The organism is Pseudomonas fluvialis (genome assembly GCF_002835605.1).
GTDB lineage: Bacteria > Pseudomonadota > Gammaproteobacteria > Pseudomonadales > Pseudomonadaceae > Aquipseudomonas > Aquipseudomonas fluvialis.
Genome location: NZ_PIYS01000018.1, coordinates 110,278 through 165,344, shown reverse-complemented (window position 1 = coordinate 165,344; position 55,067 = coordinate 110,278). Strand labels below are relative to the sequence as shown.

Annotated in this window: 54 protein-coding genes and 1 pseudogene (2 of these 55 only partly in view); 18 read left to right on the top strand and 37 right to left on the bottom strand. The window is 63.5% G+C overall.

Annotation, left to right across the window (positions count from 1 at the left end; all coding sequences use genetic code 11):
* Window positions 1-850, top strand: the 3' portion of a protein-coding gene (gene hemB / locus CW360_RS10485) for a porphobilinogen synthase (RefSeq protein WP_093984501.1). The gene continues 167 nt to the left of window position 1, outside the view; the window shows 850 of its 1,017 coding nt (coding positions 168-1,017); its start codon lies off the left edge, out of view; its stop codon occupies window positions 848-850.
* Between the two features lie 88 nt (window positions 851-938).
* Window positions 939-3,140, top strand: a complete 2,202-nt coding sequence (ppk1, locus tag CW360_RS10480; protein WP_101193667.1) for a polyphosphate kinase 1 — start codon at window positions 939-941, stop codon at window positions 3,138-3,140.
* On the opposite strand, the gene ppx is transcribed toward ppk1, so the two are convergent.
* A complete protein-coding gene (gene ppx, locus CW360_RS10475; RefSeq protein ID WP_101193666.1) occupies window positions 3,141-4,643 on the bottom strand; it encodes an exopolyphosphatase in 1,503 nt (500 codons plus the stop codon).
* 219 nt (window positions 4,644-4,862) lie between these two features.
* Here ppx and trxA point away from each other — a divergent pair, with 219 nt between their 5' ends.
* The 4 genes from trxA to CW360_RS10455 all read left to right on the top strand — a co-directional run bounded on the left by trxA (window position 4,863) and on the right by CW360_RS10455 (window position 9,301).
* Window positions 4,863-5,189: a thioredoxin TrxA gene (gene trxA, locus CW360_RS10470; protein ID WP_093984503.1), complete on the top strand. Its 327-nt coding sequence runs from the start codon at window positions 4,863-4,865 to the stop codon at window positions 5,187-5,189.
* A 227-nt stretch (window positions 5,190-5,416) separates the two neighbouring features.
* A complete protein-coding gene (gene rho / locus CW360_RS10465; RefSeq protein ID WP_093984504.1) occupies window positions 5,417-6,676 on the top strand; it encodes a transcription termination factor Rho in 1,260 nt (419 codons plus the stop codon).
* Between the two features lie 149 nt (window positions 6,677-6,825).
* Window positions 6,826-8,292: a 4-hydroxy-3-polyprenylbenzoate decarboxylase gene (ubiD, locus tag CW360_RS10460; RefSeq protein WP_101193665.1), complete on the top strand. Its 1,467-nt coding sequence runs from the start codon at window positions 6,826-6,828 to the stop codon at window positions 8,290-8,292.
* Window positions 8,293-8,329: 37 nt separating this feature from the next.
* Entirely contained in the window at window positions 8,330-9,301 is a 972-nt protein-coding gene (locus tag CW360_RS10455) for a 2Fe-2S iron-sulfur cluster-binding protein (protein WP_101193664.1), read from the top strand.
* Window positions 9,302-9,360: 59 nt separating this feature from the next.
* Here the strand turns inward: CW360_RS10455 and serA are convergent, their stop codons facing one another.
* Entirely contained in the window at window positions 9,361-10,590 is a 1,230-nt protein-coding gene (serA, locus tag CW360_RS10450; protein WP_093984507.1) for a phosphoglycerate dehydrogenase, read from the bottom strand.
* 187 nt (window positions 10,591-10,777) lie between these two features.
* Here serA and CW360_RS10445 point away from each other — a divergent pair, with 187 nt between their 5' ends.
* The 4 genes from CW360_RS10445 (at window position 10,778) to CW360_RS10430 (ending at window position 14,946) form a co-directional block, all read left to right on the top strand.
* A complete protein-coding gene (locus CW360_RS10445) occupies window positions 10,778-12,172 on the top strand; it encodes an FAD-binding oxidoreductase (RefSeq protein ID WP_101193663.1) in 1,395 nt (464 codons plus the stop codon).
* Between the two features lie 153 nt (window positions 12,173-12,325).
* Complete coding sequence (locus CW360_RS10440) at window positions 12,326-12,991, top strand: fumarylacetoacetate hydrolase family protein (RefSeq protein ID WP_101193662.1); 666 nt, start codon at window positions 12,326-12,328, stop codon at window positions 12,989-12,991.
* A gap of 75 nt (window positions 12,992-13,066) precedes the next feature.
* Window positions 13,067-13,963, top strand: coding sequence for an SdiA-regulated domain-containing protein (locus tag CW360_RS10435; protein WP_101193661.1), 897 nt, complete (start codon window positions 13,067-13,069; stop codon window positions 13,961-13,963).
* Window positions 13,964-14,004: 41 nt separating this feature from the next.
* Entirely contained in the window at window positions 14,005-14,946 is a 942-nt protein-coding gene (locus tag CW360_RS10430; RefSeq protein WP_374380911.1) for an SdiA-regulated domain-containing protein, read from the top strand.
* Between the two features lie 70 nt (window positions 14,947-15,016).
* Here CW360_RS10430 and dctM read toward each other — a convergent pair whose 3' ends face one another.
* The 4 genes from dctM to CW360_RS10410 all read right to left on the bottom strand — a co-directional run bounded on the left by dctM (window position 15,017) and on the right by CW360_RS10410 (window position 19,029).
* On the bottom strand, window positions 15,017-16,300 hold the full coding sequence (gene dctM, locus CW360_RS10425) for a C4-dicarboxylate TRAP transporter large permease protein DctM (protein WP_101193660.1): 1,284 nt from the start codon (window positions 16,298-16,300) through the stop codon (window positions 15,017-15,019).
* Window positions 16,297-16,926 (bottom strand): TRAP transporter small permease, encoded by a 630-nt coding sequence (locus tag CW360_RS10420; RefSeq protein WP_093984512.1) that lies wholly within the window; start codon window positions 16,924-16,926, stop codon window positions 16,297-16,299. The genes dctM and CW360_RS10420 overlap by 4 nt, the downstream gene beginning before the upstream one ends.
* A gap of 81 nt (window positions 16,927-17,007) precedes the next feature.
* Window positions 17,008-18,003, bottom strand: coding sequence for a C4-dicarboxylate TRAP substrate-binding protein DctP (dctP, locus tag CW360_RS10415; protein ID WP_101193659.1), 996 nt, complete (start codon window positions 18,001-18,003; stop codon window positions 17,008-17,010).
* A gap of 276 nt (window positions 18,004-18,279) precedes the next feature.
* Window positions 18,280-19,029, bottom strand: coding sequence for an NRDE family protein (locus CW360_RS10410; RefSeq protein WP_101193658.1), 750 nt, complete (start codon window positions 19,027-19,029; stop codon window positions 18,280-18,282).
* A gap of 148 nt (window positions 19,030-19,177) precedes the next feature.
* On the opposite strand from CW360_RS10410, the gene CW360_RS10405 reads away from it, so the two are divergent.
* From CW360_RS10405 to CW360_RS10395, 3 genes are all read left to right on the top strand, one after another.
* Window positions 19,178-19,960, top strand: a complete 783-nt coding sequence (locus CW360_RS10405) for a sulfite exporter TauE/SafE family protein (RefSeq protein WP_101193657.1) — start codon at window positions 19,178-19,180, stop codon at window positions 19,958-19,960.
* A 9-nt stretch (window positions 19,961-19,969) separates the two neighbouring features.
* Window positions 19,970-20,761 (top strand): prolipoprotein diacylglyceryl transferase, encoded by a 792-nt coding sequence (gene lgt, locus CW360_RS10400; protein WP_101193656.1) that lies wholly within the window; start codon window positions 19,970-19,972, stop codon window positions 20,759-20,761.
* Window positions 20,762-20,840: 79 nt separating this feature from the next.
* Entirely contained in the window at window positions 20,841-21,635 is a 795-nt protein-coding gene (locus tag CW360_RS10395; RefSeq protein WP_101193655.1) for a thymidylate synthase, read from the top strand.
* Between the two features lie 30 nt (window positions 21,636-21,665).
* On the opposite strand, the gene rmf is transcribed toward CW360_RS10395, so the two are convergent.
* From rmf to CW360_RS10380, 3 genes are all read right to left on the bottom strand, one after another.
* Window positions 21,666-21,866: a ribosome modulation factor gene (gene rmf / locus CW360_RS10390; protein WP_093984518.1), complete on the bottom strand. Its 201-nt coding sequence runs from the start codon at window positions 21,864-21,866 to the stop codon at window positions 21,666-21,668.
* Window positions 21,867-22,010: 144 nt separating this feature from the next.
* Window positions 22,011-23,564 carry a glutamate--cysteine ligase gene (gene gshA / locus CW360_RS10385; RefSeq protein ID WP_101193654.1) on the bottom strand — a complete coding sequence of 518 codons (1,554 nt, stop codon included), beginning with the start codon at window positions 23,562-23,564 and terminating at the stop codon, window positions 22,011-22,013.
* 93 nt (window positions 23,565-23,657) lie between these two features.
* On the bottom strand, window positions 23,658-25,991 hold the full coding sequence (locus CW360_RS10380; protein WP_101193653.1) for a Tex family protein: 2,334 nt from the start codon (window positions 25,989-25,991) through the stop codon (window positions 23,658-23,660).
* Window positions 25,992-26,172: 181 nt separating this feature from the next.
* Here CW360_RS10380 and ompR point away from each other — a divergent pair, with 181 nt between their 5' ends.
* Window positions 26,173-26,904 carry an osmolarity response regulator transcription factor OmpR gene (ompR, locus tag CW360_RS10375; RefSeq protein WP_093984521.1) on the top strand — a complete coding sequence of 244 codons (732 nt, stop codon included), beginning with the start codon at window positions 26,173-26,175 and terminating at the stop codon, window positions 26,902-26,904.
* Window positions 26,905-26,938: 34 nt separating this feature from the next.
* Entirely contained in the window at window positions 26,939-28,252 is a 1,314-nt protein-coding gene (locus tag CW360_RS10370; RefSeq protein WP_101193652.1) for an ATP-binding protein, read from the top strand.
* Between the two features lie 8 nt (window positions 28,253-28,260).
* Here CW360_RS10370 and rimK read toward each other — a convergent pair whose 3' ends face one another.
* Together rimK and rimB are read right to left on the bottom strand one after the other, a co-directional pair.
* On the bottom strand, window positions 28,261-29,166 hold the full coding sequence (gene rimK, locus CW360_RS10365) for a 30S ribosomal protein S6--L-glutamate ligase (RefSeq protein WP_093984523.1): 906 nt from the start codon (window positions 29,164-29,166) through the stop codon (window positions 28,261-28,263).
* Entirely contained in the window at window positions 29,163-29,624 is a 462-nt protein-coding gene (gene rimB / locus CW360_RS10360) for a retropepsin-like aspartic endopeptidase RimB (RefSeq protein ID WP_093984524.1), read from the bottom strand. Before rimB ends, rimK begins: the two co-directional genes overlap by 4 nt.
* Before the next feature lie 67 nt (window positions 29,625-29,691).
* On the opposite strand from rimB, the gene CW360_RS10355 reads away from it, so the two are divergent.
* On the top strand, window positions 29,692-30,087 hold the full coding sequence (locus CW360_RS10355; RefSeq protein ID WP_093984525.1) for an RNA-binding S4 domain-containing protein: 396 nt from the start codon (window positions 29,692-29,694) through the stop codon (window positions 30,085-30,087).
* 10 nt (window positions 30,088-30,097) lie between these two features.
* On the opposite strand, the gene CW360_RS10350 is transcribed toward CW360_RS10355, so the two are convergent.
* Complete coding sequence (locus CW360_RS10350) at window positions 30,098-30,895, bottom strand: phosphatase PAP2 family protein (protein ID WP_101193651.1); 798 nt, start codon at window positions 30,893-30,895, stop codon at window positions 30,098-30,100.
* A 95-nt stretch (window positions 30,896-30,990) separates the two neighbouring features.
* On the opposite strand from CW360_RS10350, the gene hslO reads away from it, so the two are divergent.
* The gene (gene hslO, locus CW360_RS10345) at window positions 30,991-31,884 is read left to right on the top strand and encodes an Hsp33 family molecular chaperone HslO (protein WP_101193650.1); all 894 of its coding nucleotides are present in this window, start codon (window positions 30,991-30,993) and stop codon (window positions 31,882-31,884) included.
* 171 nt (window positions 31,885-32,055) lie between these two features.
* Complete coding sequence (locus CW360_RS10340; RefSeq protein WP_093984528.1) at window positions 32,056-33,597, top strand: phosphoenolpyruvate carboxykinase; 1,542 nt, start codon at window positions 32,056-32,058, stop codon at window positions 33,595-33,597.
* 111 nt (window positions 33,598-33,708) lie between these two features.
* Here CW360_RS10340 and CW360_RS10335 read toward each other — a convergent pair whose 3' ends face one another.
* From CW360_RS10335 to CW360_RS10220, 25 genes and pseudogenes are all read right to left on the bottom strand, one after another.
* Window positions 33,709-35,070: a sigma-54-dependent transcriptional regulator gene (locus CW360_RS10335; RefSeq protein ID WP_101193649.1), complete on the bottom strand. Its 1,362-nt coding sequence runs from the start codon at window positions 35,068-35,070 to the stop codon at window positions 33,709-33,711.
* Window positions 35,067-36,878 (bottom strand): sensor histidine kinase, encoded by a 1,812-nt coding sequence (locus tag CW360_RS10330; protein ID WP_101193648.1) that lies wholly within the window; start codon window positions 36,876-36,878, stop codon window positions 35,067-35,069. Before CW360_RS10330 ends, CW360_RS10335 begins: the two co-directional genes overlap by 4 nt.
* Before the next feature lie 86 nt (window positions 36,879-36,964).
* A pseudogene (locus tag CW360_RS17095) lies at window positions 36,965-37,063 on the bottom strand (restriction endonuclease); the annotation flags it as partial.
* Window positions 37,064-37,125: 62 nt separating this feature from the next.
* Window positions 37,126-37,992 (bottom strand): hypothetical protein, encoded by an 867-nt coding sequence (locus CW360_RS10320; RefSeq protein ID WP_101193647.1) that lies wholly within the window; start codon window positions 37,990-37,992, stop codon window positions 37,126-37,128.
* Window positions 37,993-38,027: 35 nt separating this feature from the next.
* A complete protein-coding gene (locus CW360_RS10315) occupies window positions 38,028-39,323 on the bottom strand; it encodes a restriction endonuclease subunit S (RefSeq protein ID WP_101193646.1) in 1,296 nt (431 codons plus the stop codon).
* The gene (locus tag CW360_RS10310) at window positions 39,320-40,861 is read right to left on the bottom strand and encodes a class I SAM-dependent DNA methyltransferase (protein WP_101193645.1); all 1,542 of its coding nucleotides are present in this window, start codon (window positions 40,859-40,861) and stop codon (window positions 39,320-39,322) included. The genes CW360_RS10315 and CW360_RS10310 overlap by 4 nt, the downstream gene beginning before the upstream one ends.
* A gap of 56 nt (window positions 40,862-40,917) precedes the next feature.
* Window positions 40,918-41,601, bottom strand: a complete 684-nt coding sequence (locus CW360_RS10305) for a protein phosphatase 2C domain-containing protein (protein WP_101193644.1) — start codon at window positions 41,599-41,601, stop codon at window positions 40,918-40,920.
* On the bottom strand, window positions 41,602-42,306 hold the full coding sequence (locus CW360_RS10300; RefSeq protein ID WP_101193643.1) for a nucleotidyl transferase AbiEii/AbiGii toxin family protein: 705 nt from the start codon (window positions 42,304-42,306) through the stop codon (window positions 41,602-41,604).
* Window positions 42,303-42,947 (bottom strand): hypothetical protein, encoded by a 645-nt coding sequence (locus tag CW360_RS10295; RefSeq protein WP_058073991.1) that lies wholly within the window; start codon window positions 42,945-42,947, stop codon window positions 42,303-42,305. The genes CW360_RS10300 and CW360_RS10295 overlap by 4 nt, the downstream gene beginning before the upstream one ends.
* A 79-nt stretch (window positions 42,948-43,026) precedes the next feature.
* Window positions 43,027-46,503: a type I restriction-modification system endonuclease gene (gene hsdR / locus CW360_RS10290; protein ID WP_101193642.1), complete on the bottom strand. Its 3,477-nt coding sequence runs from the start codon at window positions 46,501-46,503 to the stop codon at window positions 43,027-43,029.
* Window positions 46,504-46,971: 468 nt separating this feature from the next.
* Window positions 46,972-48,114 (bottom strand): site-specific integrase, encoded by a 1,143-nt coding sequence (locus CW360_RS10285; RefSeq protein WP_101193641.1) that lies wholly within the window; start codon window positions 48,112-48,114, stop codon window positions 46,972-46,974.
* The gene (locus CW360_RS10280) at window positions 48,111-48,323 is read right to left on the bottom strand and encodes a DUF4224 domain-containing protein (RefSeq protein WP_044727301.1); all 213 of its coding nucleotides are present in this window, start codon (window positions 48,321-48,323) and stop codon (window positions 48,111-48,113) included. The genes CW360_RS10285 and CW360_RS10280 overlap by 4 nt, the downstream gene beginning before the upstream one ends.
* 69 nt (window positions 48,324-48,392) lie before the next feature.
* Window positions 48,393-48,599 carry a DUF7696 family protein gene (locus CW360_RS10275; RefSeq protein WP_101193640.1) on the bottom strand — a complete coding sequence of 69 codons (207 nt, stop codon included), beginning with the start codon at window positions 48,597-48,599 and terminating at the stop codon, window positions 48,393-48,395.
* The gene (locus tag CW360_RS10270) at window positions 48,592-48,873 is read right to left on the bottom strand and encodes a hypothetical protein (protein ID WP_101193639.1); all 282 of its coding nucleotides are present in this window, start codon (window positions 48,871-48,873) and stop codon (window positions 48,592-48,594) included. Before CW360_RS10270 ends, CW360_RS10275 begins: the two co-directional genes overlap by 8 nt.
* Window positions 48,870-49,502: a hypothetical protein gene (locus CW360_RS10265; RefSeq protein WP_101193638.1), complete on the bottom strand. Its 633-nt coding sequence runs from the start codon at window positions 49,500-49,502 to the stop codon at window positions 48,870-48,872. Before CW360_RS10265 ends, CW360_RS10270 begins: the two co-directional genes overlap by 4 nt.
* A complete protein-coding gene (locus CW360_RS10260; protein WP_101193637.1) occupies window positions 49,495-49,821 on the bottom strand; it encodes a hypothetical protein in 327 nt (108 codons plus the stop codon). The genes CW360_RS10265 and CW360_RS10260 overlap by 8 nt, the downstream gene beginning before the upstream one ends.
* The gene (locus CW360_RS10255; RefSeq protein WP_101193636.1) at window positions 49,811-50,008 is read right to left on the bottom strand and encodes a hypothetical protein; all 198 of its coding nucleotides are present in this window, start codon (window positions 50,006-50,008) and stop codon (window positions 49,811-49,813) included. The genes CW360_RS10260 and CW360_RS10255 overlap by 11 nt, the downstream gene beginning before the upstream one ends.
* Complete coding sequence (locus CW360_RS17200; RefSeq protein ID WP_281255620.1) at window positions 50,001-50,684, bottom strand: DNA translocase FtsK; 684 nt, start codon at window positions 50,682-50,684, stop codon at window positions 50,001-50,003. The genes CW360_RS10255 and CW360_RS17200 overlap by 8 nt, the downstream gene beginning before the upstream one ends.
* A 69-nt stretch (window positions 50,685-50,753) precedes the next feature.
* Window positions 50,754-51,098 (bottom strand): DUF7673 family protein, encoded by a 345-nt coding sequence (locus tag CW360_RS10245; protein ID WP_245874696.1) that lies wholly within the window; start codon window positions 51,096-51,098, stop codon window positions 50,754-50,756.
* 50 nt (window positions 51,099-51,148) lie between these two features.
* Entirely contained in the window at window positions 51,149-51,292 is a 144-nt protein-coding gene (locus tag CW360_RS16815) for a hypothetical protein (RefSeq protein WP_157825293.1), read from the bottom strand.
* A 52-nt stretch (window positions 51,293-51,344) separates the two neighbouring features.
* A complete protein-coding gene (locus tag CW360_RS10240; protein ID WP_101193788.1) occupies window positions 51,345-54,053 on the bottom strand; it encodes a toprim domain-containing protein in 2,709 nt (902 codons plus the stop codon).
* 19 nt (window positions 54,054-54,072) lie between these two features.
* Window positions 54,073-54,306: a hypothetical protein gene (locus CW360_RS10235; protein ID WP_101193787.1), complete on the bottom strand. Its 234-nt coding sequence runs from the start codon at window positions 54,304-54,306 to the stop codon at window positions 54,073-54,075.
* A 73-nt stretch (window positions 54,307-54,379) separates the two neighbouring features.
* Window positions 54,380-54,745 carry a hypothetical protein gene (locus CW360_RS10230; protein ID WP_101193635.1) on the bottom strand — a complete coding sequence of 122 codons (366 nt, stop codon included), beginning with the start codon at window positions 54,743-54,745 and terminating at the stop codon, window positions 54,380-54,382.
* Complete coding sequence (locus CW360_RS10225; RefSeq protein ID WP_101193634.1) at window positions 54,742-55,053, bottom strand: Ogr/Delta-like zinc finger protein; 312 nt, start codon at window positions 55,051-55,053, stop codon at window positions 54,742-54,744. The genes CW360_RS10230 and CW360_RS10225 overlap by 4 nt, the downstream gene beginning before the upstream one ends.
* Window positions 55,050-55,067: the end of a YmfL family putative regulatory protein gene (locus CW360_RS10220; RefSeq protein ID WP_101193633.1), read on the bottom strand. It continues 450 nt past the right edge of the window; the window shows 18 of its 468 coding nt (coding positions 451-468); its start codon lies off the right edge, out of view — the gene reads right to left on this strand; its stop codon occupies window positions 55,050-55,052. The genes CW360_RS10225 and CW360_RS10220 overlap by 4 nt, the downstream gene beginning before the upstream one ends.

The window sequence follows — 55,067 nt, the reverse complement described above, 5'->3', positions numbered from 1 at the left end:
GATGCCGGGCGTCGAGCGGCTGTCCATCGACCTGCTGCTGCAGGAAGCCGAGCGCTGGGTCGAGCTGGGTATTCCCATGCTGGCGCTGTTCCCGGTAACGCCGCTGGACAAGAAGTCGTTGCTCGCCGAGGAAGCCTGGAACCCCGAAGGCATCGCCCAGCGCGCCATCCGCGCCCTGCGTGCGCGCTTTCCCGAGCTGGGAGTGATGAGCGACGTGGCCCTGGATCCCTTCACGACCCATGGCCAGGACGGCATCCTCGACGAGCAGGGCTACGTGCTCAATGACGTCACGGTGGACGCGCTGGTCAAGCAGGCGCTGTCGCATGCCGAAGCCGGTGCCCAGGTGGTGGCGCCTTCGGACATGATGGACGGGCGTATCCAGGCGATTCGCGAGGCGCTGGAGCTGGCCGATTTCCCCAATGTGCGCATCATGGCCTACTCGGCCAAGTACGCCAGCGCCTATTACGGACCGTTCCGCGATGCGGTGGGTTCGGCGGCCAACCTCGGCAAGGGCAACAAGGCTACCTACCAGATGGACCCGGCCAACGGTAACGAAGCCCTGCATGAAGTGGCGGCCGACCTGGCCGAAGGTGCCGACATGGTGATGGTCAAGCCGGGCATGCCCTATCTGGACATTCTCTGGCGGGTCAAGGAAGCCTACCAGGCGCCGACGTTCGTTTATCAGGTGAGTGGCGAATACGCCATGCACATGGCTGCCATCCAGAACGGCTGGCTGTCCGAAGCGGTGATTCTCGAGTCGCTGCTGGCCTGCAAGCGCGCTGGCGCCGATGGCATACTCACATACTTTGCGGTGCGTGCTGCGGAACTTTTGCGTCAGACGGACGCCTGAAGTCGCGTGCTGCAAGGCGCAGCCCGTGACGGCTGCGCCGCCGCCCATGACAACAAGGGGCCCGGCCCCACACAGGACTTGCCTTGCGATGAACAGTGCCGAACCGCTCGAAACCCCACCGTCGTCCACTGAACCGGCCGTCGCCGAGGCCGAGCTGCTGGCGCCTGCGCCGCAGGAGGTTGCCGTAGTCAGCGAACCCGTGCCGGTGATCCCCGGGCTGGATGACAGCGGCCTGTACATCCATCGTGAAATCTCCCAGCTCAAGTTCAACATCCGCGTGCTGGAGCAGGCGCTGGACGAGTCCTACCCGCTGCTGGAACGCTTGAAGTTCCTGCTGATCTTTTCCAGCAACCTCGACGAGTTCTTCGAGATCCGCGTGGCCGGCCTGAAGAAGCAGATCACCTTTGCCCGCGAGCAGGCAGGGGCCGATGGCCTGCAGCCGCACCAGGCGCTGGCGCGGATCAGCGAGCTGGCCCACGAACAGGTGCATCGCCAGTACGCCATCCTCAACGACATCCTGTTGCCCGAGTTGGCCAAGCACCAGATTAACTTCATTCGTCGCCGGCACTGGAATACCAAGCTCAAGGCCTGGGTACGTCGTTATTTCCGCGACGAGATCGCGCCGATCATTACCCCCATCGGCCTCGATCCCACCCACCCGTTTCCCTTGCTGGTCAACAAGAGCCTCAACTTCATTGTCGAGCTGGAAGGGGTGGATGCCTTCGGGCGCGACTCCGGCCTGGCCATCATCCCGGCGCCGCGCCTGCTGCCGCGGGTGATTCGCGTGCCGGCCGAGGTGGGCGGCGCGGGCGACAACTTCGTGTTTCTGTCGTCGATGATCCACGCGCATGCCGATGACCTGTTCCAGGGCATGAAGGTCAAGGGCTGCTACCAGTTCCGTCTGACCCGTAACGCCGACCTGGCGGTGGACGCCGAGGATGTCGAGGACCTGGCGCGTGCGCTGCGCGGCGAGCTGTTCGCCCGCCGCTACGGCGATGCGGTGCGCCTGGAAGTGGCCGACAACTGCCCGCGTCACCTGACCGACTACCTGCTCAAGCAGTTCGGCCTGGGCGAGAACGAGCTGTATCAGGTCAACGGGCCGGTCAACCTGACCCGCCTGTTCAGTATTACTGGCCTGGATAGCCATCCCGAGCTGCAGTACAAGCCGTTCACGCCGACCATTCCGAAGATGCTGCAAAGCAGCGAGAACATCTTCTCGGTGGTCAGCAAGCAGGACGTGCTGTTGCTGCACCCGTTCGAGTCTTTCACGCCGGTGGTCGATCTGCTGCGTCAGGCGGCCAAGGACCCGCATGTGCTGGCCATCAAGCAGACCCTGTATCGCTCCGGGGCCAACTCGGAGATCGTCGATGCGCTGGTCGAAGCGGCGCGCAACGGCAAGGAGGTCACGGCGGTGATCGAACTGCGTGCGCGCTTTGATGAGGAGTCCAACCTGGCCCTGGCCAGCCGCCTGCAGGCGGCTGGTGCGGTGGTGATCTACGGCGTGGTGGGATTCAAGACCCACGCCAAGATGATGCTCATCCTGCGCCGTGAGAACGGTGAGATCACTCGTTACGCGCATCTGGGGACTGGCAACTACCACGCCGGTAACGCCCGGCTGTACACCGACTACAGCCTGCTGACCTCCGATGATGCGCTGTGCGAGGACGTTGCCAAGCTGTTCAGCCAGTTGATCGGCATGGGCAAGACCCTGCGCATGAAGAAGTTGCTGCATGCGCCCTTTACCCTGAAGAAGACCCTGCTTGACCTGATCGCCCGGGAAACCGCCCTGGCCCAGGAAGGCAAGGCGGCGCATATCATCGCCAAGTTCAATTCGCTGACCGATCCGAAGATCATTCGCGCGTTGTACAAGGCCAGCCAGTGCGGGGTGCGCATCGATCTGGTGGTGCGCGGCATGTGCTGCCTGCGTCCGGGGGTGCCCGGGGTGTCGCACAATATCCAGGTGCGTTCGATCATCGGCCGCTTCCTGGAGCACACGCGGGTCTTTTACTTCCTCAACGACGGCGAGGAGAAGCTCTACCTGTCCAGCGCCGACTGGATGGAGCGCAACCTCGACAAGCGGGTCGAGACCTGTTTCCCGGTGGAAGGCAAGAAGTTGATCACGCGGGTCAAGAAGGAGCTGGAAAGCTACCTGACCGACAACACCCAGGCCTGGCTGCTGAACAGTGATGGTACTTACGCGCGCCTGCAACCCACCGGCAACCAGAACCCGCGCAACGCCCAGCAGAGCCTGCTGGAGCGGCTCGGCAGCCCGCTGGTCAGCGTGCGTTGATCAGCTGATCTTGAGCTCCAGGTCGATGCGTTTGAGCCACTCGGCTTCCTGAGCGAAATCGGCTTGGGTCAGCGGGTTGGCTTCCAACCAGCCGCTGGGGAAGTGCACTTCCAGGCTGCTGCTGGTCACCTGCAATTCCACCTTGGGCATCTCCTGATGGCCACGGATGTGGTGGAACAGGATGGCAAAGCGCAGCAGTACGCAGAGGCGCACCAGCTTGATCGCCTCGTCGCCGAACTCGGCCAGCTTGTCGCGTGGAATGTTGCGGCGATGGCCGCGCACCAGCAGAGCGAGCATTTGCTGATCCTGGCGTGAGAAGCCGGCCAGGTCGGAGTGCTCGATCAGGTAGGCACCATGCTTGTGGTACTGGTAGTGGGCAATATCCAGGCCGATCTCGTGAACCCGCGCGGCCCATACCAGCAAGTCGCGGTGCCACTCGTCATCGAGCTGCCAGGCCTGACGTACCTGCTCCAGGGCTTCCAGGGCCTTGCTTTCAACGCGCGCGGCCTGCTCCAGGTCGACGTGGTAGCGCTCCTGCAGGGCGCTGAGGGTGCGTTCGCGGACATCTTCGTGGTGGTGGCGACCAATCAGGTCGTAGAGCACGCCTTCGCGTAGCGCACCTTCGGAATGGCTCATGCGCTGCAGTTCCAGAGCGTCGAAGATGGCTTCCAGGATGGCCAGGCCGGCCGGGAAGATGCTGCGCCGATCCGGCTTGATGCCGTCGATGTCGAGCTTCTCGGTTTCACCTATCTTGAATAACTTGCGCTTGAGCCAGGCCAGCCCTTCCAGAGTGACTTCGGCGTTGCTCAGTCCGGCCGCCTGGGTGGCCAGGCCGACCGCCTTGATGGTGCCGGAGGCGCCTACGCTGTCCTGCCAGCCGATGCGCCGCAGGGCATGTTCGATGCCCATCAGTTCCAGGCGGGCTGCCGTGTAGGCCTGGGCGTAGCGTGCCGGGGTGATCTTGCCGTCGCGGAAATAGCGCTGGGTATAGCTGACGCAGCCCATTTGCAGGCTTTCACGGATCAGTGGCTCGAAACGCTGGCCGATGATGAACTCGGTACTGCCGCCGCCAATGTCGGCGACCAGGCGGTTGCCTGGTGTGTCGGCGATGCTGTGCGATACGCCCAGGTAGATCAGGCGGGCTTCCTCGCGGCCGGAGATGACCTCCACCGGGTGGCCAAGTATCGCTTCGGCACGACGAATGAATTCGCCGCGATTGCGCGCCTCGCGCAGCGCGTTGGTGCCGACCACGCGAACGGCGCCTTCGGGCAGGTTGCAGGTCAGTTGCGCGAAGCGGCGCAGGCAGTCCAGCCCGCGCTGCATGGCGTCTTCGCTGAGCAGGCGCTGTTCATCGATACCGGCGGCCAGTTGTACCTTCTCGCCCAGGCGTTCGCGGATGCGCAGCTCGCCATGGGTGACCGTGGCCATGACCATGTGGAAGCTGTTGGAACCCAGGTCAATGGCGGCGATCAACGGGAAATTGCTGGCTGGGGTATGCGGCATCAGGGGACTTTCCTCGGAACTTGGCTACCATCGTGCCACGCACGGGCAGCCTCGCCAATCAAAGAAATATGACAGCCACTGCGACCAAATGCCTACTTGCCAGCGTCGCGGGGCGTCATGGCCGGCGTTGCGGGGTGGCTGACAGAGGCGCTTTCGGTGCCTGGCAATGACGGCTATGATAGCGACCACTTTTATTGCTTCCGACCACGGAGACTATCCATGAGCGACTTCATCACCAACGTCAGTGACGCCAGTTTCGAGGCCGATGTGATCAATGCAGATTGCCCGGTGCTGGTCGACTACTGGGCCGAATGGTGTGGCCCGTGCAAGATGATTGCGCCGGTCCTGGATGAAATCGCCAAGGACTACCAGGGGCGTCTCAAGGTGTGCAAGCTGAACATCGATGAGAATCAGGCTACCCCGCCGAAGTTTGGTGTGCGCGGTATCCCGACCCTGATGCTGTTCAAGAATGGCAATGTCGAAGCGACCAAGGTCGGTGCGCTGTCCAAGTCGCAGCTGGCTGCTTTCCTCGACGCCAACCTGTAATTCGCAGGGGTTTCGCCTAAAGCCGCAAGTTCATTGCGGCTTTTTTCCAGCTCAGGCTGGACGCATTCCTTTACAGGATGCTACATTCCGGGCAGCCGCACTTCTCGCTGCGGTTCCCGCAAGCCGTCGCCGACGCATTCCTTCCGTAAGCATCGCGATCCTGTCGCCCTCTTTCCGGCCACGGCTGTCCAAGCCCAACGCTTAATGCCCCTACCTACGTCATTCCTATGAATCTGACCGAACTCAAGCAAAAGCCGATTGCCGAACTGCTGGACATGGCCGACCAGATGGGTCTGGAAAACATGGCCCGTTCGCGCAAGCAGGACATCATCTTCGCCCTGCTCAAGAAGCACGCGAAAAGCGGTGAAGAGATCTCCGGCGACGGTGTGCTGGAGATCCTCCAGGATGGCTTCGGCTTCCTGCGTTCCGCGGACTCCTCCTACCTGGCCGGCCCGGATGATATTTATGTCTCGCCCAGCCAGATCCGCCGCTTCAACCTGCGTACCGGTGACACCATCGTCGGCAAGATCCGTCCGCCCAAGGAAGGCGAGCGTTACTTCGCCCTGCTCAAGGTCGACTCGATCAACTTCGATCGTCCGGAAAACGCCAAGAACAAGATTCTCTTCGAGAACCTCACGCCGCTGTTCCCCAACGAGCGCCTGACCATGGAGGCCGGCAACGGCTCCAAGGAAGACCTCACCGGCCGCGTGATCGACCTGTGCGCACCGATCGGCAAGGGCCAGCGCGGCCTGATTGTCGCCCCGCCGAAAGCGGGCAAGACCATCATGCTGCAGAACATTGCCAGCAACATCACGCGCAACAATCCTGACTGTCATCTGATCGTCCTGCTGATCGACGAGCGCCCCGAAGAAGTGACCGAGATGCAGCGCACCGTACGCGGTGAAGTGGTTGCCTCGACCTTCGACGAGCCGCCGACCCGTCACGTGCAGGTTGCCGAGATGGTCATCGAGAAGGCCAAGCGCCTGGTTGAGCACAAGAAGGACGTGGTCATCCTGCTCGACTCGATCACCCGTCTGGCGCGTGCCTATAACACGGTGATCCCGAGCTCCGGCAAGGTGCTCACCGGTGGTGTCGATGCCCATGCCCTGGAAAAACCCAAGCGTTTCTTCGGTGCTGCGCGCAACATCGAGGAAGGCGGCTCGCTGACCATCCTCGCCACCGCGCTGGTGGAAACCGGATCGAAGATGGACGAAGTGATCTACGAGGAATTCAAGGGCACCGGCAACATGGAGTTGATCCTTGATCGCCGTGTTTCCGAGAAGCGTGTGTTCCCGGCCATCAATATCAACAAGTCGGGTACTCGTCGTGAGGAGTTGCTGACCGGCGAGGAAGAGCTGTCGCGCATGTGGATTTTGCGCAAGATCCTCCATCCGATGGACGAAATTGCCGCCATTGAGTTCCTCCTCGACAAGCTCAAGGACACCAAGACCAACGACGAGTTCTTCTTGTCGATGAAGCGCAAGTAATCCTCAGGGTTGCCCGTTTCACCCAGCAAGGCCGGGGCAACCCGGCCTTGTCATGTCTGCCTTCTTCTGAATAGCCGACTTCGGCGCTAAACTTCAGGCCTTTGGCGCTAACGTCAGGCCTTTTTGCGCGCCCCCCGAGAGGCTCAAGCATGCAGTATCGCGACCTTCGCGACTTTATCCGCGGTCTGGAACAGCGCGGTGAACTCAAGCGTATTGCCGTGCCGGTTTCGCCGGTGCTGGAAATGACCGAAATCTGCGACCGCACCCTGCGCAAGGGCGGGCCGGCGCTGCTCTTCGAGAACCCCACCGGGTTCGCTACTCCGGTGCTGGGCAACCTGTTCGGCACGCCCAAGCGCGTGGCGCTGGGCATGGGCGCCGAGGATGTCTCCGAGCTGCGCGAAATCGGCAAGTTGCTGGCCTTTCTCAAGGAGCCCGAGCCGCCCAAGGGCCTGAAGGACGCCTGGAGCAAGCTGCCGATCTTCAAGAAGGTCCTGGCCATGGGGCCGAAGGTGCTCAAGGATGCGCCCTGCCATGAAGAAATCATCGAAGGCGACGATGTCGACTTGGACCAGCTGCCGATCCAGCACTGCTGGCCGGGCGATGTGGCGCCGTTGATCACCTGGGGACTGACCATCACCAAGGGTCCGCACAAGGAGCGGCAGAACCTTGGCATCTACCGCCAGCAGGTGATCGGTCGCAACAAGGTGATCATGCGCTGGCTCAGTCATCGCGGCGGCGCCCTGGATTTCCGCGACTGGTGCGAGAAGTTTCCCGGCAAGCCCTACCCGGTGTGCGTGGCGCTGGGTGCCGATCCGGCGACCATTCTCGGTGCTGTGACGCCAGTGCCGGATACCCTCTCCGAGTACGCTTTCGCCGGTCTCTTGCGCGGCCATAAGACCGAGCTGGTCAAGGCCATCGGCTCCGACCTGCAGGTGCCGGCCAGTGCCGAGATCGTCCTGGAAGGGCATATCTATCCGGGCGAGACCGCGCCGGAAGGCCCCTATGGCGATCACACTGGCTACTACAACGAGGTCGATACCTTCCCGGTGTTTACCGTCGAGCGCATCACTCAGCGGCGCAAGCCGATCTACCACAGCACCTACACCGGGCGGCCGCCGGATGAGCCAGCGATCCTCGGCGTGGCGTTGAACGAAGTGTTCGTGCCGATCCTGCAGAAGCAGTTCCCGGAGATCACCGACTTCTACCTGCCGCCCGAAGGCTGCTCGTACCGCATGGCGGTGGTGACCATGAAGAAGCAGTACCCGGGGCATGCCAAGCGGGTGATGCTCGGCGTGTGGAGCTTCCTGCGCCAGTTCATGTACACCAAGTTCGTCATCGTCACCGACGACGACATCAATGCCCGCGACTGGAACGACGTGATCTGGGCCATCACCACGCGCATGGACCCCAAGCGCGACACGGTGATGATCGACAACACGCCGATCGACTACCTGGACTTCGCTTCGCCGGTCTCCGGCCTGGGCAGCAAGATGGGCCTGGATGCCACCCATAAATGGCCTGGCGAAACCAGTCGCGAGTGGGGGCGCTGCATCGAGCGTGATGCGGCTACCGTACAGCGTGTGGACGCGCTGTGGGCCGAGCTGGGCCTAGACTGAAGTCATACGCCACGCGTTGTAAGAAGAGTTCTAGACAGTGCTTAAAGTAACCCTCCAGCCCTCCGGCCTGGTTCTCCAGGTCGAACAGGGCGAACGCATCCTCGACGCCGCCCGGCGTCAGGGTGTCGAGTGTCCGCAAAGCTGCCGCAACGGCAATTGCCGGATTTGCGCGGCCCTGCTGGTCAATGGGCGTATTCGCCAAGCCGGGCAGTCGCTGGAGCAGGGCGAAGTGTTTTCCTGCCTGGCGGTACCCGAAGAAGATTGTGTCCTGCACTGGGAGGGCGTTTTGGCACCCGGGGAGTTGCCGGTGCGTCGCCTGGCCTGCCAGGTGCTGGGTTGCGAGCCACTGGGTGGCGATGTCTACCGTGTGCAGTTGCGGGCGCCGGCAGGCAAGCCGCTGCGCTACCACGCCGGGCAGTATCTGCTGGTCGAGCGCGCCGATGGTGACATGGCGGCTTTCTCGATCGCCTCGGCGCCGCATCAGGGGCGTGAACTGGAGTTGCACATTCTGGTGCGCGAAGAGAGCACCCGGCAGCTGCTCGCCCAGCTCCAGCAGCAGGGTACGGTGTCCGTACAGTTGCCGATGGGCAGCGTGCAGCTGCGCGAGCCAGCCCCTGCGGGACTGTTGCTGATTGCCGCGGGCACCGGCCTGGCGCAAATGCACAGTCTGGTGGCGCATAGCCTGGCCCAGGGCTGGACGCAGCCCATTCATCTGTATTGGGGCGTGCGTCAGGCGACGGATTTCTATGCGCTGCCGGCGTTGGCGGCGTGGCAGGCCAGTGGGCAGGTGCGCGTGCATCAGGTGGTGAGTGACGATCCCGCCTGGGCGGGGCGCCAGGGTTTGCTGCACGAGGCGGTGTGCGCCGACTTTGCAGACTTTCGTGGCTTGCAGGTCTATGCCAGTGGCTCGCCCGGCATGGTCTATGCGACCCTCGATGCGCTGCTGGCGGCGGGTATGCAGCGTGAGCAGATGCAGGCTGATGTCTTCGACTATGCGCCCCGCGACTGAGCAGCGGGCATAAAAAAGGGAGGCCTGCGGGCCTCCCTTTTTCGTTGCGGCAACGGCTGTTAGAACAGCACGCGACTGCGGATGGTGCCGTTGACGTGCTGCAGCTTCTCCAGCGCCAGGTCGGAGTATTCCTTGTCCACGTCGATCACCACGTAGCCGACCTTCTCGTTGGTCTGCAGGAACTGCCCGCAGATGTTGATGCCGTTGTCGGCGAACACCTTGTTGATCTCGCTCATCACGCCAGGGATGTTCTGGTGGATGTGCAGCAGGCGGTGCTTGCCCGGGTGCGACGGCAGGGCCACTTCGGGGAAGTTGACCGAGGACACCGAGGTGCCGTTGTCACTGTACTTGACCAGCTTCTCGGCGACTTCCAGGCCGATGTTGGCCTGCGCTTCGGCGGTGGAACCACCGATGTGCGGGGTGAGGATCACCCGGTCGAGGCCGCGCAGCGGGCTTTCGAACTCTTCGTCGTTGGACTTCGGCTCGACCGGGAACACGTCGATGGCCGCACCGATCAGGTGCTCGTCCTTGATCGCGGCGGCCAGGTGGTCCAGTTCGACCACGGTGCCGCGGGCGGCGTTGATCAGGATGCCGCCCTTCTTCATGGCGCGGATTTCCTTCTCGCCGATCATCCACTGGGTGGACGGCAGTTCCGGAACGTGCAGGGAAACGATGTCGCACATGCCCAGCAGGTCATACAGGTTGCCGATCTGCGTGGCGTTGCCCAACGGCAGCTTGGTGACCACGTCGTAGAAGAACACCTGCATGCCCAGCGCTTCGGCGAGTACCGAGAGCTGGGTGCCGATGGAGCCGTAGCCGACGATGCCCAGCTTCTTGCCGCGGATTTCGAAGGAGTTGGCCGCCGACTTGATCCAGCCGCCACGGTGGCAGGAGGCGTTCTTCTCGGGGATGCCGCGCAGCAGCAGGATGGCCTGGCCCAGCACCAGCTCGGCTACCGAACGGGTGTTCGAGTAGGGCGCGTTGAATACGGCGATGCCCCGCTCGCGAGCCGCATTCAGGTCAACCTGGTTGGTGCCGATGCAGAAGCAGCCCACCGCAACCAGCTTTTTGGCGCAGTCGAAGACCTCGGCGGTCAGCTGAGTGCGCGAACGGATACCGATGAAATGGGCATCGGCGATCTTTTCTTTCAGTTCGTCACCGGACAGCGCGCCCTTGAGGTACTCGATGTTGCTGTAACCGGCCGCCTTCAGGGTGTCGACGGCGTTCTGGTGTACGCCTTCGAGGAGAAGGAACTTGATCTTGCTCTTGTCGAGAGAGGTCTTGCTCATCGGGATACCTGTGGTCGCGCTGGAAGTGAGTCTGGGCAGGCGCTGGCAGGCGTCTGCGACCCGCCGATATCGGCCTGCTGGCGTGATTCGCGGGGGGCGTATGCTAGCATAGGAGCCCTCCGAAATACCCAGCCTTGGCCGATGAAGCGTGCTCAGGGTGACCATGAATCCTTTGAGAGTTCCCTAGATGACCGACAACGCCCTGATCGAAGCGCTGAAGAGCCTGGTTGAACCGGGCAAGGTGCTGACCGACACCGATTCCCTGCAGGCTTATGGCAAGGACTGGACCAAGCACTTCGCGCCGGCGCCGCTGGCCATCGTGTTTCCCAAGAGCATCGAGCAGGTGCAGGCCATCGTGCGCTGGGCCAACCAGCACAAGGTCGCCCTGGTGCCGTCCGGCGGGCGTACCGGGCTGTCTGCCGGCGCGGTGGCGGCTAACGGTGAAGTGGTGGTGTCCTTCGACTACATGAACCAGATCCTCGCCTTCAACGAGTACGACCGCACCGTGGTCTGCCAGCCAGGCGTGGTGACCAAGCAGCTGCAGCAGTTCGCCGAGGACAAGGGTCTGTACTACCCGGTGGACTTTGCTTCCAGCGGCTCCAGCCAGATTGGCGGCAACATCGGCACCAATGCCGGCGGGATCAAGGTGATCCGCTACGGCATGACCCGCAACTGGGTGGCCGGCCTCAAGGTCGTCACCGGCACTGGCGACCTGCTGGAACTGAACCGCGACCTGATCAAGAACGCCACCGGCTACGACATGCGCCAGCTATTCATCGGCGCCGAAGGCACCCTGGGCTTTGTTGTCGAGGCGACCATGCGTCTGGAGCGGGCGCCGCAGAATCTTACCGCGATGGTCCTGGGAACCCCGGACTTCGATTCGATCATGCCGGTACTGCATGCCTTCCAGAACAAGCTGGACCTGACCGCCTTCGAGTTCTTCTCCGACAAAGCCCTGGCCAAGGTGCTGGCGCGCGGCGATGTGCCGCCGGCCTTTGAGACCGATTGTCCGTTCTACGCACTGTTGGAGTTCGAGGCCAGCAGCGAAGAGGTCGCCAACGCGGCACTGGCCACCTTCGAGCACTGCGTCGAGCAGGGCTGGGTACTCGATGGCGTGATGAGCCAGAGCGAGCAGCAGCTGCAGAACCTGTGGAAGCTGCGCGAGTACATCTCGGAAACCATCAGCCACTGGACGCCGTACAAGAACGACATCTCGGTGACTGTCAGCCAGGTGCCGGCGTTCCTCCACGATATCGACCGCATCGTTGAGGAAAACTACCCGGACTTCGAAGTGGTGTGGTTCGGCCATATCGGCGACGGCAACCTGCACCTGAACATTCTCAAGCCGGAGAACCTGTCCAAGGACGAGTTCTTCGCCAAGTGCGCGACGGTGAACAAGTGGGTGTTCGAGACCGTGCAGAAGTACAACGGCTCGATCAGTGCCGAGCACGGCGTGGGCATGACCAAGCGCGACTACCTGCACTACAGCCGTTCCGAGGCGGAAATCGCCTACATGAAGGCGGTCAAGGCGGTGTTCGATCCGAACGGCATTATGAACCCCGGCAAAATCTTCCCGGTTTAAAGCTACTGCGGGCTTACGCGCACCAGGCGTTGTTGGCGTAACCGGGAAAATGCTCATTGGCTACAGCCAACTGCGCTTTTTCCCGGCTCTGCCGCCTAGCCTGGCCTTCGCCCGCGACGCTTTAAACTGCGCCCCGCAATTGGAGAAGCCGCAATGAGTTACCAGCACCAGTACACCGACGGCACGCCGATCCACTACCCGCTGGGCAAGGTGGTCTGTGTTGGCCGCAACTACGCCGAGCATGCCGCCGAGCTGAACAACCCGATCCCCAGCGAGCCGCTGCTGTTCATCAAGCCGGGCAGTTGCACCGTGCCCATGGATGACAGCTTTGCCATCCCGCAGGAGCGCGGCGCCGTGCACTTCGAGGCGGAGATCGCCGTGCTGATCGGCAAGCCGCTGTCGAAAAAGCCGAGCGAAGAAGAGGTGCGTGATGCCATCTCCGGCTACGCCCCGGCACTGGACCTGACCCTGCGTGACGTACAGGCCAAACTGAAGGAAAAGGGCCTGCCCTGGGAGCTGGCCAAGAGCTTCGACGGCGCCTACGTGCTGGCACCCTTCGTGGCGGCCGATGCCGTGGAGGATGTGACGGACATCGGCATTCGTTTGTCCGTCGATGGTCAGCTTCGCCAGGACGGCAACAGTCGCGACATGCTCAACCCGATTATCCCGCTGATCCAGCACATCGCTGCGCACTTCAGCCTGCAAGCCGGCGACGTGGTGTCCACCGGCACGCCGGCCGGGGTTGGCCCGTTACACAGTGGCGAGCAACTGCACATTGAGTTGCCCGGACTCAGTGGATTTACCTGTCGCGTCCGCTGAGTGTTGCGTAGTGCCAGGGAACCAGCGCCTCTCCCGGTGGGTCTGAAACGCTCTGTAGCCTGAACGGGTGGTTGGATGTTTCCTGTATTACGTCGCTATCGCGGGCGTTTGCTGCTGCTGTTGTCGTTGCTGGGTGGTACGGCACTGGCCGGCTACATGCACTGGGATGACCGTGGCCTGTTTTGGCTGCAGCAGCAGCGCAGTACCCCGGCCGAGCGGGCTGCCGCGATCTGGTTGCCGGATTACCATGCGGTAATCGATGGCAAACCGTTGCAGGGCCTGGAGGAGGATGAGACCTCGGGGCTGACCTACCATCCGGCTACCGGCACCCTGTTCACCGTGACCGGACGTAATCCGCTGCTGGTCGAACTGTCCCGCCAGGGTGATGTGCTGCGCCGCATTAGGTTGCGCGGCTTTGCCGACCCGGAAGCGGTCGAGGTGCTGGGTGCCAATCGCCTGGGCATCGTCGATGAACGGCGGCGCCAGCTGGTGGTCTTCGAGCTATCCGCCGCCACCCGGGAAATTGATGCTGCCGACTGGCCGGGCTATGACCTGGGCTTTGCTTCAGCTGGCAACAAGGGCTTCGAGGGCATGGCCTGGAATCCGCGTACGCAAAGCCTGCTGCTGGCCAAGGAGCGTGAGCCACTGGGCCTGTTCAGCCTGCCCTTTCCAGGTGAGGACGGTGCGCCCGGGGCCTTGCAGCGGTTGCATGCTGGGCATCTGTTCGTGCGTGATCTGTCATCGCTGACCTACGACCTGCGTACCGGCCACACCCTGGTGTTATCCGACGAGTCGCGCCTGCTGCTGGAGCTCGACGCCGCGGGACAGCCGGTCAGCTTCATCAGCTTGCTGGGCGGGCAGCGCGGCTTGAAGTTCAGCATTGGCCAGGCCGAAGGTGTGGCCATGGACGAGGACGGCACCATCTACCTGGTCAGTGAGCCAAACCTGTTCTATGTACTGCGCAAGCGCTGATTCAGTTTCGCTTCAGCTGCGTCCGCTATAACGCTTGGCGGATGACCAGCCTGGAGCTCTACCCCACCATGAACAAGCCGATTCGCCTTGTCGTTCTGCTCGGTCTGAGCCTGCTGCTGGTGGGGCTTGCCCAGCATTACCGGTTGTTCGAGCGGGCCTGGTTCAGTGTGCAGGAGTGGCGCAATGCCGCGCAGTGGCGGGAGCGTTCGCTGTGGCTGGGTGACTATCAGGTGGTTATCGAGGCGCAGCCGGTAGCAGGGCTCAGCGACCTGTCGGCGCTGACCTACGATCCGCAGCGGCGCAGCCTGTTCAGCGTGACCAACAAGCCGGCGCGGGTGGTCGAACTGAGCCTGGATGGCCAGCTCAAACGGATTATCGAGTTACGTGGCTTTGGTGATCCGGAAGCCATCGAGTACATCCAGCCGGGTATTTTCGTGATTGCCGATGAGCGTGAGCAGCGCCTGGTCAAGGTGTTTATCGATGAACATACCCGCCTGCTCGATGCCAACGGCCTGCAACAGCTGGCGCTGGGGTTGGGGCGCAACGGCAACAAGGGCTTCGAGGGGCTGGCCTGGAACAGTAGCAGCGAGCGCCTGTGGGTAGCCAAGGAGCGTGATCCGGTGCGGATTTTCGAAATCGTCGGTTTTCCCCATGTGCAGCGTGAGTTGCCGCTGAGCCTGGAGGTCAACAGTGACCCGCGCCGTGATGCCGGGCTGTTCCTGCGCGACCTGTCGAGTCTTGATCATGACCGTAGCACCGGGCACCTGCTGGTGCTCTCTGACGAGTCGCGGCTGATTCTGGAGCTGGATAGCCAGGGCAAGCCGGTCAGCAGTCTGTCCCTGTTGCGCGGCCGTCATGGTCTGCAGCGCAGTGTGCCGCAGGCTGAGGGGCTGGCCAGCGACGAGCAGGGCAACTTGTATCTGGTCAGCGAACCCAACCTGTTCTACCGCTTCAGCAAGCCTGAGCAGGCTACGGCAAACTGAGGCGCCTGGGATAAAAAAGCCCGGCACATGGCCGGGCTGGAGAATAGCGTCGCACGCGCGACGCGTGGCTTCAGTTCATACCCAGCAGCGCGGGCAGGCCCAGGGATACCGCGGGAATATAGGTGATGATCAGCAGGAAGCTGAGCAGCAGCATCAGCCATGGCCAGGCGGCGCGAATCACCGAGGTCAGGGGCATGCCGGTGACGGCCGAGGTGACGAACAGGTTGAGCCCCACGGGCGGGGTGATCAGGCCGATTTCCATGTTCACCACCATGATGATGCCCAGGTGGATGGGGTCGATGCCCAGCTGCACGGCGATGGGGAACAGGATCGGCGCGAGGATCAGGATGATCGCCGACGGTTCCATGAATGCGCCGGCCAGCAGCAGCACGATGTTCACCACCAGCAGGAACTGCCAGGGCTGCAGGCCCAGTTCGACGACCCAGGCGGTGATTTGCTGGGGGATCTGCTCGGTGGTCAGCACGTGGGCGAACAGCATGGCGTTGGCGATGATGAACATCAGCATGATGGTCAGCTTGCCAGACTCCAGCAGCACGCGCGGGGTTTCCCGCAGGCGCATGTCCTTGTAGACGAAAATGGCTACGAAGGCGGCATAGACCGCCGCCACGGCGGCTGCTTCGGTGGGGGTGAACATGCCGGTGTAGATACCGCCGAGGATGATCACCATCAGCAGCAAGCCCCAGATCGCCTTGCGTGCTGCGCTCAGCCATTCACGCAGGGTGGCACGCGGCAGTGCCGGCAGCTTCTTGACCCGGGCGACTATATAGATCGCCAGCATCAGTGCCACACCGAGCAGGATCCCGGGAATGACCCCGGCCATGAACAGCTTGCCCACCGACTGCTCGGTGGCGGCGGCGTACACCACCATGACGATCGATGGCGGGATGAGAATGCCCAGGGTGCCGGCATTGCAGACGATGCCGGCGCCGAACGCCTGCGGATAACCGGAACGCACCATGCCGGCGATGGCAATCGAGCCCACCGCGGCCACGGTGGCCGGCGATGAGCCGGACAGGGCGGCGAACAGCATGCAGGCCAGCACCGCGCCAATCGCCAGGCCGCCACGGATATGTCCGACACAGGCGTTGGCGAAGTCGATCAGGCGCTTGGCCACGCCGCCAGTGGTCATGAAGGCACCAGACAGCAGGAAGAATGGAATGGCCAGCAGGGTGTAGTGCTCACTGGTCTCGAACAGCTTGATGGCCAGCGAACGGACCGAGTCGGGGCTGAACAGCATGATGGTGATCGAGCCGGCCAGCCCCAGGGAGGCAGCGATCGGCACGCCGATGAACATCAGCAGGAATAGCAGGAGGAACAAAAACAGCACGGTCATGGCTTGGCCTCCTCGTGCTCGTTGATTTTCAACGCATCGGCGGCTTCGTCAGCCAGGCCCAGGCCGGTCTGCTGGTTACGCAGGATGCGCACGAGGATTTCGCAGAAGCGCACAAACACCATGGCGTAACCGAAGGGCACGATCAGCGCGATCTGCCACTGCATGACGCCAAAGTGGCCAAGGTCTTCGGCACCGATGCCGGCGATAAACAGGGTGCGCACCCAGTCATAGCTGCCCAGGGCAATCAGCCCGGCATAGCCCAGGCAGCACAGGCAGGCCAGCACCCCGATGCAGCGCTGTATGCCGCGCGGGGCCAGCTTGACCAGCGCGTCCACGCCGATGTGTCCGGCGGTGCGTACGCCATAGGCCAGGCCGAAGAAGATCAGCCAGCCAAACAGGGCCTTGGTCAGCGCGTTGCTCCAGGTCATGGCCTGTGCCAGGTCGAGAATGAAATCGCCGATGGCCAGCAGCGCTTCATGGCCGCCAAAGTAGTCACCCAGCCAGTAGAACAGGGTGTAGAAGTTGTTGAGGATCACGTAGGCGAAGGTGATCAGCGTCATGGTCGCCAGGAGAAAGGCGATGAAGCCTTCCTCGAAGTGCTCCCAGGCGCGCCGCAAGGCGTTCATGGTCGGTTCTCCGCAATGCAGGGACGGGCAGGGCAGGCCGGCACTCGGCCTGCCCCGTCGATTGGCCGCAAGGCCTGCGTGTTACTGGTTGGCGTCCTGCGCCGCCTTGATCAGCTCGGCACCGATCTCGCCCTCGAATTTCTTCCACACCGGCTGCATGGCGTTGCGCCATTGCGCGCGCTGCTCGGCGCTGAGGGTGATGATTTCGGTGTTGCCGGCGGTGAGGATGCGCTGCTTGTCACCTTCGTTGAGTGCGTCGGCCTGGCGGTTCACCTCGACAGTCACCTCGGCCATGATCTGCTTCAGCTCGTTACGCACGTCCTCCGGCAGGCCGTCCCAGAAGGTACTGTTGGCAATCACCATGTAATCGAGCAGGCCGTGGTTGGACTCGGTGATGTACTTCTGCACTTCGTGCATCTTCTGGCTGTAGATATTCGAGTAGGGGTTCTCGGCACCGTTGACCACGCCAGTCTGCAGGCCCTGGTAGACCTCGGCGAAGCTCATCTTGCGCGGGTTGGCGCGCACCGCCTTGAACTGCTCTTCGAGCACGGCCGAGGCCTGCACGCGGAACTTCAGGCCGCGCGCGTCCTTGGGCTCACGCAGCGGCTTGTTGGCCGACAGCTGCTTGAGACCGTTATGCCAGTAGGCCAGGCCGGTGATGTTCTTATCCTTCATCGAGGTCAGCAGGCTTTGCCCGGCGGGGCTCTTCTGGAAGCGGTCGACGGCCGCCATGTCGTCGAACAGGAACGGCAGGTCGAAGATCTGGATCTGCTTGGTGTAATGCTCGAATTTGGCCAGCGATGGGGCGATCAGCTGTACGTCGCCGAGCAGCAGCGCCTCCATTTCCTTGCCATCACCGAACAGCGAGGAGTTTGGGTAGACCTCGACGCGTACCTTGTCGCCCAGGCGCTCTTCGGCCAGTTGCTTGAACAGCAGGGCACCCTGGCCCTTGGGTGTGTGTTCGGCGACGACGTGGGAGAACTTGATGACGATGGGGGCGGATTCGGCGGCCTGGCCGAGGCCGGCAACACCGAGGGACAGGGCGCAGAGCAGCGCCTTGGCAGAGAACTTGAACATGCGAGAGCTTCCTCTTGTTGTGATTGTGCCGGCAGGTCGCAGCGGCTGGGGCGGTGCCGACCCTGTGCAACGGTGCGGCAGCAGAGCAAGAGCAAGGGCTGTGCCAGTAGGTTGGCGGGTAGTTATTTGCAGATAAAAAGCGACTATTTGCAGCTAAAGTGCGGGAAATTGGCTTTTCTGCATGAGCCATGACGGGGTGCTGGCGTGAGCGCTTGGCGAATCTTCGCCAGTTGCTCCGGGTGGGTTGGCGGAAATCCGCCAGCGCGCTGGGTGGGGCTAACCAGGCAGGTGCAGACGCGTTTCGCCCAGCGCCTGACCCAGTGGGCCAAAGCGTCGCTCGCGCAGTTGCTGGCGACCATCGGCAAACTGGCGCAGCAGGGTGCTGGCGCGTGTGCCGTAGTGTGCGCTGTGGATGAAGATGCTCGACAGTAGACGCTCGCTGGCCTGGCCGATGCCGGTATCCGGCAGTTCGGCGTCCGTGGCCGGCTGGCGGTCGGCGAGCAGCTCCAGCAGGCGCTCGTCATCGGCGTCGAGGTGCTCCGCCAGGCCCTGGCGCAGGCGCAGCAACTTGGGCCAGGGGCTGTCCAGGTCGGCATTGCTCAGAGCGTACAGGCCGGGTGCCAGGACGCGCGCCTGGCCGCTACGGGCGTTGAGGTGGCAAAGCTGCTGGCCGTCGCCGAGCAGCAGGTTGAAGCCGGCATAGCGTGGCAGTTGCGCCTGCAGGCGCGCCAGGTAGTCGGTGATCGACAGCTCGCCCTGCAGGAAGTCGCGTGGCAGCGCGCCGCGCGAGTGCTGGCCGGGTGGCTGGCGCGGGTCGCGGATGTTGGTCAGCGCCGCGAAGCGTCCCCGTCGGTCAACGCCCAGCCAGGTGCCGCCGGCTTGCAGATCGCGGCCGGCGAACAGCCCGGGGCTGTCCGGCCATTCGCTCAGCGCCTGGCTGGGGCGGGCATAGAATTCGTCGCGATTGGCCAGCACCAGCAGGGGCTGGGGATGGCCGGGTCGCCAGGCAAAGGCCAGCAGGCACATGGTAGAGCTCCGGGCGAGTGCGCCGGGTGGCGCGGCTGATGGCCGACAGTAGGCGATGGCCGGGCAGCTTGTCCATTCACAGACCGAGCAGCGAGCTTTAGCTCGGCCCGCCGAGCAGTTACCATGCCGCTTCGCGTACGGGGGTGTCATGGAATTTCTGCTCTACATGCTGCTGGGGGCTGCCGCCGGCGTGCTGGCCGGGCTGTTCGGTGTCGGTGGCGGGTTGATCATCGTGCCGGTGCTGGTGTTCAGTTTCACTGCCCAGGGCTTTGCCCCCGAGGTACTGACCCACCTGGCCGTGGGCACCTCGCTGGCCACCATCATCTTCACCTCGATCAACTCGGTGCTCGAGCACCAGCGCAAGGGCGCGGTGCGCTGGCCGATCTTTGCCTGGATGGCGCTGGGTATCCTCCTTGGCACCGGCCTGGGCAGCCTGACGGCCGCTTCCCTGCAGGGCCCCCTGTTGCAGAAAGTCATCGGCAGCTTTGCCATTCTGATCGCCATCCAGATGGCCCTGGATCTCAAGCCGCGGGCCAGTCGCGCCGTGCCCGGGCGGCTGGGGTTGACGGCTGCCGGTGGCGTCATCGGCTGGGCCTCGGCGATCTTTGGTATCGGTGGCGGTTCGCTGACCGTGCCGTTCCTGACCTGGCGCAGTGTGGTGATGCAGCAGGCCGTAGCGACCTCGGCAGCTTGCGGGTTGCCGATAGCCCTGGCCGGTGCGCTGAGCTTCATGCTGATCGGTTGGGAGCGCCCGGCGCTGCCGGCGTGGAGCCTGGGCTTTGTCTACCTGCCGGCGCTGCTCGGCATTGCCCTGACCTCGATGTATTTCGCCCGCTTGGGGGCGCGTCTGGCCCATCGCCTGTCGCCGCGCCTGCTCAAGCGCCTGTTCGCCCTGCTGCTGTTTTGTGTTGGCAGCAGCTTTCTGCTCTGAGGCTCGACCATGCTGGCTTATCCTGCGATCAACCCGGTAGCCCTTGACCTGGGCTTTGTACAAATCCACTGGTACGGCCTGATGTACCTGATCGGCATTGGCGGCGCCTGGTGGCTGGCCGCGCGCCGCCTGGCGGCCTTCGACCCGCGCTGGACGCGTGACACGCTGTCGGATCTGGTGTTCTGGGTGGCCATGGGGGTGATCCTCGGCGGGCGACTGGGTTACGTGCTGTTCTATGATCTGTCCAGCTACCTGGCCAACCCGGCGCTGATCCTTCAGGTATGGAAGGGCGGCATGTCCTTCCACGGCGGCTTCATCGGCGTGTTGCTGGCCACCGCCTGGTTTGCCCGTCGGCAGGGCAAGACCTTCTTCGAGCTGATGGATTTTATCGCCCCGCTGGTGCCGATCGGCCTGGGTGCCGGGCGTATCGGCAACTTCATCAATGCCGAGTTGTGGGGCAAGGCCAGCGACCTGCCCTGGGCCATGGTGTTTCCCACCGACCCGCAGCAGCTGCCGCGTCATCCCTCGCAGCTTTACCAGTTCGCCCTGGAAGGCCTGGTGCTGTTCGTCATCCTCTGGCTGTATACCCGCAAGCCGCGCCCGACCATGGCGGTGTCCGGGCTGTTCGCCATCTGCTATGGCAGCTTCCGTATCCTCGTCGAGTTCGTACGCGTGCCGGATGCCCAGCTGGGCTACCTGGCGTTTGGCTGGCTGACCATGGGGCAGTTGCTCAGCCTGCCGATGATTGCCGTTGGTGTGCTGCTGATGGTCTTGGCGTATCGCCGCCAGGCGGCTGCCTGAAGCCCGGCTGATTTGGATACACTGGCTACTTTGCCCGGGCGCCTGAGCAGGCACCCGCGACCTGTCCCGCGGAGCTGAGATGAAACAGTACCTCGACCTGATGCGCCACGTGCGCGAGCACGGCACCTTCAAGGAAGACCGCACCGGCACCGGCACCTATTCGGTGTTTGGCTACCAGATGCGCTTCGACCTGGCCGAGGGCTTTCCTCTGGTGACCACCAAGAAGTGCCACCTCAAGTCGATCATTCACGAGCTGTTGTGGTTCCTCAAGGGCGAGACCAACATCCGCTACCTGAAGGAAAACGGCGTGAGTATCTGGGACGAATGGGCCGACCAGAACGGCGAACTGGGGCCGGTCTATGGCTACCAGTGGCGCAGCTGGCCGGCGCCGAATGGCGAGTCGATCGACCAGATCAGCAAGCTGATCGAGATGATCAAAGCCAATCCCGATTCGCGCCGGCTGATCGTTTCCGCCTGGAACCCCGCATTGGTCGAGCAGATGGCGCTGCCGCCCTGCCATGCGTTGTTCCAGTTCTATGTGGCGGACGGCAAGCTGAGCTGCCAGCTGTACCAGCGCTCAGCGGACATCTTCCTCGGTGTGCCCTTCAACATCGCCAGCTATGCGCTGCTGACCCTGATGGTGGCGCAGGTCTGCGACCTGCAGCCGGGTGAGTTCATCTGGACCGGCGGTGACTGTCACCTCTACGCCAACCACCTGGAACAGACCGACCTGCAGCTAGGCCGCGAGCCGCTGCCGCTGCCGACCATGCAGCTCAATCCGCAGGTGAAGGACCTGTTCGCTTTCCGTTTTGATGATTTCGAGTTGCTTGGCTATCAGGCGCACCCGCACATCAAGGCGCCTGTGGCGGTATAAGCGTCGGCGGTTGCTCGGGGCGTGCCCGGGCTAGGCGCTGTGGCGGTGTGACGTGCGCTGCTGCAGGGCCTGGCCGTCATCCCAGCCGGCCTCCCAGGCCGCGGCGGGAATGGCCGCCTGGTAGGGCTGGCGGGTTAGTGGCTGGCCGGTCATGCCGGCCATGTAGCCTTGCTGGTAGGCCTTGTTGAGGCTTTCCAGACTCCAGTGTTGTTCGGCATCCGCAGCGTCCATGACAGCCACCCGATGAGGGAATCGATCTGCGACCATCCTAGCGGCTGTCTGGCGTGCGGGCCTGGCCGGTCGTCTGCGTACACCGGCAGCTGGTCAGATCTGTGCGCTGTCGCACAATGTTGAATGATCGGTCAGCCAGCCTGGCTACAGGCTGGCCTGAAACGCCGCGACGTAGGCGGCGAAATCCTCCTGCGGCTGGGCTTCCAGCGCGGCCTGGTCGGCCAGCGACTGCTCGGCCAGGGCCGTGAAACGTGCCTGCGCGTCAGCGGGCAGGGCGTTCTCGCGCAGTGCCTGCCTGTGCTGGCGGCTCAGTTGCAGGGCCAGCTCGCGGAAGCTCTGGCCGCTGTTGCGCAGATCATCAAGCAGGCGTGCCGAGGGCGTCAGGCTGACATCGGCGAGCTTGTCGCGCTGGCTGGCCAGGGCGCGGGTATGTCGGTCATCGCCATGTGCCTGGTCGAGCAGGGCGGCACACTCGGCGATGCCGTCGAGCAGTTCGCCAGCCCAGCTGCGCAAGTCGATGGCCTGGCCTTGGCGCTGCAGTTGCAGGCCGGGCTGGCGGCCCTGTTTGACCACGCGCTGGAAGTTGTCCTGGCAGGCCGGGCACTCGTTGCCGGTCAGCGCCGGGCTGTCGCTCAGGCTGCAATAGAGCAGGAAGGCATCGAGGAAATGCGCCTGGGCCAGGTCGATGCCCAGCGGCAGGTAGGGATTGATGTCCAGGCAGCGCACTTCCACATACTGCACGCCGCGTGCGGCCAGTGCCTGCAGTGGGCGTTCGCCGGGCAGGGTGACGCGTTTCGGGCGAATGCTCGAGTAGTACTCGTTTTCGATCTGCAACAGGTTGGTGTTGAGCTGCAGCCACTCGCCGTCACGCTGCGTGCCGATGGCCTCGTAGGGCGGGTAGGGCGTCGAGACGGCCTGGCGCAGGCTGGCAATGTAGCTGTCCAGGCTGTTGTAGCAGGGCGTCAGGCTGGACTGGGCATTGTTCTGGTAGCCCAGGTCGCTCATGCGCAGGCTGGTCGCCCAGGGCAGGTAGGCGGTATCCGCGTCGAGGCTTTGCAGGTCGTTTGCAGCGCCGCGCAGGAAGCTCTTGTCCAGCGCCGGTGAGGCGCCGAACAGGTACATGAGCAGCCAGCTGTAGCGGCGGAAATTGCGGATCAGGGCGATATAGCCCAGGGAGCCGGCTGCCGCTTCCTGCTCGCCATAGAGCAGCGCCCAGAGCGCCGGCGGCAGGCTGAAGTTGTAGTGAATGCCGGCGATGCACTGCATGGTCTTGCCGTAGCGCACGGCCAGGCCCTGGCGGTAGACGTACTTGAGGCGGCCCTGGTTGGACTGGCCGTAGCGGGCAATGGGGATCTGTGCCTCGTCGGGCAGCAGGCCGGGCATCGACGGGCTCCACAGCAACTCGTCGTGCAGCTGGCTGGCGGTGAAGGCATGGATGTCGCGCAGTTCGTCGAGGGTATGCGCAACGTCGCGGTGCGTGGCAGTGATGAACTCCAGCAGCGCTTCCGAGTAGTCGGTAGTGATTTGCGCGTGGGTCAGCGCCGAGCCTAGCGCACGCGGGTGCGCGGTTTGCGCCAGTTGTCCCTGTGCGTCGACGCGCAGACCTTCACGTTCGATGCCGTGCAGGCACTGGGTGAGCAGCGACAGGTGATCGCCCTGGCCGAGAAGCGCCAGGCGGCGGGAAAGTAGAGTGCTCAACGGCGGGATTCCTTACACGGGTATCGCGCCAATATGGGGGCGCTCGGCACACTCTGCAAGGGGGCGGGGCATGCCGCCCCGCCTGCCGGGCGCTTACTTCTTCTTCAGGCTGCGGGCATTGGCGAACAGGTTGGCCATGGCGCCGTTGGCCGGGGCCGGCTTGTCCTGGCTACTGTGACGCTCGCTGCGTGGCGTGTTGCCGCCGCGCGGCTGGCCGCCACGGCCCTGGCCACGGGCGGGGCCATCGACTTTCTCGCCCGGGGTGTCGCTCATGCGCATGGACAGGCCGACGCGGTTGCGCGGGATGTCCACTTCCATGACCTTGACCTTGACGATATCGCCGGCTTTCACCACCTCGTAGGGGTCCTTGACGAACTTTTCCGACAGCGCGCTGATGTGCACCAGGCCGTCCTGATGGACGCCAATGTCGACGAAGGCGCCGAAGTTGGTGACGTTGGTTACCACACCTTCGAGGATCATCCCCGGTTGCAGGTCCTTGAGGCTCTCCACGCCGTCCTGGAAAGCGGCGGTCTTGAACTCCGGGCGCGGGTCGCGGCCGGGCTTGTCCAGTTCCTTGAGGATGTCTGTGACGGTCGGCAGGCCGAAGCGTTCGTCGGTGAAACGTGCCGGGTCCAGCTGACGCAGGAAGCTGGAGTCGCCGATCAGTGTGCGGATATCGCGCCCGGTATCCTGGGCGATGCGCTGCACCAGCGGGTAGGTTTCCGGGTGCACCGCGGAGGCGTCCAGCGGGTTGTCGCCATTCATGACGCGCAGGAAGCCGGCGGCCTGCTCGAAGGTCTTCTCGCCCAGGCGCGGCACTTTCTTCAGCTCGGCACGGCTGCGGAACGCGCCGTGGGCATCGCGGAAGCTGACGATATTGCTGGCCAGGGTCGTGTTGAGTCCGGAAATGCGTGCCAGCAGGGCGGCCGAGGCGGTGTTCAGGTCGACGCCAACGGCGTTCACGCAGTCCTCGACCACCGCGTCCAGCGAGCGTGCCAGCTGCAACTGCGAGACATCGTGCTGGTACTGGCCGACTCCGATGGATTTCGGCTCGATTTTCACCAGTTCGGCCAGCGGGTCCTGCAGGCGGCGGGCGATGGATACCGCGCCACGCAGCGAGACATCCAGCTCGGGGAATTCGCGCGCAGCCAGTTCGGAGGCCGAGTACACCGAGGCGCCGGCCTCGCTGACCATGATCTTGGTCATGCGCAGTTCCGGCAGCAGCTTGACCAGCTCACCGGCCAGCTTGTCGGTCTCGCGGCTGGCCGTGCCGTTGCCGATGGCGATCAGCTCGACGCGGTGCTTGGCGCACAGCTTGCCCAGCGTCGCCAGGGTGCCGTTCCAGTCATCGCGCGGCGCGTGCGGGTAGACGGTGGCGGTATCCAGCAGCTTGCCGGTGGCATCCACCACCGCGACCTTGCAGCCGGTACGCAGGCCCGGGTCGAGCGCCAGGGTCACCTTGGCGCCGGCCGGGGCGGCCAGCAGCAGGTCGTGCAGGTTGCGCGCGAATACGCTGATCGCCTCGCTTTCCGCCTTTTCGCGCAGCTCGCCGAACAGATCGGTTTCCAGGTGGCTGTACAGCTTGACCTTCCAGGTCCAGCGCACCACTTCGGCCAGCCATTTGTCGGCGGCGTGACCCTGGTTGCTGATGGCGAAGCGCTCGCTGATCATCAGCTCGCAGGGGTGCAGGCTGCCTGGTTGCTCCTCGCCCACGGTCAGGCTGGCGCTGAGGATACCTTCGTTGCGTCCGCGGAAGATCGCCAGGGCGCGGTGCGAGGGCACGCTGTGCAGGGCTTCGTCATGCGCGAAGTAGTCGCTGAACTTGGCGCCTTCGCTTTCCTTGCCGGGCACCACGCGGGCGCTCAGGCTGGCCTCGCTCTTCAGGAAGCTGCGCAGGCGTTCGAGCAGGCTGGCGTCTTCGGCGAAGCGCTCCATGAGGATGTACTTGGCGCCGTCGAGCACGGCCTTCACATCGGCGAAGCCTTTTTCCGCGTCAACGAAACGCTCGGCCTGCTCCTGCGGGTTCAGCGTCGGATCGGCGAACAGGGCATCGGCCAGTTCGCCAATACCCGCTTCCAGGGCGATCTGTCCCTTGGTGCGGCGTTTCTGCTTGTACGGCAGATAGAGGTCTTCCAGGCGCGTCTTGGTATCGGCCAGGTTGATTTCGCGGGCCAGTTCGGCGGTCAGTTTGCCCTGTTCCTCGATGCTGGCGAGGATGCTGGCGCGGCGCTCGTCCAGTTCGCGCAGGTAGCGCAGGCGTTCTTCCAGGTGGCGCAGCTGGGTATCGTCCAGGCTGCCGGTGACTTCCTTGCGGTAGCGGGCGATGAACGGCACGGTGGAGCCTTCATCGAGCAGGCTTACGGCGGCGGCGACCTGTTGCGGGCGTACGCCCAGTTCTTCGGCAATCCGTTGATTGATGCTGTGCATGAAACTACCTGAGTCGGTGGGGCAGGCAGGCCGTGGCCTGGGCAAAGGCGGGGATTATAAGAGCAAAGCCGGGCAGGCCAAGAGGCAGGCGCCGGCAGGCGCAAAATCTGCTAACAATGCCCGACACGCCGGTTGCGGCGTGGCTGCGCCATAATGCGCACACCTGTCTGGGAGAGCTGCAATGACCACTGCCGTGCCGAACGAAGGCGAGAAGATCCTTTTGGTTGACGATGACCCCGGCCTGCGCCGTCTGCTGGAGCGTTTTCTCAGCGAACAGGGCTATCGCGTGCGTACCGTGGAGAATGTCGAGCAGATGGACCGCCTGCTGGCCCGCGAGCTGTTCAACCTGCTGGTTCTCGACCTGATGCTGCCAGGCGAGGATGGCCTCTCTGCCTGCCGGCGCCTGCGCGAAGCCGGCAACCAGATGCCGATCATCATGCTTACCGCCAAGGGTGACGAAAGCAGCCGTATCCAGGGGTTGGAGCAGGGTGCTGACGATTACCTGGGCAAGCCGTTCAACCCGCGTGAGCTGCTGGCGCGCATCAAGGCGGTGCTGCGCCGCCAGGCACCGGTAGTGCCGGGTGCGCCGGCCAGCGACGATGAGGTGGTCAGCTTTGGCGATTATCGCCTGTCGCTGGGTACCCGCGAGCTGACCCGCGGCGATCAGGTGCACATGCTCACCACCGGTGAGTTCGCCGTGCTCAAGGCCCTTGTGCAGCATGCCCGCGAACCGCTGACCCGCGACAAGCTGATGAGCCTGGCGCGTGGTCGTGAGTGGGATGCGCTGGAACGCTCCATCGACGTGCAGATTTCCCGCCTGCGCCGGCTGATCGAGCCGGACCCCTCGAAGCCGCGCTATATCCAGACGGTGTGGGGTGTGGGCTATGTCTTCGTGCCGGATGGCAACAAATGATCCGCCATGAGGCTGGCCACCGGGCGTGTCGCGGATGAACGCACCGGCCTGGTTCCCGCAAAGCTTTTTTGCCCGCACGCTCTGGCTGGTGCTGGTGGTGGTGCTGTTTTCCAAGGCGCTGACCCTGGTCTACCTGATGATGAACGAGGATGTGCTGGTTGATCGCCAGTACAGCCACGGTGCGGCGCTGACCCTGCGTGCCTACTGGGCCGCCGACCCGGAAGATCGCGAGCAGATCGCCCATGCGGCGACCTTGCGTCAGGTGCCTGCCGAGCAGGTGCCGGCCAGTGAGCAGCACTGGCCGTACAGCGAGATTTTCCTGCGTCAGATGAAATCCGAGCTGGGCGAGAACACCGAAGTCCGTGTGCGTGTGCAGAGCCCGCCATCGTTGTGGGTGCTGGCGCCGGATTTCGGCCCGGACTGGATCCAGGTGCCGCTTTATCCGCACCCGTTGCGCGGCCAGAAAATCTGGGACGTGCTGGGCTGGTTCCTGGCCATCGGCCTGCTGTCCACGGCCGCGGCGTGGATTTTCGTGCGGCAGTTGAATGCCCCGTTGAAACGCCTGGTGCTGGCCACTCGCTACCTCGGCCAGGGACGCAGTGTGCGCTTGCCGGTCAGCGATACGCCGAGTGAAATGACCGAGGTCTATCGCTCCTTCAACCAGATGGCGGATGAACTGGAACAGGCGGCCCGCGAGCGCGAACTGATGCTCGCCGGTGTGTCCCATGACCTGCGCACACCGCTGACCCGCCTGCGCCTGTCGCTGGAGCTGATGAGCAGTGATGCCGAGCTGACCGAGGAAATGATCCGTGATGTCGAGGACATGGACGCCATCCTCGACCAGTTCATCGCCTTCATCCGCGACGGGCGTGACGAGCCGCTGGAGCGCCTCGACCTGGCGGCGCTGATCCGCGAGGTGGTGGCTCCCTACAACCAGCATGGCGAACGGGTGCGCCTGTGCCTGCAGGTGTTGCCGGAAGTCAGCCTGCGCCGGGTATCGATCAAGCGCCTGCTGACCAACCTGATCGAGAATGCCCTGCGCTACGGTGGCGATGCGGTGGAAGTGGCCGCCTCGCTGGGTGGCGAAGAGACGGCGCCTTACCTGGTGCTCAGCGTGCTGGACCGTGGCCAGGGCATCGACCCGGCGGAGCTGGCATCGATCTTCAATCCGTTCATTCGTGGTGATCGGGCGCGAGGCGGGCGAGGTACCGGGCTGGGCCTGGCGATTGTCCGGCGTATCGCTGCGCTACATGGCGGCAGCGTCGACTTGCGCAACCGTGAAGGTGGCGGGCTGGAAGCGCGGGTCTGTTTGCCCCTGGGCCTGCTGTTGCCGCGCGACGCCAGCTGAGGCGCGGCTCAGCCCTTGCCGCGGGTGCGCGTCAGCCCCGGTCCGGCATGCTTCTCCAGGTGTTCGATGATCAGTCCGGCGACGTCCTTGCCCGTGGTGGTTTCGATACCTTCCAGGCCAGGTGAGGAATTCACCTCCATCACCAGGGGGCCGCGTTGCGAGCGCAGAATGTCTACCCCGGCGACGCTCAGGCCCATTACCTTGGCCGCACGGATGGCCGTGGAGCGCTCCTGCGGGGTGATCTTGACCAGGCTGGCACTGCCGCCACGGTGCAGGTTGGAGCGGAACTCACCGGGTTTGGCCTGGCGCTTCATGGCGGCGATGACCTTGTCGCCGACCACGAAACAGCGGATATCCGCGCCGCCGGCTTCACGGATGTACTCCTGCACCATGATGTCCTGCTTGAGGCCCATGAATGCCTCGATCACCGACTCGGCGGCCTTGTGGGTTTCCGCCAGTACCACGCCGATGCCCTGGGTGCCTTCCAGCACCTTGATGACCAGCGGCGCACCACCGACCATCTGGATCAGGTCGGGAATGTCGTCCGGCGAGTGGGCAAAGCCGGTCACCGGCAGGCCCAGCCCCTTGCGCGAGAGCAGCTGCAGGGAGCGCAGTTTGTCGCGTGAGCGGCTGATGGCGACCGACTCGTTGAGCGGGAATACGCCCATCATCTCGAACTGGCGCAGCACCGCGCAGCCGTAGAAGGTCACCGACGCGCCGATGCGCGGAATCACCGCGTCGAAGCCCTCCAGGGCCTGGCCGCGGTAGTGGATCTGCGGCTTGTGGCTGGCAATGTTCATGTAGGCGCGCAGGGTATCGATAACCAGGATTTCATGGCCGCGTTGCTGGCCGGCTTCGACCAGGCGGCGGGTCGAATACAGGCGCGGGTTACGCGAGAGAATGGCGATCTTCATGCGTCCCCCAGGGCCAGCAATGGCTTGTCCTGCACATAGCTGCGCGCCGGGTCGACCAGCAACCGGCCATCCACCAGCGCCTTGCAGCCCAGCAGCATGCGGTAGCGCATGGTCTTGCGGCAGGCCAGAGTCAGCTCGATGGGCCAGCTATGCCGGCCGAGGGTCAGGCGGGTGCTGATCACATAGCGTGATTGACTGTGGCCGTTGGAGCTCTTGATGGTCTTCAGCGAAACCAGCGGTGCCTCGCAGCGATGGCGACGCTGCACCTGAGTACCCAGGTAGGCGGTGAAGCGTACCCAGGGCTGGCCGTCGCGCTCGAAGGGCTGGATATCGCTGGCGTGCAGGCTGGAGGTGCTGGCGCCGGTATCGATTTTGGCGCGCAGGCCGATGATGCCTAGCTGGGGCAGATCCACCCACTCGCGTAGGCCGACGATATTGGCAGGGTCTATGGATTTCATGGTGGCTCAATCAGCACGGATGACCGCGTATGATGCGCAGGTTAGCGGGGCACGGAGGGGCATGCCAATGAGCGAACAGGGTGAACAGCGCGTGCGGCTCGACAAATGGCTGTGGGCGGCGCGTTTCTTCAAGACCCGCGCCCTGGCCAAGGCGGCCATCGACGGGGGCAAGGTGCATTGTCGTGGCGAGCGCTGCAAGCCGGGCAAGGAACCGCGGATTGGCGACGAGTACCTGATCCGTAGCGGCTTCGACGAGCGCAGCGTGCGCGTGCTGGCGCTCAGTGACGTGCGTCGTGGCGCAGCCGAGGCGCAGTTGCTGTACGCCGAAACCGCCGAGAGCCTGGCGCGTCGCGAGCAGGCCGCAGCGCTGCGCAAGGCTGGCGCGCTGGGGCTGCAGAGCGATGGGCGACCGAACAAGAAGCAGCGCCGTGAGCTGACGCAATTTCACGCCAGCCACGACTGAGCCTGTCTTGTCAGTGGCGCTGCAGAACCGCCCACTGGCCCACCAGGGGCAGTCGGGTAAGCAGCGGCAGCAGGGGTTGGTATAGCGCTTCCAGGCCGGCGGCCATGCGTCCGGCCAGTGGTGTGCAGTAGCCCCAGGCAAAGGCCAGCAGGGCCAGGAGCAGGCCGCCGACGGCTACATCTACCAGCCAGTGGGCACCGGCGACCAGGCGCGGCAGCATGCACAGCACGACCAGCAACTGGCCGGCGAACAGCTTCCAGCCGCGGCTGAAGCAGGCCATGAACAGGCCCCAGAGCAGCAGTACCGAGGCGTGGTCACCCGGGAAGCTGCGACTGGAACGGTCCTTGAGTTCAAAGACCCGCTCCAGCAGTGGGAACTGCTCGCTCAGGTGATAGGCGCCGGCGAGCACGACGGACGGGCTGGCGTGCTGCCAGTCGAAATAGCCGATCAGCTTGTTGAACAGTACCCGGCCAACCAGCAGCAGTGCCAGCAGCGCGAGAAAGTGCAGCAGCGCGCTGCGGGTTTCCCCGGCGCGGAAGGTCCAGCCACTGTGGATCAGCATGCTCAGCATGAGGGCGCCGACCAGAATGTCGAACACGCGCAGGCTGCTCAGGGCCCACAGCCAGTCCCATAGCGGCCAGTGGCCGAGGCTGCCGTTGAGGCTGTAGAACAGCGCCTCGTTGGCGGCCTGCCACAGCGGCCTGCTGGCCGGAGCCAGCCAGCTGGTCATGAGCAGCAGGGCGAGCAGGTGCAGTACGAGAAATGCCGGCCATCGCCAGCGGGCTTGGATGCGCGAGGTATTGTCCATAGAATCGCTCACTTCCCTTGAGTGCATGAATGCCTGGCGCGCCTTATAGCCAGCTGTCATGCATTTGTCATGTTCTTCTCGATAGCCGGGCCTGTATGAGCGATAGCGATTTCACTCAGCGTTTCCTTTTTGACGAGTTCGATGCCCGTGGCGAGTTGGTGTCGCTGCGCGACAGTTATGCCCATGTGCTGGCCAAACATCCCTATCCGCAACCGGTAGCCCAACTGCTGGGCGAATTGCTGGCCGCGGCGGCGCTGCTGGTCGGCACGCTGAAGTTCGATGGCTTGCTGGTACTGCAGGCGCGCTCCTCGGGTGCCGTGCCGCTGCTCATGGTGGAGTGCTCCAGTGAGCGCGAATTGCGCGGTATCGCCCGCTACCATGCCGAACAGATCGATGCCGCCGACGGCCTGCGCGAGCTGATGCCCGAAGGCGTGCTGGCACTGACCGTCGACCCGCGTAATGGTCAGCGTTACCAGGGCATCGTCGAGCTGGACGGCGACACGCTGGCGCAGTCGCTGTCCAGCTACTTTGCCAACTCCGAACAATTGCCGACCCGCTTCTGGCTGCAGGCTGACGGGCGCACTGCGCGTGGTCTACTGTTGCAGGCGCTGCCTGCGCAACAACAGACTGACCCTGAAGAGCGTGCGGCCAGCTGGCAGCACCTCACCGTGCTGGCCGACAGCCTGCAGGCCGAGGAGTTGCTCGGGCTGGACAATGCCACCCTGCTGCATCGCCTGTATCACCAGGAAACGGTACGCCTGTTCGAGCCGCAAGCCCTGCAGTTTCGCTGCAGTTGCTCGCGCGAGCGTTCGGCGCGGGCGCTGGTCAGCCTGGGTGAGGCTGACGCGTTGCAGCTGGCCGAGGAACAGGGTGGGCAGATCAGCATCGACTGCCAGTTCTGCAACCACACCTATGCCTTTGATAGCGCCGATATTGCCCAGCTGTTCGCCGGAGCGGGTAGCGACGAACCGTCGCCTACCCGCCACTGATATGCCGCCGTTGGCTTATAGCGAAGCGCTATCAGCTCCATTAGCCTTTCGCGGGCTGCCAAAAGCAGCGGCTTTCTGGCATACTCCCGCGACTTTTTTATCGATGTAGTGCGCTTCATGGCGTACTACACACTGTTCGGAAGGATCGGCCACTGGCCGACGGGGACCCACATGACGCAAGCCAACACTGCCGTGTACACCGATATCAGCGCTGCCCAGCTGGTAGAACAAGCGATTCAGCGTGGCGAGGGCGAACTGGCCGCCAACGGCGCGCTGGTCGTTCGTACCGGTCATCGTACCGGCCGTTCGCCGGCTGACCGTTTCATCGTGCAGGAGCCGAGCACCGAGGCGAAGATCGCCTGGGGCAACATCAACCGCCCGTTCCCGGCTGACAAGTTCGATGCCCTGTGGGCCCGCGTCGAAGCCTTCAATGCTGGCCAGGAACACTTCGTGTCGCATGTGCATGTCGGTTCCGCCGAGGCGCACTATCTGCCGGTCAAAATGACCACGCAGACCGCCTGGCAAAACTTGTTTGGCCGCTGCCTGTTCATTGAACCCGAGCAGTACAACCCGGCGGGCAAGGCCGAGTGGCAGATTCTCAACGTCGCCAACTTCGAATGCGTACCGGAGCGTGACGGCACCAACTCCGATGGTTGCGTGATCATCAACTTTGCGCAGAAGAAAGTCCTGCTGGCCGGCATGCGTTACGCCGGTGAAATGAAGAAAGCCATGTTCTCCGTGCAGAACTTCCTGCTGCCGGAAGCCGATGTGCTGCCGATGCACTGCGCTGCCAACATTGGCGAAGAAGGCGATGTCACCCTGTTCTTCGGTCTGTCCGGTACCGGCAAGACCACGCTGTCCGCTGACGAAAGCCGTTACCTGATCGGTGACGACGAGCACGGCTGGGGTGAAGGCGTGGTGTTCAACATCGAAGGCGGTTGCTATGCCAAGTGCATCGACCTGTCCGAGAAGAACGAGCCGGTGATCTGGAAAGCCATCCAGTTCGGCGCCGTGCTGGAAAACGTGGTGCTCGACGCCAACCGTGTTCCGGACTACAGCGATGACAGCCTGACCCAGAACAGCCGTGCCGCCTACCCGCTGGAGCACGTTGAGAAGCGCAGCGAGAAGAACCTCGGTGGCGAGCCGAACGCGGTGATCTTCCTGACCTGCGACCTGACCGGCGTACTGCCGCCGGTGTCGATCCTTAACAACGAGCAGGCGGCCTACCACTTCCTGTCCGGTTACACCGCACTGGTCGGTTCCACCGAAATGGGTTCGGGCAGCGGCATCAAGTCGACCTTCTCCACCTGCTTCGGTGCGCCCTTCTTCCCGCGTCCGGCCGGCGAGTATGCCGAGCTGCTGATCAAGCGCATCAATGGCTTCGGCTCCAAGGTCTACCTGGTCAACACGGGCTGGACCGGTGGTGGCTACGGCGTCGGCAAGCGTTTCAACATCCCGACTACCCGTGCGGTGATTGCAGCCATTCAGAGCGGCGCACTGATCGGTGCCGAGACCGAACACCTGCCGATCATCAACCTCGACGTACCCAAGTCGGTACCGGGCGTCGACAGCGTGCTGCTCAACCCGCGCAACACCTGGGCTGACCAGAACGCCTACGACGAAGCCGCCAAGGCCCTGGCCAAGCTGTTCATCGACAACTTCCAGAAGTTCGACGTCAGCGCCGCCATCAAGAACGCTGGCCCGCAGCTCTAACAGGCTATTGAAAGACCTGGGTGGTTTTTCAGCGGCCTGCTAAGTCCTGTCGTGACGTACCAACGCCCAGCCCGCTTTGCGTGCTGGGCGTTTTTCATGGCGTAGTGGCGGCTAGGCCTGGCCGTCTTCCTGGCTACCCAGGCCATGCTTGCGCAGTTTGTCGTGCAGGGTCTTGCGAGGCAGGCCCAGGGCTTCGGCCAGACTACGCAGCGAGCCATGGTTGCGCGCCAGTTCGGCGGCGATCAGCGCCCGCTCGAAGGCTTCTACCTGCTGGCTGAGGCTACCGGCGTTGGGCTGGCTGAGCGGCACCTGGCCATCCAGATCGAGCGGCAGGCCCAGGGCGAAGCGCTCTGCGGCATTGCTCAGCTCACGCACGTTGCCTGGCCAACTGTGCCGCAGCAGTGCTACCTGTTCGTGGCCCTCCAGGTGGCGCAGGCTGAGGCCGTGGCGCAGTGCGGCATTCTCGGCAAAATGCTGGAACAGCTGCAGGCAGTCGTCACCGCGTTCGCGCAGCGGTGGGATAGCCAGGCTGGCGACGTTCAGCCGGTAGAACAGGTCGGCACGGAAGCGCCCCTGCTCGGAGGCCTGGCGCAGGTCCTCCTTGGTTGCGGCGATCACCCGGATATCCAGCGCCACCGCCTGGTTGCCACCCAGCCGTTCCAGACGGCGCTCCTGCAACAGGCGCAGCAACTTGACCTGGATATCCAGGCTCATGCTTTCGATTTCGTCGAGAAACACCGTACCGCCGCTGGCAAATTCGAACTTGCCGATACGTCGCTTGCTGGCCCCGGTGAAGGCACCGGCTTCATGTCCGAACAGCTCGCTTTCCACCACCGACTCGGCCAGCGCGCCGGCATTGATGGCCACGAAAGGCCCCTGGCGTCGGCTGGATAGCTCATGCAGGGCGCGCGCCACCACTTCCTTGCCGGCGCCGGTTTCACCGAGGATCAGCACGTCGGCCTGGGTTGCCGCCAGGGCCCCCACCTGCTGGCGCAGACGCTGCATGGCGGGTGACTGGCCGAGGAGGCGGCCGTCCAGGGCCTGGCGGTCGGCCAGAGCCAGGCGCAGACGGCGGTTGTCCAGTACCAGGCGGCGCATCTCCAGGGCGCGTCGCACGCTATCCAGCAGCAGATCGCTGGCGAAGGGCTTTTCCAGAAAGTCATAGGCGCCGGCGCGCATCGCCTGTACGGCCAGCGGCACATCACCGTGCCCGGTGATCAGTAGAACCGGTAACTGGCTATCGTGGGCCTGCAGTTGGGCGAGCAGCTGCAGGCCGTCGATGCCCGGCATGCGGATGTCACTGATCACCACGCCGGGCCAATCGTCTTCCAGTTCCTCGGCCAGGCCTGCGGCAGTACCCCGGCTATGCACCCGCAGGCCAGCCAGGTCGAGCGTCTGTGCCAGGGCCTGGCGCAGGTGCGGGTCATCGTCGAGCAGCAGTACCTGGCTGTCGGCGAGCAGATGGCTGGTCATGCAGGGGTATCCTCCGGAGACAGGGGGCGCGCGCCGGCATCTACTGCGCGCAGGCGCAGGGTCAGGAGTGCCCCGCCCTCGGCATGGTTGGCCAGCTGCAGCTCGCCACCCAGGGCGCGCAGCAGGCTGTCACAGATGGCCAGGCCGAGGCCCAGGCCCTGGGTGCGCGTCTTGGTGGTGAAGAAGGGCTCGCGGGCACGTGCCAAGGCCTCATCAGTGAAGCCGGGGCCGTTATCGTGGATCAGCAGGGCGATGTATTCCCCTTGTGCCTGGGTGCTCAGGGTCAGGCGGCGGGGCGGTGGGCGCTCGCCCAGGGCGTCGAGGGCATTGCCCAGCAGGTTGCCGAGTACCTGGCGCAAGCGGGTTTCGCCGGCCTGTACCCAGAGTGGCGCCTCCGGCAGGTCGCGGATCAGCTCGACCTGTAGCTCTCGGCGTCGTTTGGCCAGCAAGGCCAGGGCGTCATCGATGGCTGGCTGCAGGGCTACACGCTCCGGGGCATGGCTATCGCGACGGGCAAAGGCGCGCAGATGAGCGATGATCGAGGCCATGCGCGCCGTCAGGCCACTGATTTGCAGCAGGTTGTCGCGGGCCTCGGCCTGACGCTGTTGGTCGAGCAGCACCACGGCGTTATCGGCGTAGCTGCGAATCGCCGCCAGCGGCTGATTGAGCTCGTGGCTGATGCTTGCCGACATGGTGCCAAGCACCGAGAGCTTGCCGGCCTGCAACAGCTCGTCCTGGGTGCGCGCCAGCTCCTGCTGGGCCTGCTCACGCTCCAGTACCTCATCCTGCAACCGCTGGTTGAGCTGCGAGAGGGCCTGGGTGCGTTGCTGTACGCGCTGCTCCAGGTGCTGGCGTGCCCGGCTGTCCAGGGCAATGCGTTCCAGGTAGTGCCGGCGCCGCTGCAGCAGCAGGCCGAGGAGCAGGATCAGCAACAGCCAGGCGCTGCCGGCAATCAGCATGGCGCTTTGCACCGGGCGATCGAGCAGGTTGCGCGGCGTCAGGATGCTGACCTGCCAGCCGGTTTCCGCCAGCTTGCGGTCCTGACGCAGCCACTGCGCTTGCTCCAGCTGCAGGGGGCGTGGCGCCAGGGTTGGGTAGGGCTGGTTGGCGGCAATCGCCGCGTGGTCGGCGGCATCCAGCTCGCGGGTGGCGCGGAAGCGCCAGGCCGCGTGCGAGGTGAGGATCACCACGCCATGCTGGTCGGTGACCAGCAGACGCTCGGGACTGTTGCCCCACAAGGTTTCGGTATGGTCGAGATCGACCTTGACCACCAGTACGCCGAGCGTGCGTTCCGCGTCACGGATGGCCGCCGCGAAGAAGTAGCCGCGCTTGCCCGAGGTGTTGCCCAGTCCGAAAAAGCGTCCCAGGCGGCCCTGCATGGCTTCGCGGAAGTACGGGCGGAAGGCGAAGTTGCGTTCGATGAAGGAGTCTTCCGCCGCCCAGTTGGAGGAAGCCAGGGTGCGACCATCCGGCGCCATCAGGTAGATCACATCAGCGCCGGTTTGCCGTTGCAGTCCGGCCAGCAGACGGTTGGCCTGGTCTCGCCGTGCCGCATCCTCGGGCGCCAGCAGGGGCGCACGGAGCACCGGCAGCTGGCCGAAGATGGCCGGCAGCACTTCGAAACGACGCAGCGTGCCCAACAGGTTGGCGACATACAGGTCGAGCGTCTGGCGATTCTGTTCGGCCAGCTGCTCGCTGTAATGGCGCTGAACCACCCCTTGCAGCGGCCACAGCAAAGGCGCCAGCAGCAAGGCCAGCAGCAACAGGCTACGCCAGCGCAGGCGCGGCGGTAGGTGTTTTTTGTCCATGCGCCGATTATGCCTGAGGCTCCGCGCGCCCGCCGCGTGCCCGTGCGCGCCCATCCCTCCCGGTTGTTGATGACGGTCTGCCGGCTCGAAGGCAGGCGCTCGTGGCGTTCCGCTTCGCTGAGTTGGAGCTCATTGGTAATCCGCTCGCGCAATGCGCTCAGTGCCAGCGGAGCACCATCGGCCACTGCGGCAAGTACGGGAGCATAACCGTTTGGCAATCTGGAATTGGCATAAAGCCTCCTTGCACTCAGCGGGGCACGGGTGCAGCCAATTGGCCGCTGCTGGGTTTGCGTGAAAAACGCAGGGTATCGTTGTGCAACTGTTCCAACACCTCGGTTAGCCCGGCGCGGCGTAGGCCCTGTTCGGCCTCTGCGCGCAGTTCATCAAGCCATGGGGAGTGCCCGGAGCAATGTGGCCATAGCTCATGGTCGGCCTCCAGGGGGTGAGGGCGGCACTTGCCCAGCCAGTTGGGGATAAGCTCTTTATGGTGACTCAGCTGATACAGGGAGGCCTCATCCAGCTGCGAGCGGCGCATGATGGTGCCGTGGTGATGGGCGATAGCCAATACCTGTAGGAGATGGATCAAACAGGGCCGATGCTCGAAGTGACCGCCTGCGGTGAGGTGGTAAAAGCGTCTGCACACTGAATGTTCTTCATTCATTCGCTCCAGAAGCAGAGCGTAATAGCCGGCTGAGTCCGGCCCGATTTCGCGGGTGTCGGGTGTGAGCAGGTGCAGCTTGAACTCAAGAAAGGTTTCAGGCGTGCGGTGTTCCTGAAACCATTGATTTAGCCGTTCCGGCGCTTTGTAGCTGAAGAGATGCTGATGAGCTGAATCGCTTTGCCCGGTCAGCCAGCCTTCTGCGAGCGCGAAATGCTGGTTGAGCCAATCCAGGTGTGCTTGGCGCAAGGCCAGCTTGAGCTGATCGGCACTCGACCATTGGTAGGCGGATAGCTGTAGCGCCTCCGGTAACAGAGCGTTGATCTCAGTGCGTGCCACGCCATGGGCTTCAAAAGTCGCCAGTACGCGTGCGGCCTGCTGGCGTACCGGGTTACGCCGCTCACTGAACCAGGCAAACAGGCGCTGCAGCAAATCAATCCAGTCCTTGGGGTTCATGCGGCAGCTCCTGCGTTAGCGGGTGAAGAGTGTGTTTATGCCGAAGCCTTTCTGCCGCGCTTGGCCTTGGGGGCGGCGGCGCGCTGGGTTTTGATGCGTTCCAACAGCACGCTGGCCGGTTCGTCGTTCGGGTCTTGCGGAACCAGTTCGCCCCTAAATGCCTTGGCCAGGATGCTTTGGGTTAGATGGTCGATACGGCCTTTGGCCGAGGCGACTTTGGCTTCCAGTTGGTCGGCGAAGGCGAACAGTTGTTCGACGCGGCGGACTATTTCGGTTTGTTCAGACAGACTGGGATAAGTGACACAGAGCGCCTTTAGATCTTGCCCGGAAATCCCTTTTTGCCCTGAGGTTGACTTCACAAGGTCCATAACCCTCTGCCGCACGGAAGTTTCCGCGAAAAAAATTTCCAAGTACTCCGGCAACACGACATCCGTTTCACATCGGACGCGAATGAGCTTGTCTGGATATACAAGAGCAGCATGTGTTAACTGTCTTACCAGGCCACAAACCCCGACCAGTTCAAGACTTCCGTTGTAACGAGTGAACAGAAGGTCTCCAACTCTCAGTGCATAACGCTCCTTGTCGGCCGTATTACAGTCAAGGAAGCGGATGTCGGCCTGATCTACAGAGCCTGCCCGAACAGAGCTGATGCGGAGAATTGGCAGCCCTTTGCCGTCCTCGTTTGGCTTGGCTGAGAGCCCATTCCGCATTTCCGTAATCAGCTCACCAAGTTGGGCTGTATTGGCTTTGCTTTCAGTAGTCGTGAACTCCCGCCACTCCTCCGTCAACCGCCCGGAAACCGCTGCGGCGAGGACGGATTGGCGGAAGCGTTTGAGCAGCGCGGGGATGGCGTCGATGCGGGCTTTGAGGGTGTCGACCTGGGCCAGCAGTTCATCGAGCTTGGCGGCGATGCGGGTTTGTTCGGCGAGCGGTGGAGCCAGATACTCTGCATCCTTCACGATCTTGAAATGCCTTGCGTACCCCTTGCTTTCAATCGGAAGGTTGCGCAGAAAGAAATACAAGAAACGCGCATCCATTTCTGGATGTGGCTTCAGAATTTGTACACCGTCTGCACCGGGAATAAACGGAAAATCTATCCACTTAATCTCGCGTGTGTGGTCGCCAAAAATTATCAGTGGCTTATCGTCAGACACCACTAAGTTCGCATTGTCCAGATAGCCAGAAATGAATGTCCGTCCTTGATCCACTACGGGGAACTCGCCCTCAGCCAGAGTATCTGCGGTTTTTACCTTCTTCCCCGAAGTCGAGACTTGAGCGAATACATCATCGAAACTGACGGGCAACCAGCTGGTGGGGAACCCGGCACTCATACATCTTCCTCGCCAGCAGAAAGTCCCATTACTTCTGCCAGTAGCTGCTTCTGCGCCGCCACTTCATCCCCAGCCCCCAGCGCCTTCATCAACTCTTCCAGCTCATGCAGGGCTTCGGTCAGTTCTGCCATGGCCTCGCCAGCCAGCACTTCCGGAGCGGGCAGGTCGGCTGCATCCAGGCTGTCGGCATCCTTGAGCCAACTGATATCCAGCGAGTCGCCGCGCTCGCGGATCTGCTCGCGAGTGAATACGCGGAAGCGGCTGAGCTCGCCAATGCCTTCGACATTCTCGGCACGCGGGCTATGGCCGTTCGGGTCATCGCCGTAGGCGTCCTCGAAGGGTTTGAGGTGCTGCGCGCCGAAGGGTGTGCGTTTGCCAAAGCTGGGCATATTGCTGCGCAGATCAAAAATCCATACGCGCTGGGTGCAGCCCTGTTCCTGACGCGGGTTGGCGGTGCTGCCTTTCTGGAAGAACAGCACGTTGGTCTTCACGCCCTGGGCGTAGAAGATGCCGGTGGGCAGGCGCAGGATGGTGTGCAGGTTGCACTTGTCCATCAGGTCGCGGCGCACCTCGGTGCCGACGCCGGCCTCGAACAGCACGTTGTCCGGCAACACCACGGCGGCGCGGCCACCGGGCTTGAGGCCTCGGTAAATATGCTGGAGGAAGGCCAGTTGCTTGTTGCTGGTTTTGTAGGTGAGGTCGTCGCGGGTCGGGCCGCCGCCGCCTTTGGCCGTGCCGAACGGCGGGTTGGAGAGAATCACGTCCACCTTGGGCAGGTTGGCGCCGGCCTGGCCAAGGGCGTTGCCCAGGTGCACCACGCCTTCTTCATCGCCTTCCATGCCGTGCAGCAGGGTGTTCATCAGCGCCAAACGGCGGGTGCCGGGCACCAGTTCGATGCCGACAAAGGCGCGGTTGCGCTGAAAGCTGCGGGCTTTCTCATCGAGGTCATAGAGGTCGTCGGTGTGGCGCTTGATATAGGCGTCGGCGGCAATCAAAAAACCGGCGGTGCCAGCAGCCGGGTCCTGGATGGTTTCACCGGGCTGGGGTTTGAGGCAGTTGATGATGCTGTCGATCAGCGGGCGCGGGGTGAAGTACTGGCCCGCGCCGGATTTGGTTTCAGTGGCGTTCTTTTCCAGTAGGCCTTCGTAGAGGTCGCCCAGGCCATCTTTCTGCGCGCTGAACCAGTCGATGGAGTCGAGGCTTTTGATCAACTGTTCGAGGTGGCGTGGCTCGCGGATGCTGGTTTGCGCATCGGCATAGATGGCGGCAATCAAGGGGTCGCTGCTCTTGCCCAGATCGAGCAGCATTTGCCGGTAGTGGTTGAGCAGGGTCAGGCCGGATTTGCCCGCCAGGTCTGACCAGCGCGCCCCTTCGGGCAGCTTGTGGGCGAAGCTGGCGTTGTTCTGCACCTGCTCGTATTCCATTTTGCTGAAGAGCAGCAAGACCAGCTCGGTGACGTAGTCGCTGTAGTTGATGCCGTCATCCTTGAGGATGTCGCAGAGGTTCCAGAGCTTCTGGACGATGTCGGAATTGGTCATGGCGTCTCTCTAGCTTGTTCAGGGTGTGAGCCGAATAGGGGGTGTTATTCGGCTCATCAAGTAGGCGGTGTGATGATGCTCAGGCAGCTGATGTCGTCATCGGTGGGCGGCGCGGGCAGGCTACCTTTGTGTAAAAAGCTCTGTTGCTGCTGCTCGCTCAGGCCAGCCCAGAAGCCATCAGTGGCTAGCAGCCAATGCTGGTTTGGCTCAAGAGGCCAGTGGTTTACTTCGGGGTTGCTCGCTCGCCTGGCGCTGAAGCAGCGAGTCAGGCGGTGGCGTGATGGTGCTTGCGCAATTTCTGCATGACTGAGGTTGCCTTGCCAGTTGGCAGCACAGTGCGCGCTATTCAGCCAGTCAATCTTGCCGCTTTGCTCGATCAGCCCCAGGCAGCAGTCGCCTTCATGGATGCTGAACGCGGTATCGCCGAGCAGACATAGCACCAGGTAACTACACGCCGCCTGCGGGTGTGCATCCCCCAAGGCTTGATGGCTGTTGGCGATTAGTTGCAGCAACGCTTCTGCCACTTGCTCAGGGGTCAGTTCAGCCGCAGGTAAGTTGTTAAACCCCTGGGCAAGCTCTGCCAGCAGCGCGGTGGCCAACTCGCCACTGCGCGGGTGGTTGCTGCTGCCATCGGCGATCAGGTAAAGGCTGGCGTGAGCCTGCTCAATATGGGCACAGGCATCGCGGTTGTCGGCCGTGAGGGTGCCAGCCTGGGTGTGCCACTGCAGGATTGCGTGCATTCAGGCAGCTACCTGGGCGAGATGACGCAAGCGCTGCCAAATAATCTGTTCACGCTCGTCATCGCCACGGGCAGCGTCCTGCACCAAGTAGCCGAAGTCGTTAATGCTTAGCAGTGAGGTGAGGTTATCTGCCAGGTAAGTGCGTAGTTCGGGTTCGGCAGCGTCGACTTCCTGCAGCAGTTCTTCGCGGCCGTTAACCAGATTGAGAATGTCCTCAAGATCCTGACTGCCCAGCGGGTTCTGCGCGCCACGCCCGGCGTAGGCCTCCAGTTTACTGCCTAGAAAGTAGGGTGGGGTGAATAGGCGAATACGACAACCGCTGGGTAACACGTGACACTGTGCGTTGGCCAGGCCGTCCTTGAACCAGCGGTTATTACAGCCCAGTAGATCGGCGGTTTCGGAATCTTCGGGCATGAAATCGACCTTCAACTCACCGAGGCGCAGGCGACAGATGACGTCATCCTGCTGTGATTGCTTGAAGCCTTTCTGTTGCAGTTGCTCGACCAGCTTTTGCCATTGGGCGTAGCCGGTGAGATGAACAACCAAATCGACATCGTCTGTGTAACGCACTTCTTCACGGCTGAATTCATCAGTCAACAGCAGGGCTGTGGTGCAGCCGCCGACGAATGCAACCTCTTGGCAAAGGTCTGGGCCGAGCGCCTGGGCGACCACTTCGAGCATTTGAATGTTGTGTGTGTGGCTCATGCTTGCAGAACCTTCTCACGCAGGATTTCGTTGGCGAGATTGGCCTCCCTGGCATTACCCAGGCGAATTGCATCTATCAAGGCCAGATATTCATACAGGCGAGGGTCTTTCTTGACCGCTCCGGGCACTGTTTTAAATAGGGGGGTGATGGATTGCCCCTTGCGATTGCCGTAAGCGTCTGGCCAAACATGGATAAGGTCACCACCGCTCATGAGCTTGTCCTGTAGCACGGGCGCGGAAAAGCTGGTGGGAATACCTCGGACAATTTCTGCTGGTTTGACTGGAAATACGTAGCGCAAGCCGTACTCGATAAAGCCCAGTAGTGCTTTGCTGTTGACCCGAGGCAGCTGGGTGTTTGGGTCTACCCGCAACAGCCCGATCTGCTGGCAGCGCTTTAGCGCTGAGGCAATTTCGGTTTTGCTGATACCGAGTGACGCTTGCAGTGCGCGAACGGAGTAGCTGTCGTGGTGGACGGGAGGATCTTGCTCTGAATGATCTTCCCAGCCTTGCCATTGGTCGGCTGCGTAGATGTCGCCGAGTTTAATTAGCTCTGCAGTTTCGCTGTCGAGCCTTTGCTGCAGGCGCTCACGCTGCTCAAGGCAGATCAACTTGATCAGCAACAGAACGTCTTGACTCTTCATTGCGGCCTCGGCTAGCGACTGTCCTTTGTCCTAGGACTGAGGACAGTTTAAGCGTTCATGCATAGCAGCTGTCAATCACTCAGCTAACCGCTTGCCACAAGTTCTCGTTCAGGGCTTCTAGCACCCGATCCAGGTTGCCGCCCAGGTTGCGATCCAGGGCTTTGAGGCCGCCGTCGTTACGGAAGGCATCGTTGACCTGCTGCGGGTCAATGACCACTTCATGCACCAGTTGCTTGGCCAGGCGATCCAGCCATTTGCGCTGCACGGGCGTCCAGGGTTGCAGGGCGTAGATGGTTTGCATGGCTTTGGCCACGCGTTGGTCGAAGGGCAAAAGCGCTTCGCCGATGGCCGCCTGGCGGATATAACCGATGATGCTGGCGGCGATTTCCTGGTTGGTTTGGTTGCGCCAGGCGCTTTTCAGGCTGGCTTCGCTGAAACCGTGCTGGTCGAGCAGCAGGCGGACTTCGCGCAGTTGCTCGCGGGTTAGGTCCTTGGGGCGATTGACCACCACGCTAAGGGCGGCGGACTGGTTGAGCTGGCTGCGAATAAAGTCGTTGAAGCTTTCCAGGTAGTCAGCCGGCTTTTGGTTTTGTCCGTAGTTCTGCTCACGCACTAACAGTTCGTCGCTGTGGGTGGAGATAACCGGGTAGTTCTCCGAGCCGAGCAGGGCGCTGACGGCGGCGAGCTGATTGAGCAACTGGCTGTGCTGGCGGACGAAGTTGGCGGCTTGCTGTGGGCCGAGGTCGTGCAGGTGTTTGTGCAGTTGGGCAGGTTTGACCCCCCAGGCATCCTGCAGCTCATCGAGCTTTTGCTTCAGCGTGGGTTTGTCCTCGGCCTTGTGCTGGGCCTTGCGCAGGATACGCATGACGCGCTGGCTCAGCTGGTCAAGCACGTCATGGGCGTGGCTGCTGTCGTCCTGACTGCCAGGGGCGTCATGGCTGGCTCCGCTGGTGAGTTCGCTGACCAGTTGCTCCAGGCTGATGTTGGGGTTCTTCACCAGGGGTTTCATGGTGTCGACCGCTTCCAGGCTGGCGTAAAGGTCGACAGGGTCGTAGATGCGGAATACGGTTTTGCCGATGTCGTCGCAGCGGCGGGTGGCACGGCCTTTCATCTGCTCGTAGAGAATGCGCGAGCGCACCCGGCGCATAAACACCAAATTGCAGATTTTCGGTACGTCGATACCGGTGGTGAGCAGGTCGACGGTGATGGCGATATTGGGATTAGGCTCGTTTTTGTAGCGACGAATCAGTTGCTCAACCTTGTCGCTTTGCCCGGTGATAACGCGCACAGCCGCTTCGTTGTATTGCTCGCCGTAGGCTTCTTTGAAGGCATCGTCGAGCAGGTTTTTGACCCGTTCGGCGTGGGCCTGGTTGACGCAGAAGATCATGGTCTTCTCTTCGCCAAACGGGTCCAGTTCCTTGGCCAACTCGTCGCAGATGACCTTGTCGAAGGCCGGGGTGATCACACGGCGGTTGAACGACTCGATGTTGAAGCTGAGTTCATCTTCCAGCTCGGCTACGTCGACTTCGCCGGTCTGCGTGTTGATAACGCTGACCGACTCACCTTTCTCGAAACGGATGCCATGTTTGCTGAGCTGGGTTTCGTAGCGGATCGGTGGTTCGTGATCCACCAGCCAGTCATCGGCTACAGCCTCTCGGTAGCTGTAGGTGAACACCGGTTTTCCGAAAATTTCGCTGGTGTGTTTGGCCGGGGTGGCGGTGAGGCCGATGCGGCAGGCGTCGAAGTGGTCGAGCACGCGGCGGTACTGCGAGAGGTATTGGCTGTGATCACGCACGGCCAACTCACCTTCTGTCATTTCCTGGTCGAGGGTGTAACCTCGGTGGGCTTCGTCGACGATGATGCAGTCGAACTCTCCCACGGGCGGCGGGTTATCCGAGCGGAAGATGCGGCTGACCATGGCTTGCACGGTGGCGACCTGGACGCGGGTCTCCGCCTCAGCGGCCATGTCGCCCAGCTCTTTGATGTCGTAGATCTGCGCCAGGGTGTGGTTCTGCTCCAGCGTGGTGTCGTTGAACGCGTCGATGGCTTGCTGGCCGAGGGCGCTGCGGTCAACCAGAAACAGAATGCGCTTGAAGCGTTCGGCTTTCAGGAAGCGGTACATCAGGCCAATGATGGTGCGCGTCTTGCCGGTGCCGGTGGCCATGGCCAGCAGGCAGTCACGCTGATTGTTGGCCAGAGCCTGCTCCACGGCCTGGATGGCTTTCTCCTGGTAGTCGCGTAGCTTGAGGTAGGCGAAGCCTTCGGCTTTGAGCTTGGCCTCGGCGTCTGCTTGGCTGCGCTTGAGCAGGTCGAGCAGGTCACCCGGTTTGTGGAAGTCTTGCAGCGGCCTGCGCGTGTTGGCCGGGCTGCGCAGGTCACGGAACCAAGTGCCGGACTGTTCAGCGAGCTGCTTGATAAAGGGCCGGCCGTTGCAGGCGAAGGCAAAGGGCACGCGGAAGTAACCACCCTGGCCATCGCTCCAGGGCTGAGTTTGTCCCGCCAGCAACCAGGGCTGCTGGTGCTCGGGCGCCACGTTGAACTCACGGGCATAGCGTTCGGCCTGGGGGATGCGGTCGGCGATGTTGATGCGCTTACGCTTGGCTTCAACGATGGCGATAGGCGTAAGACCGGCGAACAGTACGTAGTCGGCGCAGGCTTTGGGGCTGCTGGTGGGCCATTCGGCGATGGCCTTGTTCTTGCCCTTCTCCGGGCGCGCTCCCTTGCCATAGGTGAGGTCGAGGGAGTCGGCTTCCCAGCCGGCGTCGATCAACTGCTGGTCGATCAAGATGCGGGTCAGGTCTTCGGATAGATCGAAGCTGTTGCTGGCCTGCTGAGTCAGCTTGGCGACCTGTTGGCTGGCTTGTGGCTGGGCAGCCAGTTGCTGCTGCAGAGCCTTGAGGCTTTGCTCGTGCTCACTGCGCAGCTTTTGCAATGCGGCTTCGTGTTCGGCTGCTAGCTGCTTATGGCTGCGTGATTCGGCATCCATCTGCTCGGCAAGCACGGCGTATTCTTCGGCTTCCTGCTTGAGCAGGTCAGCCAACTTCTGGTTGCTCTCCAGTTGCTGGCTGGACTCGCTGAGCTGCGTCTTGAGCTGCTCGATCTGACTTTGCAGATCGCGCAGCGGAGCGCTGGGGTCTGCGGGGGTGACGAAGGGGCCAGGTTTGAACGCATGAGCATTCTTGCCGAACGACTGGTGATGCCAGATGGCCAGAGCACGGGCGACCTTCAGCCCATCCATGGCCTCACGGTGCTGGGTGCGGAACTCATGAGTGGCCTTGTTGCCCTCGACGCGCAGGGTATGAAACAGGCTGCGGATGTTCTGATCCAGCTGGATCTCGCGGCTGAGCTTGTAGAGCAGGTCGGACTGCGTGGTGGTGGCATCGAACTCGATACCGGCACGGCTGGCCAAATCCTGGGCCAAGGCTTCGCCGAGTTGACGCAACTTGATCAGGGTGGTGTTGGGATCGCTGGCGAAGACCTGCTCGGCTGTGCTCGCAAGCTGCAGGAAAACGGGGTCGTGTTCCTTGAGAAAGGCGAAGTTACTACTCTCGGCCATGTTCCATCCCTTGAAGTCATCCCCCGGTCATCCGGGCTTGGCTGTGCTATGGGAGGGATGATGCCAGAACGCTGCCCGCCGGGGGTACTCGGGATAGAGGCGCACGACTGCAGCTTCGCGGAGGGAGCGCTGGTTCGTAAAGAACGGGTTCGCACGGAAACCGTGCCTGATTGGCTCCGGCAGCGATGGTGAATCGCCGCGCATGAGGGCCGAACCGACGGTTTTGAGGGGAAGGCTTTTTCGTTCTGCTGTTGCCCGCGGCAGAAACAACAAAGGCCCGCATTGCTGCGAGCCTTTGTTTTGTATGGTGCCGGCACCAGGAGTCGAACCCGGGACCTACTGATTACAAGAAAACCGTTTTCGGCTTGCCTGACAGGCACTTAGGTGCAGGCTTGTTACGCAAACATAGCGCTACAGGCCGGATTCCATGCGGAGCCCGGCGCGCTTGTTACGCAGGTTTTGGGGGGATCAGAGTGCGGAGGGGGCGACTTTCGGGACGCTGAGGTCGTAGATGTCGAGCATGGATTCGTCGCGGTGGCCGCTGGCTTCCTGCTTGTCGGCCCTGGTGCCGGGGGTGTCGGTGATGCCGCGGCGCTTGAGGTCGTGCAGGCCGAAGCGCTGCTCGGCGGTGATGACGCCCGCCGCGATCGCGTTACGCATGAAGCGGTTCCAGGCGGTGTCCAGGCCTGACTTGCCCAGCGCCCCGCCGTGGTCGGCGGTGATGATGAAGCGCTTCTCGGGGTTGACCGGCACCGCGGTGCCTCGGGCTTTCCACACCTGGGCGCGGCGAGCCTTGGCGGCATCCCAGGCAGCGCGCAGGCGCGGTGTCCAGGTGACCACGTTGTCGCGGCTGCCCTTGCGCCGGTTGGTGAGCACGCCGTCGGCAAGCTCGTTGGCGTCGGTCAGGGTGACGACCTCGATGCCGCGCAGCCGGCAGAGATAGGCCAGCTCCATGACGTAGCTCAGGTGCGGCGGCACCGCATCCTTCTGCCCGCGTTTCAGCTGGCCCAGCTCGCGGGCGCGGTCGATCAGCCGTTGCATCACGTCATGGGACGGCAGGCGCCGCTGCTTGCGCTCCACCGGCGCCTCGATGCCCATGGCCGGGTTGTCGTCCAGGTAGCCGCGGTTGCGGCCCCACTGCATCACCAGGCGCAGGTACCGCAGCGCGTGGGCGGCCTTCGACGGCGTTCCATCGTCGGCGATCCGGTCAATGAGCCGCTGGATCAGCGCGGGGGTGAACTTGCGCACGGCCAGCTCGCCGAGGGGCTTGCCCAGTTTGGTTGGGATGTTGACCAGGACGTCGCGTGACCAGCTGTAGCTCTCCTGGGTCTTCGGGGCCAGGCGCTTGAACTTGGCGCTGTCGTGGTACTCCTTGCACAGGAAGTTGAGGCTCTCGCGGTCGACGCCGTTGCGCACCTCCATGATCTTGTGCAGCTCGGCGAGCGTGGCCGAACTGTTGGCGATGTTCTGCCGGCGCTGCCGGCCGGCTTCATCGCGGTGCAGGGTGTACCAGGTGCCTTTGCCGCGGTGATCAAAGAAAACGGCCGCTGGGATAGCGGCCTGATCAATGTGCGGTGGGATGTGGGGGTTGTGCTTCCTCGATCGCCTCATAGGATCTCGACGCCGTACTGCTCCTGGTTGCCGGCTTTCAGCCCGCCGGCCTGGTTGATCAGCTCCACGGTGGTCCATGGCCCGGTGCGGCCACGAAACAGGCGGATGCCCTGCTCGTGCAGGGTACGCTCCACGTCAGCCCGGCGGGCGTAGCCGGTGATGCGCTTGAGGTCGTCGAAGGTCAGCACACCTGCAGGTGACCCGATCATGGCTGCGCCTCCAGTCTACCTCCGGGCGCAGGCCACCCGCGCCGAGAAACGGCGGGCCGGTGTTCTCGCCTACGCATCGCCCACCTCCAGCCATTCCCGGCGCCGGCCCCATTGCCGGCGCATCTCGTCGACTAGGCGGGTGACAGCCGCCTCGCCGCGCTTCTTGACCAGCACCTCCTTCAAGTTCTCGACCTTCTCCGGCGTGGTGTTCCCACGCCGGAGCCAGTACCGCGCCTCGCATTCCAGCATCTGCTGGCGGACGTCCTGGTCAGCCACGGAACTGCCCTCCCTGGTACCAGATTTCGAGCAGCTCGGAGCCATGCTGCTGCCCGGTCCAGATCCCGACCGGGCGCTCCCAGTCGAGGCCCATCAGCCGATCGGCTTCGAGGTGGGCCGCCGGCAAGCCGGCGACCTCGATGTCGGTACCGCGAAAGTCGAGCAGGGCGCCCACCTGGTAGGTGAGGCCCTCGCGCCCGCTGTGACGGCAGGTGGTACAGCCGGAGCCTGCGCAGAAACGGCATTCGCTTTTTTGGTTCTGGCTCGTGGTCATGGTGCGTTACTCGCTCCGCAGTGCGGGCAGCTTGTGTAAACGTCGACTGCGCGCAGGAATCGTCCACAGCCGCCCATGCCGAAGCCGCAGCGATAGACCTGCCGTCGATGTTTCTGTGGTTTGAGCTTGGGCAGCTTGATGCCGACAGAGCGCAGCGCCTCCTTGTGATCGAGCCGCATGGCGCGGACTACCGGGCGCGAGCGCTCGGCGATGTAGCCGCACGGCCACAGCTCGAAGCCTTGGCCCAGGTAGCCGGCGGCATCGTCGGCGTGTGGGTGGATGGCGTCTTGCAGGTTGGAGGTCGGGCGGCTGCCGCCGCGCCAGACCAGGTCGTTGCCATCCCACTCGCGGGCGTAGGCCACATAGACGCGACCGTCCTCATTGCGGTAGGCCTGGGCTTCCGACCGGGTGAGGTACTGGCAGTCGACGCCGACCTCTGCCCGGGCGCGGACGTACTCCACCGGCCAAGGGAGGTCGCTGTCGCGGCTTTCGTACTGTTTGACGGCGCGCTCGCGGGTGAACTGCTCGGCCTCGTCGAGGTTCGAGGTGTAGCCGCCGTTCTCGCGCCAGAACATGGCGCGGCTGCCGGTGTTGCTGCGGCTGTCCTGCAGGTAGAAAAGGTCAGACATTGGCCACCTCCACGCGCTGCCGCGCCTCGATGCAGCTTTCCTCGCGGGTATGGCAGATGCCGCAGTTGGGGCAATGGGCCTTGTCGCTGGTGTTGGTGGCCAGCTCGCCAGAGTGGGTGAAACGCGAGCAGCCGTAGCCGAGGCCGTCGCGGGGCTGTTCCTGGAGCAGGCCGGGCGCCAAACCGAGCTTTTTGGCCAGTGACTCGGCCGCCTGGGTTGGGCCGCTGGTGCAACTGGCGGTGGGTTTATGGCCGCGCGCTCTGGCGATGTAGGTGCCGGTGCTCTGGCGGACGCTGATGGTGATGGTTTCAACGGGCATGACGGCGGCCTCCCTGGGCTTTCTTGGCGGCGATGTTGGCCATGTAGGCGGCCCACTCGGCCTGTTTGCGCTGCTGGCGGATGCGGCTGCACTTGGCGTGCTTGCGCGTGCTGCGGGCCTTGCCGCAGATGTCGCAGATGCTGGGGAGGTCGAGGCGGTGGCTGGCCATGGTTGGGCGCTCACGCATGGGGCACCTCCAGCATCAGCACTGCGCGGGCGCCGTCGCGGTTCATGCCGCTGACGATGCGGTCGCGCTCCATTGCCTCAATGATGCGGGCGGCGCGGTTGTAGCCGATGCCCAGGAAGCGTTGCAGGAAGGCCACACTGGCGCGTTGGGTCTGTACAACCGCCGCCACGGCTTCGCGGTAGAGCGGGTCGACTGGGTCTTGCTTGGCAGGGTCGGCAGGCCTGGGCATCCAATGCGTCACCGACTCGGGGTTCATAAAGTCGTATTCGCCGTCGTAGATGTTCCACTCGCCGTCGGCTTGTAGGTGAGCCAGCCCCAGGCTCTGCGGGTTGGATGAATCAGTAACCAAGACGGTGTCCGATACCATCTGGTGGGTGCTTGTGCATTCGTGGTGGCACTGCGGGGTGCGCTCGGTGACCGATATCCAGTCTGATTTAGGGGCTGCAGGCTGATTCGCCAGTAGCGCCTCTATCACCTTGAGCTGTTCCTGGGCCCCGCTGACATAGGCCGGGTCGAACCCATAGCCGCGCTGACCGCATCCGGCCAGCCAGATGACCTTCTGACAGGCGTCCAGCTCGCGGTGGATCTTCTGGAGCTGTTCGACTGACACGAGGCGCAGGTCGGAGGCTGGCGTGGTAGCCTTCTCGGCGCTGACTTCGGGGGTTTGTGCTTGCATGGTGCTTCTCCTTGGGGTTGGTCTGGCCTCGGAGGGTTGCCGCCCTCCGGGGCCTTCTTGTTTCTGGGCTCAGGCCCAGGCGCGTTTCAGGTACGACCAGATCTGGTCGCCGTTCTCGATGTACTCATGCACCTCCTGCTCCGGCCGCCGATCGAGGTGCAGCACGGCTAGGCAGTCGTCCCACAGGCTGCTGTCCAGGCCGCGCAGATCGGTGAGCGAGAAGGGAAAGGCGCTGCCGTTGTAGAGGCTCAGCAGGAAGCGCCCGACGATGCGGCTTTGCCCGGTACAGCGTTGGGCTACCGGCAGCAGCCGGTGCAGCGCCTCGATGCCAGCGGCGCGGATGCGCGGGCGCTCGGCTTCTTCCGCTGCAATGCGGTTCATTTCCTCCCGGAAGCGATCGTGTGCTGTTTGCATGGTGCTTCTCCTTGGAATGGCCCAGGCGTTGCCGCGCCTGGGCGCTGGGGTTAGCGGGCCGCGATGGCCAGCAGTGAAGGGGCGAGGTAGCCGGCGCCGATCAGCACCGCCAGGGTCAGGCCGCTGATGACCAGCGTGATCAGGTTTTCGCGCCGGCTCGAGCTGTAGAAGTCGTCGTCGTGGTTGGTTTGCATGGTGCTTCTCCTTGGGGTTGATGCCCGGGCGTTGCCGCGCCCTGGCGATTCGTCACTGCTGGAACAGCCAGCAGCGGACGGTCTTGGCGCGGTTGAACGCATCGGTCTGCCGCGCGGAATTGATGGCCTTGTTGGATTCCACGAACTTCGGCGACTTGCTGGTCTTGAGCAGGCGCTTGAGCTCGCCCAGCGGGGGCACCTGCTGCCGCTTGTTGGCCGCCATCTCGACGAACTCGTTGAGGTTGACGGCGATGTAGCCCTGCTTGCGCGAGTGGTTGAGCGCGCCGTCGTCGTCCATGCCGTTGAGGAACTCGAACAGGTCCCAGAACTCACGCACGGTCGGGTGGTCGGCGTTGATGGCCTGCTGGCGTTCCTCGGCCATGCGGGCGACTTCCTGCTGCACCAGGGCAACGCGCTCCTCGCCGAGCGGTACCACCAGGGCCAGCGCGTCCACCAGGCTGAGCAGCTGCGCGTGGTTCTTGGCGATCCGCACCGTGCGGATGCCCGGGCGGGCCAGCAGCTCCTGCTCGTAGCCGGAGGTGCGCTCGGTGACGGTCTGCACAATCTCCTGCTCGCGCTGCAGGGCCTTGACCAGGAAGCCGCTCACGCTCTCGATCGGCCAGCGCTCCAGCTGCTCGGCCAGCTGCTTGGTCTGCGGCGTGTGGTTCTCGCTGGTGAGGTGGACGTGGCAGATCCGCTGCAGGATCGGCTCGGACGCCTTGACCGGGTTGTTCTGGGCGATCAGCAGGGCGCCGCGGAACGGCGGCTCGCGGGTGTCGTTGCCGTTGTTCTTCACGCCGGTGGAGCGAACGCTGCGGCCGTTGTAGGCGGTCTTGAGTTCGTCCCAGTCGTAGTGCTTCACCGGCGCGCCGTCCTGCTGCTCGCGCTCGGACTCGATCAGCACCACCGGCAGGTTGCCCACCTGGGCGAAGTTACGCGCCCGGCTGGCCGGGGTGGCCTTGGACGGGTCGAAGCCCTCGTACTCCATCCGGCCGACCAGCTTCCAGAACAGCTCCACGATGGTGGACTTGCCTGCACCGGGCTCGCCGACCAGTTCCAGGAAGGGGAAGGACTTCTGCACCTGGCGGATCTGCTCAACGGTCAGGGCGCCCAGCCACCAGGCCAGCACCACCACGCCGCGGGCGCCGAAGCAGCGCCAGAACACGTCGAACCAGCTCTCGTCGTAGCCGCTGAGGTCGGTGTTGATCTGCAGCACCGGCGACTGGCTCTGCGACTTGATGCTCAGCGCGCCGACGTCGAAGAAGTCCTCCTCGTTGAGCTTGTAGACCTTGCCGCCGGCGATGGCCAGGTCGTTGAAGACGTAGGCGCCGTGCTCGCGGCTGTAGCCGATCCAGTCGATGGTGTTGACGGTTTTCAGCCGATCGAGCTGCGGCTCGAGCATGCGCTCCAGTTGCAGCGGGCTGCCGGTGTACATGGCGCCGTTGGCCACGTTGAGCAGCCGCTTCTTGAACTCCGGCGCCGAGGACAGCTGCGCGGCGCTGAATGTGCTCTTGATGGCCGGGCCGTCCGGGCGCTCGACGCGGAAGTAGTACCAGGCCTCGTCGGTCAGCTCGTTGCGCATGAAGTACAGCGCCTGGAAGTAGCAGTTGGCGATGCGCACCACCGAGCCGCTCTGGCGCAGGGCCTTCTCGCGCCGCTGCTTATCGTTGAGCTGCTTGTCCTCGATGCGCTCCGACTCTTCCAGGTCGCGCATGGTGCGGTCGTACTTCTCCAGGTCGAACTTGAACCAGTACAGGCGGCTCTTGAACGAGAAGGAAAACTCGGCCTTGGGCGCCCAGTCGTACATGAGCAGGCCTTTCTCCTCGGCGCTTTCGGCCAGCAGCAGGTCGCCCTCGTGGCGGGCCTCCTTGAGGTCTTGCTCGATGCGCTTGGCGCGATCGTCGGTGCCCTCGATGAAGGCCCAGCGCTGGTGCAGGTCATTCCAGTCGGTCTTCTTGCCACCGCGCTGCGGGATGACTGCGGCCTTGCAGGTAAAGCCCAGCTCGCGCGCCTCCTTCGCCCAGCGGCGCATATTGGCCAGGGCTACCGGCTCGTTATCCAGCGCCCAGACCAGGCGCGGCAGGCGCTTGCCAGCCTCGGTGCGCAGCTTGATCAGCGCCTGCAGGGACTCAGCCGGGAAGGGCGCGCTGGACATCATCGACACGGCGGCGGTGTCGTGGTGCAGCAGGGCGATCGCGTCGAAGATGCCCTCCACGACCCACAGCTCGTCGACCTCCAGTAGATCCACGCTCGGCGGGCACCACCAGACGCCCTTGTAGCTCTCGCCCGGCTTGAAGCGGGCCTTCTGCTTGCCGAAGCGCTCGGGGCGGTCGATCAGGCGCTCCCAGTAGCCGCCCTTCTCCAGCGGGAAGCGCACGGTCGCGCTGCCGGCGTTGATGTCGCGGCTCCAGTAGTTCTCCTGGGTGAACCAGCCCTCGATCAGGTCAAGGCGGAAGCCCCGGGCAAACTCCAGGTAGGCGCGGGCCGTTGCGGTGGGGTTTTCAGCCGTGGCCGGAGCGGTCTTGCTCCAGTCGTTGAACAGGTCGTCGTACAGCTCCTTGACGTGGACACGGTGGCCGCACTTCTCCGGGCGCCCGCAGATCAGCATCCACGGCGAGTCGTGGAAGGTGTAGAGGGTCTTCTTGCCGCAGCTGTGCGCCGGGCACTTGCCCTTGCGCATGTAGTTGGTGCCGGTCATGTGCTTGAGCTCGAAGTCTCGCTCAATGCGCCGGAGCACCTCGGCCCGTAGTGATTCTTTCATCTGCATGGTGTGGCTGGCCTTACTCGTTGGCGCCGAGGGCGGCTTGCAGCGCGCCGATGGTGCGTTTGTGGCCGGCGAGGGCCGGGTAGTCGTCGAGGATGCGGCGGCGGCGCTGGAACTCCGGCACGGCCCGGTAGCGGTCGTCGTACCAGTGCTCGGTCAGGCCACGGCGCAGCTCGCAGCGCAGGCTGCTGAGCAAGGCCTCGGCTACGTGCTTGGGCATGTCCAACTGGATGGCGACGGCTTCTGGCATGGCGGCGACCTCGAATTTCGGGTGCAACTTGCCCAAACCCACCGCAGCGGGCCTGGGCTCTAGGGGCTAGGGATTAACCGACCTGGCGCAGGGTGCGCCGGGCGGGGTTGGCGATCAGGTGGCGGACAATCAGCGCCACCGGCACGGCGAAGGTCAGGCCGCTGGCCGGGTCGGTGATGACGGCCGTGTGGCCGGTACTGGTGCTGATGTCGAGATGCATGCGGCAGTCAGCTGAGCGCAGCTCGCCGTAGGCCTTGGCCACCAGGTTCTCGGCCAGCGATTTGGGTACATCCAGCGCCAGATGCAGGTGCTGCACGGCGCGGGAAAACAGGCTCTGCTCGTCGGCCAGGTGCTCGGCCTGGTGGCGCTCCAGGTAAGCGAACGCCGCGGCCTGCATGGCTGCTCGATAGTCCTGGTGCTGCGGTTTGGCGGTGTTCATACGGAAGTCTCCATGGTGTCGAGCAGATCGAGCTGGTCGGTTTTCGGGCGCAAGGCCTGCAGGGCCTTGGCACGTTCCATGGCCGGTGCCATGGGCAGTTGCATCAGTGGGCGATCAAGGCCGCTGGGGCTGATCTGCTGGCTGATGGTCTGGTTTCCGTTGAAGGTGGCACCGCACACCAGGTTGCTGCACTGGTACCAAATGCTGCGGAAGCAGGGCGTCTCCTCGCGGCTGGTGCGGATGAACAGCGCACTGCGGCAGCAGGGGCAGAGGAACGGTGCATGCTTGACGGTTTCGCTGCGCTTCATGGCTTGGCCTTCCT

What these genes read in the sequence shown, in the direction of transcription:
- CW360_RS10405 (WP_101193657.1), top strand. Translation starts at nt 19,178, where the DNA reads ATGGAATTTCTGCTCTACATGCTGCTGGGGGCTGCCGCCGGCGTGCTG.
- CW360_RS10240 (WP_101193788.1), bottom strand. Translation starts at nt 54,053, where the DNA reads ATGAAAGAATCACTACGGGCCGAGGTGCTCCGGCGCATTGAGCGAGAC.
- CW360_RS10445 (WP_101193663.1), top strand. Translation starts at nt 10,778, where the DNA reads ATGACCGACAACGCCCTGATCGAAGCGCTGAAGAGCCTGGTTGAACCG.
- CW360_RS10305 (WP_101193644.1), bottom strand. Translation starts at nt 41,601, where the DNA reads ATGCACGCAATCCTGCAGTGGCACACCCAGGCTGGCACCCTCACGGCC.
- CW360_RS10330 (WP_101193648.1), bottom strand. Translation starts at nt 36,878, where the DNA reads ATGGACAAAAAACACCTACCGCCGCGCCTGCGCTGGCGTAGCCTGTTG.
- CW360_RS10315 (WP_101193646.1), bottom strand. Translation starts at nt 39,323, where the DNA reads ATGAGTGCCGGGTTCCCCACCAGCTGGTTGCCCGTCAGTTTCGATGAT.
- CW360_RS10420 (WP_093984512.1), bottom strand. Translation starts at nt 16,926, where the DNA reads ATGAACGCCTTGCGGCGCGCCTGGGAGCACTTCGAGGAAGGCTTCATC.
- CW360_RS10225 (WP_101193634.1), bottom strand. Translation starts at nt 55,053, where the DNA reads ATGAAGCGCAGCGAAACCGTCAAGCATGCACCGTTCCTCTGCCCCTGC.
- CW360_RS10380 (WP_101193653.1), bottom strand. Translation starts at nt 25,991, where the DNA reads ATGCACAGCATCAATCAACGGATTGCCGAAGAACTGGGCGTACGCCCG.
- CW360_RS10310 (WP_101193645.1), bottom strand. Translation starts at nt 40,861, where the DNA reads ATGACCAATTCCGACATCGTCCAGAAGCTCTGGAACCTCTGCGACATC.
- ppx (WP_101193666.1), bottom strand. Translation starts at nt 4,643, where the DNA reads ATGCCGCATACCCCAGCCAGCAATTTCCCGTTGATCGCCGCCATTGAC.
- ppk1 (WP_101193667.1), top strand. Translation starts at nt 939, where the DNA reads ATGAACAGTGCCGAACCGCTCGAAACCCCACCGTCGTCCACTGAACCG.
- CW360_RS10230 (WP_101193635.1), bottom strand. Translation starts at nt 54,745, where the DNA reads ATGAACACCGCCAAACCGCAGCACCAGGACTATCGAGCAGCCATGCAG.
- CW360_RS16815 (WP_157825293.1), bottom strand. Translation starts at nt 51,292, where the DNA reads ATGCAAACCAACCACGACGACGACTTCTACAGCTCGAGCCGGCGCGAA.
- CW360_RS10280 (WP_044727301.1), bottom strand. Translation starts at nt 48,323, where the DNA reads ATGATCGGGTCACCTGCAGGTGTGCTGACCTTCGACGACCTCAAGCGC.
- dctP (WP_101193659.1), bottom strand. Translation starts at nt 18,003, where the DNA reads ATGTTCAAGTTCTCTGCCAAGGCGCTGCTCTGCGCCCTGTCCCTCGGT.
- CW360_RS10300 (WP_101193643.1), bottom strand. Translation starts at nt 42,306, where the DNA reads ATGAGCCACACACACAACATTCAAATGCTCGAAGTGGTCGCCCAGGCG.
- CW360_RS10235 (WP_101193787.1), bottom strand. Translation starts at nt 54,306, where the DNA reads ATGCCAGAAGCCGTCGCCATCCAGTTGGACATGCCCAAGCACGTAGCC.
- CW360_RS10395 (WP_101193655.1), top strand. Translation starts at nt 20,841, where the DNA reads ATGAAACAGTACCTCGACCTGATGCGCCACGTGCGCGAGCACGGCACC.
- rho (WP_093984504.1), top strand. Translation starts at nt 5,417, where the DNA reads ATGAATCTGACCGAACTCAAGCAAAAGCCGATTGCCGAACTGCTGGAC.
- CW360_RS10260 (WP_101193637.1), bottom strand. Translation starts at nt 49,821, where the DNA reads ATGCCCGTTGAAACCATCACCATCAGCGTCCGCCAGAGCACCGGCACC.
- trxA (WP_093984503.1), top strand. Translation starts at nt 4,863, where the DNA reads ATGAGCGACTTCATCACCAACGTCAGTGACGCCAGTTTCGAGGCCGAT.
- CW360_RS10255 (WP_101193636.1), bottom strand. Translation starts at nt 50,008, where the DNA reads ATGCGTGAGCGCCCAACCATGGCCAGCCACCGCCTCGACCTCCCCAGC.
- CW360_RS10245 (WP_245874696.1), bottom strand. Translation starts at nt 51,098, where the DNA reads ATGCAAACAGCACACGATCGCTTCCGGGAGGAAATGAACCGCATTGCA.
- serA (WP_093984507.1), bottom strand. Translation starts at nt 10,590, where the DNA reads ATGAGCAAGACCTCTCTCGACAAGAGCAAGATCAAGTTCCTTCTCCTC.
- lgt (WP_101193656.1), top strand. Translation starts at nt 19,970, where the DNA reads ATGCTGGCTTATCCTGCGATCAACCCGGTAGCCCTTGACCTGGGCTTT.
- CW360_RS10435 (WP_101193661.1), top strand. Translation starts at nt 13,067, where the DNA reads ATGTTTCCTGTATTACGTCGCTATCGCGGGCGTTTGCTGCTGCTGTTG.
- CW360_RS10440 (WP_101193662.1), top strand. Translation starts at nt 12,326, where the DNA reads ATGAGTTACCAGCACCAGTACACCGACGGCACGCCGATCCACTACCCG.
- dctM (WP_101193660.1), bottom strand. Translation starts at nt 16,300, where the DNA reads ATGACCGTGCTGTTTTTGTTCCTCCTGCTATTCCTGCTGATGTTCATC.
- CW360_RS10295 (WP_058073991.1), bottom strand. Translation starts at nt 42,947, where the DNA reads ATGAAGAGTCAAGACGTTCTGTTGCTGATCAAGTTGATCTGCCTTGAG.
- CW360_RS10270 (WP_101193639.1), bottom strand. Translation starts at nt 48,873, where the DNA reads ATGACCACGAGCCAGAACCAAAAAAGCGAATGCCGTTTCTGCGCAGGC.
- CW360_RS10265 (WP_101193638.1), bottom strand. Translation starts at nt 49,502, where the DNA reads ATGTCTGACCTTTTCTACCTGCAGGACAGCCGCAGCAACACCGGCAGC.
- CW360_RS10335 (WP_101193649.1), bottom strand. Translation starts at nt 35,070, where the DNA reads ATGACCAGCCATCTGCTCGCCGACAGCCAGGTACTGCTGCTCGACGAT.
- ubiD (WP_101193665.1), top strand. Translation starts at nt 6,826, where the DNA reads ATGCAGTATCGCGACCTTCGCGACTTTATCCGCGGTCTGGAACAGCGC.
- CW360_RS10370 (WP_101193652.1), top strand. Translation starts at nt 26,939, where the DNA reads ATGAACGCACCGGCCTGGTTCCCGCAAAGCTTTTTTGCCCGCACGCTC.
- rimB (WP_093984524.1), bottom strand. Translation starts at nt 29,624, where the DNA reads ATGAAATCCATAGACCCTGCCAATATCGTCGGCCTACGCGAGTGGGTG.
- CW360_RS10430 (WP_374380911.1), top strand. Translation starts at nt 14,005, where the DNA reads ATGACCAGCCTGGAGCTCTACCCCACCATGAACAAGCCGATTCGCCTT.
- hslO (WP_101193650.1), top strand. Translation starts at nt 30,991, where the DNA reads ATGAGCGATAGCGATTTCACTCAGCGTTTCCTTTTTGACGAGTTCGAT.
- ompR (WP_093984521.1), top strand. Translation starts at nt 26,173, where the DNA reads ATGACCACTGCCGTGCCGAACGAAGGCGAGAAGATCCTTTTGGTTGAC.
- CW360_RS10355 (WP_093984525.1), top strand. Translation starts at nt 29,692, where the DNA reads ATGAGCGAACAGGGTGAACAGCGCGTGCGGCTCGACAAATGGCTGTGG.
- CW360_RS17200 (WP_281255620.1), bottom strand. Translation starts at nt 50,684, where the DNA reads ATGCAAGCACAAACCCCCGAAGTCAGCGCCGAGAAGGCTACCACGCCA.
- rmf (WP_093984518.1), bottom strand. Translation starts at nt 21,866, where the DNA reads ATGGACGCTGCGGATGCCGAACAACACTGGAGTCTGGAAAGCCTCAAC.
- CW360_RS10320 (WP_101193647.1), bottom strand. Translation starts at nt 37,992, where the DNA reads ATGAACCCCAAGGACTGGATTGATTTGCTGCAGCGCCTGTTTGCCTGG.
- CW360_RS10410 (WP_101193658.1), bottom strand. Translation starts at nt 19,029, where the DNA reads ATGTGCCTGCTGGCCTTTGCCTGGCGACCCGGCCATCCCCAGCCCCTG.
- rimK (WP_093984523.1), bottom strand. Translation starts at nt 29,166, where the DNA reads ATGAAGATCGCCATTCTCTCGCGTAACCCGCGCCTGTATTCGACCCGC.
- CW360_RS10350 (WP_101193651.1), bottom strand. Translation starts at nt 30,895, where the DNA reads ATGGACAATACCTCGCGCATCCAAGCCCGCTGGCGATGGCCGGCATTT.
- CW360_RS10285 (WP_101193641.1), bottom strand. Translation starts at nt 48,114, where the DNA reads ATGAGGCGATCGAGGAAGCACAACCCCCACATCCCACCGCACATTGAT.
- hsdR (WP_101193642.1), bottom strand. Translation starts at nt 46,503, where the DNA reads ATGGCCGAGAGTAGTAACTTCGCCTTTCTCAAGGAACACGACCCCGTT.
- CW360_RS10340 (WP_093984528.1), top strand. Translation starts at nt 32,056, where the DNA reads ATGACGCAAGCCAACACTGCCGTGTACACCGATATCAGCGCTGCCCAG.